Source organism: Burkholderia sp. CpTa8-5 (genome assembly GCF_017815045.1).
Classification (GTDB): domain Bacteria; phylum Pseudomonadota; class Gammaproteobacteria; order Burkholderiales; family Burkholderiaceae; genus Burkholderia; species Burkholderia sola.
In genome coordinates this window covers 112,992-169,260 of sequence record NZ_JAGIQD010000013.1, presented here as the reverse complement: position 1 = coordinate 169,260, position 56,269 = coordinate 112,992, and the positions used below count along the sequence as shown (strand labels likewise).

Annotated in this window: 53 protein-coding genes and 1 riboswitch (2 of these 54 only partly in view); of the genes, 44 read left to right on the top strand and 9 right to left on the bottom strand. The window is 67.2% G+C overall.

Annotation, left to right across the window (positions count from 1 at the left end; translation table 11 throughout):
* The 7 genes from rpsM to dsbD form a co-directional block, all read left to right on the top strand.
* Nucleotides 1–303: the 3' portion of a 30S ribosomal protein S13 gene (gene rpsM / locus J8I35_RS20935; RefSeq protein WP_006477178.1), read on the top strand. 63 nt of this gene lie to the left of the window's left edge; only the last 303 of its 366 coding nucleotides appear in the window; its start codon lies off the left edge, out of view; its stop codon occupies nt 301–303.
* Nucleotides 304–331: 28 nt separating this feature from the next.
* Entirely contained in the window at nt 332–733 is a 402-nt protein-coding gene (gene rpsK, locus J8I35_RS20930; RefSeq protein ID WP_004197937.1) for a 30S ribosomal protein S11, read from the top strand.
* Nucleotides 734–887: 154 nt separating this feature from the next.
* Nucleotides 888–1,511, top strand: coding sequence for a 30S ribosomal protein S4 (gene rpsD, locus J8I35_RS20925; RefSeq protein WP_006477177.1), 624 nt, complete (start codon nt 888–890; stop codon nt 1,509–1,511).
* A gap of 124 nt (nt 1,512–1,635) precedes the next feature.
* Nucleotides 1,636–2,613, top strand: coding sequence for a DNA-directed RNA polymerase subunit alpha (gene rpoA, locus J8I35_RS20920; protein WP_006477176.1), 978 nt, complete (start codon nt 1,636–1,638; stop codon nt 2,611–2,613).
* 148 nt (nt 2,614–2,761) lie between these two features.
* The gene (rplQ, locus tag J8I35_RS20915; RefSeq protein ID WP_006477175.1) at nt 2,762–3,157 is read left to right on the top strand and encodes a 50S ribosomal protein L17; all 396 of its coding nucleotides are present in this window, start codon (nt 2,762–2,764) and stop codon (nt 3,155–3,157) included.
* A 199-nt stretch (nt 3,158–3,356) separates the two neighbouring features.
* Complete coding sequence (gene cutA / locus J8I35_RS20910) at nt 3,357–3,683, top strand: divalent-cation tolerance protein CutA (protein ID WP_124557466.1); 327 nt, start codon at nt 3,357–3,359, stop codon at nt 3,681–3,683.
* On the top strand, nt 3,676–5,535 hold the full coding sequence (gene dsbD, locus J8I35_RS20905) for a protein-disulfide reductase DsbD (RefSeq protein WP_209926809.1): 1,860 nt from the start codon (nt 3,676–3,678) through the stop codon (nt 5,533–5,535). The genes cutA and dsbD overlap by 8 nt, the downstream gene beginning before the upstream one ends.
* Nucleotides 5,536–5,664: 129 nt before the next feature.
* On the opposite strand, the gene hemB is transcribed toward dsbD, so the two are convergent.
* Nucleotides 5,665–6,663, bottom strand: a complete 999-nt coding sequence (gene hemB / locus J8I35_RS20900) for a porphobilinogen synthase (protein ID WP_050013164.1) — start codon at nt 6,661–6,663, stop codon at nt 5,665–5,667.
* 253 nt (nt 6,664–6,916) lie between these two features.
* Nucleotides 6,917–7,576, bottom strand: a complete 660-nt coding sequence (yihA, locus tag J8I35_RS20895) for a ribosome biogenesis GTP-binding protein YihA/YsxC (RefSeq protein WP_050013163.1) — start codon at nt 7,574–7,576, stop codon at nt 6,917–6,919.
* A gap of 214 nt (nt 7,577–7,790) precedes the next feature.
* Here yihA and J8I35_RS20890 point away from each other — a divergent pair, with 214 nt between their 5' ends.
* The 5 genes from J8I35_RS20890 to msrQ all read left to right on the top strand — a co-directional run bounded on the left by J8I35_RS20890 (nt 7,791) and on the right by msrQ (nt 13,918).
* The gene (locus tag J8I35_RS20890) at nt 7,791–8,444 is read left to right on the top strand and encodes a c-type cytochrome (RefSeq protein WP_050013162.1); all 654 of its coding nucleotides are present in this window, start codon (nt 7,791–7,793) and stop codon (nt 8,442–8,444) included.
* A 214-nt stretch (nt 8,445–8,658) separates the two neighbouring features.
* On the top strand, nt 8,659–10,872 hold the full coding sequence (locus J8I35_RS20885; protein WP_050013161.1) for a cytochrome c biogenesis protein ResB: 2,214 nt from the start codon (nt 8,659–8,661) through the stop codon (nt 10,870–10,872).
* A gap of 4 nt (nt 10,873–10,876) precedes the next feature.
* Nucleotides 10,877–12,055: a c-type cytochrome biogenesis protein CcsB gene (ccsB, locus tag J8I35_RS20880; protein ID WP_050013160.1), complete on the top strand. Its 1,179-nt coding sequence runs from the start codon at nt 10,877–10,879 to the stop codon at nt 12,053–12,055.
* A 160-nt stretch (nt 12,056–12,215) separates the two neighbouring features.
* Nucleotides 12,216–13,211, top strand: a complete 996-nt coding sequence (msrP, locus tag J8I35_RS20875) for a protein-methionine-sulfoxide reductase catalytic subunit MsrP (protein ID WP_124557469.1) — start codon at nt 12,216–12,218, stop codon at nt 13,209–13,211.
* Nucleotides 13,212–13,231: 20 nt separating this feature from the next.
* Nucleotides 13,232–13,918: a protein-methionine-sulfoxide reductase heme-binding subunit MsrQ gene (gene msrQ / locus J8I35_RS20870; protein ID WP_209926808.1), complete on the top strand. Its 687-nt coding sequence runs from the start codon at nt 13,232–13,234 to the stop codon at nt 13,916–13,918.
* Nucleotides 13,919–13,999: 81 nt separating this feature from the next.
* Here msrQ and J8I35_RS20865 read toward each other — a convergent pair whose 3' ends face one another.
* On the bottom strand, nt 14,000–14,278 hold the full coding sequence (locus J8I35_RS20865; protein WP_209926806.1) for a lipoprotein: 279 nt from the start codon (nt 14,276–14,278) through the stop codon (nt 14,000–14,002).
* Nucleotides 14,279–14,314: 36 nt separating this feature from the next.
* Here J8I35_RS20865 and cyaY point away from each other — a divergent pair, with 36 nt between their 5' ends.
* Complete coding sequence (gene cyaY / locus J8I35_RS20860; protein ID WP_050013156.1) at nt 14,315–14,641, top strand: iron donor protein CyaY; 327 nt, start codon at nt 14,315–14,317, stop codon at nt 14,639–14,641.
* 81 nt (nt 14,642–14,722) lie between these two features.
* Here cyaY and J8I35_RS20855 read toward each other — a convergent pair whose 3' ends face one another.
* Nucleotides 14,723–17,116 (bottom strand): penicillin-binding protein 1A, encoded by a 2,394-nt coding sequence (locus tag J8I35_RS20855; protein ID WP_209926805.1) that lies wholly within the window; start codon nt 17,114–17,116, stop codon nt 14,723–14,725.
* Between the two features lie 220 nt (nt 17,117–17,336).
* Here J8I35_RS20855 and J8I35_RS20850 point away from each other — a divergent pair, with 220 nt between their 5' ends.
* From J8I35_RS20850 to ugpQ, 12 genes are all read left to right on the top strand, one after another.
* Entirely contained in the window at nt 17,337–18,260 is a 924-nt protein-coding gene (locus J8I35_RS20850; protein ID WP_209926803.1) for a competence protein ComA, read from the top strand.
* Entirely contained in the window at nt 18,257–18,910 is a 654-nt protein-coding gene (locus J8I35_RS20845; protein ID WP_209926801.1) for a fimbrial protein, read from the top strand. The genes J8I35_RS20850 and J8I35_RS20845 overlap by 4 nt, the downstream gene beginning before the upstream one ends.
* On the top strand, nt 18,907–19,773 hold the full coding sequence (locus J8I35_RS20840; protein WP_209926800.1) for a pilus assembly protein: 867 nt from the start codon (nt 18,907–18,909) through the stop codon (nt 19,771–19,773). The genes J8I35_RS20845 and J8I35_RS20840 overlap by 4 nt, the downstream gene beginning before the upstream one ends.
* Entirely contained in the window at nt 19,770–21,401 is a 1,632-nt protein-coding gene (gene pilQ, locus J8I35_RS20835) for a type IV pilus secretin PilQ (protein ID WP_209926798.1), read from the top strand. Before J8I35_RS20840 ends, pilQ begins: the two co-directional genes overlap by 4 nt.
* 40 nt (nt 21,402–21,441) lie before the next feature.
* Nucleotides 21,442–21,996 (top strand): shikimate kinase AroK, encoded by a 555-nt coding sequence (gene aroK / locus J8I35_RS20830; RefSeq protein WP_050013150.1) that lies wholly within the window; start codon nt 21,442–21,444, stop codon nt 21,994–21,996.
* Nucleotides 21,993–23,072: a 3-dehydroquinate synthase gene (gene aroB / locus J8I35_RS20825; protein ID WP_209926796.1), complete on the top strand. Its 1,080-nt coding sequence runs from the start codon at nt 21,993–21,995 to the stop codon at nt 23,070–23,072. The genes aroK and aroB overlap by 4 nt, the downstream gene beginning before the upstream one ends.
* Nucleotides 23,073–23,136: 64 nt before the next feature.
* Nucleotides 23,137–24,321: a deoxyguanosinetriphosphate triphosphohydrolase gene (locus J8I35_RS20820; protein WP_235356187.1), complete on the top strand. Its 1,185-nt coding sequence runs from the start codon at nt 23,137–23,139 to the stop codon at nt 24,319–24,321.
* Between the two features lie 88 nt (nt 24,322–24,409).
* Entirely contained in the window at nt 24,410–25,744 is a 1,335-nt protein-coding gene (gene ugpB / locus J8I35_RS20815; protein WP_089488077.1) for a sn-glycerol-3-phosphate ABC transporter substrate-binding protein UgpB, read from the top strand.
* 96 nt (nt 25,745–25,840) lie between these two features.
* Nucleotides 25,841–26,725: a sn-glycerol-3-phosphate ABC transporter permease UgpA gene (gene ugpA, locus J8I35_RS20810; protein WP_027783324.1), complete on the top strand. Its 885-nt coding sequence runs from the start codon at nt 25,841–25,843 to the stop codon at nt 26,723–26,725.
* Nucleotides 26,722–27,567 carry a sn-glycerol-3-phosphate ABC transporter permease UgpE gene (gene ugpE / locus J8I35_RS20805; RefSeq protein ID WP_050013146.1) on the top strand — a complete coding sequence of 282 codons (846 nt, stop codon included), beginning with the start codon at nt 26,722–26,724 and terminating at the stop codon, nt 27,565–27,567. Before ugpA ends, ugpE begins: the two co-directional genes overlap by 4 nt.
* A gap of 32 nt (nt 27,568–27,599) precedes the next feature.
* Nucleotides 27,600–28,685 (top strand): sn-glycerol-3-phosphate import ATP-binding protein UgpC, encoded by a 1,086-nt coding sequence (locus J8I35_RS20800; protein ID WP_050013145.1) that lies wholly within the window; start codon nt 27,600–27,602, stop codon nt 28,683–28,685.
* Nucleotides 28,686–28,713: 28 nt separating this feature from the next.
* The gene (gene ugpQ, locus J8I35_RS20795) at nt 28,714–29,484 is read left to right on the top strand and encodes a glycerophosphodiester phosphodiesterase (protein ID WP_209926794.1); all 771 of its coding nucleotides are present in this window, start codon (nt 28,714–28,716) and stop codon (nt 29,482–29,484) included.
* A 187-nt stretch (nt 29,485–29,671) separates the two neighbouring features.
* Here ugpQ and J8I35_RS20790 read toward each other — a convergent pair whose 3' ends face one another.
* Nucleotides 29,672–30,403 (bottom strand): OmpW family outer membrane protein, encoded by a 732-nt coding sequence (locus tag J8I35_RS20790; protein WP_209926791.1) that lies wholly within the window; start codon nt 30,401–30,403, stop codon nt 29,672–29,674.
* A gap of 193 nt (nt 30,404–30,596) precedes the next feature.
* Here J8I35_RS20790 and J8I35_RS20785 point away from each other — a divergent pair, with 193 nt between their 5' ends.
* The 5 genes from J8I35_RS20785 to thpR all read left to right on the top strand — a co-directional run bounded on the left by J8I35_RS20785 (nt 30,597) and on the right by thpR (nt 40,251).
* Nucleotides 30,597–31,310 (top strand): transposase, encoded by a 714-nt coding sequence (locus J8I35_RS20785; RefSeq protein WP_027783329.1) that lies wholly within the window; start codon nt 30,597–30,599, stop codon nt 31,308–31,310.
* Nucleotides 31,311–31,598: 288 nt separating this feature from the next.
* Nucleotides 31,599–36,302 (top strand): glutamate synthase-related protein, encoded by a 4,704-nt coding sequence (locus tag J8I35_RS20780; RefSeq protein WP_209926789.1) that lies wholly within the window; start codon nt 31,599–31,601, stop codon nt 36,300–36,302.
* Nucleotides 36,303–36,387: 85 nt separating this feature from the next.
* Nucleotides 36,388–37,854: a glutamate synthase subunit beta gene (locus J8I35_RS20775; RefSeq protein WP_050013141.1), complete on the top strand. Its 1,467-nt coding sequence runs from the start codon at nt 36,388–36,390 to the stop codon at nt 37,852–37,854.
* A 340-nt stretch (nt 37,855–38,194) separates the two neighbouring features.
* The gene (locus tag J8I35_RS20770; RefSeq protein ID WP_209926787.1) at nt 38,195–39,685 is read left to right on the top strand and encodes an alanine/glycine:cation symporter family protein; all 1,491 of its coding nucleotides are present in this window, start codon (nt 38,195–38,197) and stop codon (nt 39,683–39,685) included.
* Complete coding sequence (gene thpR / locus J8I35_RS20765; RefSeq protein ID WP_209926784.1) at nt 39,682–40,251, top strand: RNA 2',3'-cyclic phosphodiesterase; 570 nt, start codon at nt 39,682–39,684, stop codon at nt 40,249–40,251. Before J8I35_RS20770 ends, thpR begins: the two co-directional genes overlap by 4 nt.
* Nucleotides 40,252–40,350: 99 nt before the next feature.
* On the opposite strand, the gene J8I35_RS20760 is transcribed toward thpR, so the two are convergent.
* The 4 genes from J8I35_RS20760 to J8I35_RS20745 form a co-directional block, all read right to left on the bottom strand.
* Nucleotides 40,351–41,634, bottom strand: a complete 1,284-nt coding sequence (locus J8I35_RS20760) for a D-amino acid dehydrogenase (RefSeq protein ID WP_209926783.1) — start codon at nt 41,632–41,634, stop codon at nt 40,351–40,353.
* A 25-nt stretch (nt 41,635–41,659) separates the two neighbouring features.
* Complete coding sequence (locus J8I35_RS20755) at nt 41,660–42,922, bottom strand: MFS transporter (RefSeq protein ID WP_050013138.1); 1,263 nt, start codon at nt 42,920–42,922, stop codon at nt 41,660–41,662.
* Nucleotides 42,923–43,052: 130 nt separating this feature from the next.
* Nucleotides 43,053–43,829, bottom strand: a complete 777-nt coding sequence (locus J8I35_RS20750) for an SDR family oxidoreductase (protein WP_050013137.1) — start codon at nt 43,827–43,829, stop codon at nt 43,053–43,055.
* Entirely contained in the window at nt 43,826–45,595 is a 1,770-nt protein-coding gene (locus J8I35_RS20745) for an ABC transporter ATP-binding protein/permease (RefSeq protein ID WP_209926782.1), read from the bottom strand. Before J8I35_RS20745 ends, J8I35_RS20750 begins: the two co-directional genes overlap by 4 nt.
* A 271-nt stretch (nt 45,596–45,866) precedes the next feature.
* A riboswitch (TPP riboswitch) is annotated at nt 45,867–45,990 on the top strand.
* 225 nt (nt 45,991–46,215) lie between these two features.
* Between J8I35_RS20745 and J8I35_RS20740 the strand changes: the two genes are divergently transcribed.
* The 14 genes from J8I35_RS20740 to murA form a co-directional block, all read left to right on the top strand.
* Complete coding sequence (locus J8I35_RS20740; RefSeq protein WP_209926781.1) at nt 46,216–47,352, top strand: FAD-dependent oxidoreductase; 1,137 nt, start codon at nt 46,216–46,218, stop codon at nt 47,350–47,352.
* A 32-nt stretch (nt 47,353–47,384) separates the two neighbouring features.
* Nucleotides 47,385–47,582 carry a sulfur carrier protein ThiS gene (thiS, locus tag J8I35_RS20735; protein ID WP_027783340.1) on the top strand — a complete coding sequence of 66 codons (198 nt, stop codon included), beginning with the start codon at nt 47,385–47,387 and terminating at the stop codon, nt 47,580–47,582.
* A 38-nt stretch (nt 47,583–47,620) separates the two neighbouring features.
* A complete protein-coding gene (locus J8I35_RS20730) occupies nt 47,621–48,436 on the top strand; it encodes a thiazole synthase (RefSeq protein ID WP_011546614.1) in 816 nt (271 codons plus the stop codon).
* Nucleotides 48,433–49,557, top strand: a complete 1,125-nt coding sequence (gene thiE, locus J8I35_RS20725) for a thiamine phosphate synthase (RefSeq protein ID WP_209926780.1) — start codon at nt 48,433–48,435, stop codon at nt 49,555–49,557. Before J8I35_RS20730 ends, thiE begins: the two co-directional genes overlap by 4 nt.
* An 84-nt stretch (nt 49,558–49,641) precedes the next feature.
* Complete coding sequence (locus J8I35_RS20720; protein ID WP_050013134.1) at nt 49,642–50,463, top strand: ABC transporter ATP-binding protein; 822 nt, start codon at nt 49,642–49,644, stop codon at nt 50,461–50,463.
* Nucleotides 50,460–51,227, top strand: a complete 768-nt coding sequence (mlaE, locus tag J8I35_RS20715; RefSeq protein WP_050013133.1) for a lipid asymmetry maintenance ABC transporter permease subunit MlaE — start codon at nt 50,460–50,462, stop codon at nt 51,225–51,227. The genes J8I35_RS20720 and mlaE overlap by 4 nt, the downstream gene beginning before the upstream one ends.
* A 24-nt stretch (nt 51,228–51,251) precedes the next feature.
* Nucleotides 51,252–51,812 carry an outer membrane lipid asymmetry maintenance protein MlaD gene (gene mlaD / locus J8I35_RS20710; RefSeq protein ID WP_050013132.1) on the top strand — a complete coding sequence of 187 codons (561 nt, stop codon included), beginning with the start codon at nt 51,252–51,254 and terminating at the stop codon, nt 51,810–51,812.
* Between the two features lie 30 nt (nt 51,813–51,842).
* Nucleotides 51,843–52,805, top strand: a complete 963-nt coding sequence (locus tag J8I35_RS20705) for a VacJ family lipoprotein (RefSeq protein ID WP_209926810.1) — start codon at nt 51,843–51,845, stop codon at nt 52,803–52,805.
* A gap of 111 nt (nt 52,806–52,916) precedes the next feature.
* Nucleotides 52,917–53,546 (top strand): ABC transporter substrate-binding protein, encoded by a 630-nt coding sequence (locus tag J8I35_RS20700; RefSeq protein WP_050013177.1) that lies wholly within the window; start codon nt 52,917–52,919, stop codon nt 53,544–53,546.
* Complete coding sequence (locus J8I35_RS20695; protein WP_050013131.1) at nt 53,543–53,818, top strand: STAS domain-containing protein; 276 nt, start codon at nt 53,543–53,545, stop codon at nt 53,816–53,818. The genes J8I35_RS20700 and J8I35_RS20695 overlap by 4 nt, the downstream gene beginning before the upstream one ends.
* Before the next feature lie 192 nt (nt 53,819–54,010).
* On the top strand, nt 54,011–54,937 hold the full coding sequence (locus J8I35_RS20690; RefSeq protein ID WP_050013130.1) for an ABC transporter ATP-binding protein: 927 nt from the start codon (nt 54,011–54,013) through the stop codon (nt 54,935–54,937).
* Nucleotides 54,934–55,755: an ABC transporter permease gene (locus J8I35_RS20685; protein ID WP_235356186.1), complete on the top strand. Its 822-nt coding sequence runs from the start codon at nt 54,934–54,936 to the stop codon at nt 55,753–55,755. Before J8I35_RS20690 ends, J8I35_RS20685 begins: the two co-directional genes overlap by 4 nt.
* Before the next feature lie 55 nt (nt 55,756–55,810).
* Nucleotides 55,811–56,050: a BolA family protein gene (locus J8I35_RS20680; RefSeq protein ID WP_006477131.1), complete on the top strand. Its 240-nt coding sequence runs from the start codon at nt 55,811–55,813 to the stop codon at nt 56,048–56,050.
* Between the two features lie 14 nt (nt 56,051–56,064).
* Nucleotides 56,065–56,269: the beginning of a UDP-N-acetylglucosamine 1-carboxyvinyltransferase gene (gene murA / locus J8I35_RS20675; protein ID WP_209926779.1), read on the top strand. 1,145 nt of this gene lie beyond the right edge of the window; 205 of the gene's 1,350 nt are visible here — the first part of the coding sequence; the start codon lies at nt 56,065–56,067; its stop codon lies beyond the right edge, outside the window.

Below are 56,269 nucleotides of genomic sequence, written 5' to 3'. Positions count from 1 at the left end.
ATCTTTGGTGTCGGCCGCACCCGTTCGCGCAGCATCTGCGTGGCAGCTGGCGTCGATTTTTCGAAGAAGGTCAAGGATCTGACCGACGCAGACCTGGAAAAGCTGCGTGAAGAAGTGGGCAAGTTTGTCGTCGAAGGCGATCTGCGCCGTGAAGTGACGATGAACATCAAGCGCCTGATGGACCTCGGTTGCTACCGTGGCGTCCGTCATCGCAAGGGCCTGCCGATGCGCGGTCAGCGTACGCGTACGAACGCACGTACCCGCAAGGGTCCGCGTCGTGCAGCGCAAGCGCTGAAGAAGTAAGCGGAACTGACAGTTACAGGAAAACGTAATGGCTAAGGCTTCGAACACCGCGGCGCAACGCGTTCGCAAGAAGGTTAAGAAGAACGTCGCTGAAGGCGTGGTTCACGTTCACGCGTCGTTCAACAACACGATCATCACGATCACCGATCGCCAAGGCAACGCTCTGGCATGGGCGACGTCGGGCGGCCAGGGCTTCAAGGGCTCGCGCAAATCGACGCCGTTCGCCGCTCAGGTCGCAGCTGAATCGGCTGGCCGCGTCGCGATGGAATATGGCGTGAAGAATCTGGAAGTGCGGATCAAGGGCCCGGGCCCGGGTCGCGAGTCGGCAGTGCGTGCACTGCACGGCCTCGGCATCAAGATCACCGCGATTTCGGACGTCACCCCGATTCCGCACAACGGCTGCCGTCCGCCGAAGCGTCGTCGTATCTAAGGATGTGCTGGCACGTTCGTGCTAGCGCATTGCCTGTCGCCGCTCAGCGTCGACGGGCGTTGCTTTTTTGATTGACTAAGCCCACCGTTCGCCCCAAAGGGAGCGGACTAGCGCGGATTTCGATCCGCGTGACTGATTGATAAAGGAATGCAAAGTGGCACGTTATATCGGCCCCAAAGCCAAGCTGTCCCGCCGTGAAGGCACCGACCTGTTCCTGAAGAGCGCGCGCCGCTCGCTCGCCGACAAGTGCAAGCTCGACAGCAAGCCGGGCCAGCACGGCCGTACCTCGGGCGCACGTACGTCCGACTACGGTACGCAGCTGCGCGAAAAGCAGAAGGTCAAGCGTATCTACGGCGTGCTGGAACGTCAGTTCCGTCGCTACTTCGCTGAAGCCGATCGCCGCAAGGGCAACACGGGTGAAAACCTGCTGCAACTGCTCGAGTCGCGCCTCGACAACGTCGTGTATCGCATGGGCTTCGGCTCGACCCGCGCTGAAGCGCGTCAGCTGGTGAGCCACAAGTCGATCACCGTGAACGGCGTCGTCGCAAACGTCCCGTCGCAGCAAGTGAAGGCGGGTGACGTCGTCGCGATCCGCGAAAAGGCGAAGAAGCAGGCGCGTATCGTCGAAGCGCTGTCGCTGGCCGAGCAAGGCGGCATGCCGAGCTGGGTTGCAGTCGATGCGAAGAAGTTCGAAGGCACGTTCAAGCAAATGCCGGAACGCGCTGAAATCGCAGGCGACATCAACGAAAGCCTGATCGTCGAATTGTATTCGCGTTAATCCGATTGACGGCCGAGGTACCCCGATTGCGTTGCGCAAGGAGGGGCCTCGGCTGTTTATTTTCTGGTTGTTACCGGTCAGCCTTATCGGTGTAACGAGCCGAGGGTATTGAAAAGGAAAGCCCATGCAAACCAGTTTGCTGAAACCCAAGATCATCGCCGTGGAATCGCTGGGCGAGAACCACGCGAGGGTGGTCATGGAACCGTTCGAACGCGGTTACGGCCACACCTTGGGCAATGCGCTTCGCCGCGTGCTGCTGTCGTCGATGGTAGGCTACGCGCCGACCGAAGTCACGATCGCAGGCGTGGTGCACGAGTACTCGACGCTGGATGGCGTGCAGGAAGACGTCGTCAACCTGCTGCTGAACCTGAAGGGCGTGGTGTTCAAGCTGCATAATCGTGACGAAGTGACGGTTACGCTGCGCAAGGAAGGTGAAGGCGTCGTGACGGCCGGCGATATCGAGCTGGCGCACGATTGCGAAGTCATCAACCCGAATCACGTGATTGCGCACCTGTCGAAGGGCGGCAAGCTCGACGTTCAGATCAAGATCGAAAAGGGTCGCGGCTATGTGCCCGGCAACGTCCGTCGCTACGGCGAAGACACGGCCAAGATCATCGGCCGCATCGTCCTCGACGCATCGTTCTCGCCGGTTCGCCGCGTGAGCTATGCGGTCGAAAGCGCACGGGTCGAGCAGCGTACCGACCTCGACAAGCTCGTGATGAACATCGAGACGAGCGGCGTGATCACGCCGGAAGAAGCGATCCGCCAGTCGGCCCGCATCCTGGTCGACCAGTTGTCCGTGTTCGCGGCGCTGGAAGGCACGGAAACGGCAGCCGAAGCGCCGTCGCGTGCACCGCAGATCGATCCGATCCTGCTGCGTCCGGTGGACGATCTCGAGCTGACGGTTCGTTCGGCGAACTGCCTGAAGGCCGAGAACATCTACTACATCGGCGATCTGATCCAGCGCACGGAAAACGAGCTGCTGAAGACGCCGAACCTCGGTCGCAAGTCGCTCAACGAGATCAAGGAAGTGCTCGCTTCGCGCGGTCTCACGCTGGGCATGAAGCTCGAGAACTGGCCGCCGGCTGGTCTCGACAAGTAATCCCGGTTGTAGCCTGGCTATCGCTGTAGTTGGCAAAGATGCGGATTTTCCTTTAAAATCCGCATCTTGCTTTTTTCGTTACCGGCCCGTGCGCCCTCCGAGGCGCGATAGAAGAGCTGGACCAAAACTTTGAATCAAGGAAACTGAAATGCGCCATCGTCATGGTCTGCGGAAACTGAACCGCACGAGCAGCCACCGTCTGGCTATGCTCCGTAACATGTCCAACTCGCTGATCGAGCACGAAGTCATCAAGACGACGCTGCCGAAGGCGAAGGAACTCCGTAAAGTCGTCGAGCCGCTGATCACGCTTGGCAAGAAGCCGTCGCTGGCAAACCGTCGCCTGGCGTTCAACCGCCTGCGCGATCGTGACTCGGTCGCGAAGCTGTTCGACGTGCTCGGTCCGCGTTTCGCGAACCGTCCGGGCGGCTACCTGCGCGTGCTGAAGTTCGGCTTCCGCGTGGGCGACAACGCACCGATGGCACTGGTCGAACTGCTCGACCGTCCGGAAGTCGACGAAACGGAAAACGTGCAAGAAGCTGAATAAGCTTCCGGTACGCAGCAGGATCTGAAAGGGGCCGAGCGATTGCTTGGCCCTTTTTGTTTTTGGGATGCCGGTTGCGGTCGATTGTCGCAGGCTGGTGCCGGCAGCGTTGCGCGGGCTGCGCTACGATACGGGCAACCGGTGCGGTCCCTGGACGGGTAACCGGCGCCGGCAGGCGCCTGCAGACCAGCGAGGAGAGCGGATGATAGTGGTGCTGATGCTGACGACGGTCCCCGATGCGGCGACGGCCGCGGCGCTCGCCGACGGCGCGCTCGACGCGCGGCTTGCCGCGTGCGTGTCGGAGCTCGGTACGATCAAGTCGCGCTATCACTGGCAGGGCAAGGTCGAAACGGCCGACGAGATCCAGTTGCTGTTCAAGACGAGCCCGGTTCGGGCGCTCGAACTGGAGCGATTTATTCTCGCGCATCATCCGTACGAGACGCCTGAAATCGTCTCGTGGCAGACGACGGCATCGGCCGCGTATGGCCAATGGGTGACCAACGAAACTCAACGTTTATTTCATGTTTAACGGTATGGCGCTTTCGGTGCGCGTGCGCGCGCTGCGGTTTCTTGCGGTCCTGTTGTCGTTCGTGCTCGTGCTCGTGCTCGTGCTGAGCGGGCTGTCCGCCGCGCGTGCGGCCGACGATTTCCTCGATCCGTCGGTTGCGTTCAAGTGCAGCGCGAGCGAATCGCCGGGACAGGTGGACGTCCGCTTCAAGATCGCCAACGGCTACTACATGTACCGGGAGCGCTTCGCGTTCGCGGTGAAAAGCGGCCAAGCCACGCTCGGCGAGCCGCAATTCCCGGCCGGCCACGTGAAGTTCGACCAGACGTTCCAGAAGGACGTCGAGACCTACCGCGATGAAGTCGTCGTTCACGTGCCGGTGAAGCAGGCGGCCGGGCCGTTCGAGCTCGCGGTGACGTCGCAAGGGTGTGCGGACGAAGGAATCTGTTATCCGCCGGCCGAGCACGTGATGAAGGTCGATGGCGCCGCGCTCGGCGCCGCGTCGCCGTCCGGCGACACGGCTGCCGCGGGCAGCTGGTTCGACAAGGTCACGAGCGCCGATTTCGCGCAGTCGCTGCTCGAAGGCCACGGCTTCTTCACGATCGTCGCGCTCTATTTCGTCGCGGGTGTCGTGCTGAGCCTGCTGCCGTGTTCGTACCCGATGATTCCGATCGTGTCCGCGATCATCATCGGCCAGGGCACGCGCGCGACGCATGCACGCGGCTTCGCGCTGTCGCTGACCTACGTGGTCGGCATGGCGCTGGTCTACACGGTGCTCGGCATCGCCGCCGCGCTGGTCGGCCAGAGCCTCGGCGCATGGTTGCAGAACCCGTGGGTGCTCGGCGCGTTCGGCGTGCTGCTGAGCGCGTTCGCGGTGTCGCTGATCTCGGGCAAGGACATCGCGCTGCCGGAGCGCTGGCAGAACGGCGCGGCCGAGGCATCGAGCGCGCGCCAGGGCGGCCACTTCGTCGCGGTCGCGGCGATGGGCGCGTTGTCGGCGCTGGTCGTCGGCGCGTGCATGACGGCGCCGCTGTTCGCGGTGCTCGCGTTCATCGCGCACACCGGCAATGCGTGGCTCGGCGGCGCGGCGCTGTTCGCGATGGGGCTGGGCCTCGGCGTGCCGCTGCTGGTCGTCGGCGTCGGAGCGGGGACGGTGCTGCCGCGCGCAGGCGCGTGGATGGACGGCGTGAAGGTGTTCTTCGGCATCGTGCTGCTCGCGGCCGCGCTGTGGATCGTGTGGCCGGTGCTGGCGGGCGGGCTGAAGATGGTGCTCGCGGCGTTGTGGCTGCTGATCGCCGCCGCAGCGCTCGGGTTGTTCACGCCGAATGCCGGCGCCGCGTCGATCTGGCGCCGCCTGGGCCGCGGCGTAGGCGCCGCGCTCGCGATCTGGGCCGCGACGCTGCTCGTCGGCCTGGCTGCGGGCTCGACCGATCCCGTCAAGCCGCTGGCCGTGCTGGCGGCGCGTACGGTGGCGTCCGGCGGCGCGGCGACGGCCGGCGCGGCTGCCGCGCAGGACGGCCCCGCGTTTGCCCCGGTGCGCTCCAGCGGCGAACTCGACGCGCTGCTGAAGACGTCGGGCCAGCCGGTGATGCTGGACTTCTACGCCGACTGGTGCGTGAGCTGCAAGGAGATGGAGCATCTGACCTTCACCGACGCGCGCGTGCAGGCGCGGCTCGCGCAGCTTCACCTCGTGCGCGCGGACGTCACCGCGAACAACCCGGACGATCAGGCGCTGCTCAAGCGCTTCAACCTGTTCGGGCCACCGGGCATCATCTTCTTCGATCGCAATGGCCGCGAGATCGGCCGCGTGGTCGGCTATCAGGCGGCCGACACGTTCCTGCGCAGCCTCGATCGGGCGGCCGTTCCGACGGTATGACGACGGGCGGCTGCGGCGACCGGCGAACGGAAGATCCGCGGCCGGCTGACGGTCGCGATCGACGGTAAACAAAAAACGGCGGAACACCGAGGTGTCCCGCCGTTTTTGCTGGCGCGTGCCGGCGCGCGATCAGCGCTGCGCTTTCAGCAGACGCGCGGCATCGAGCGCGAAGTACGTGAGCACGCCGTCGGCGCCCGCACGCTTGAACGCGAGCAGCGATTCGAGCACGACCTTGTCGTGGTCGAGCCAGCCGTTCATCGCGGCCGCCTTCAACATCGCGTATTCGCCGCTCACCTGGTACACGTAGGTCGGGAAGCGGAACTCGTCTTTCACGCGGCGCACGATGTCGAGATACGGCATGCCGGGCTTGACCATCACCATGTCGGCGCCTTCGTCGATGTCGAGGCGCACTTCGCGCAGCGCTTCGTCGCTGTTCGCCGGATCCATCTGGTAGGTCATCTTGTTGCCCTTGCCCAGGTTGGACGCCGAACCGACCGCATCGCGGAACGGGCCGTAGAACGCCGATGCGAACTTCGCCGAATAGGCCATGATCCGCGTATGGATATGGCCGTCGCTTTCCAGCATCTCGCGGATCGCGCCGATGCGGCCGTCCATCATGTCCGACGGCGCGACGATGTCGACGCCGGCTTCCGCCTGCGCACGCGCCTGGTCGACCAGGATCTCGATCGTGTCGTCGTTGATCACATAGGCGTTTTCGTCGAGCACGCCATCCTGGCCGTGACTCGTGTACGGATCGAGCGCGACGTCCGTCAGCACGCCCAGTTCGGGGAAGTGCTTCTTCAGCTCGCGCACCGCGCGCGGGATCAGGCCTTCCGGATTGGCCGCCTCGCGGCCGTCGGGTGTCTTCAGCGACGGCTCGATGGCCGGGAACAGCGACAGCACGGGCACGCCGAGTTCGACGCACTGCTCGGCGACGTGCATCAGCAGATCGACCGACACGCGCTCGACGCCGGGCATCGACGGGATGGGCTGGCGCTCGTTGGTGCCTTCGACGACGAATACCGGGTAGATCAGGTCGTCGGTGGTCAGGCGGTTTTCGCGCATCAGGCGGCGGGAGAAGTCGTCGCGGCGCATCCGGCGCGGACGATGAAGCGGATGGAAGCTCATGGCGATTTGGCAGAAATCAGGGCAAGAAGGACCTTACGGAACCCTTAGGTCATTTTCGAGATCGTTGGTATATGATAGCGATCGAGCGGCACGCGTTGCGTGCAGCTCCCCGCTTCTCCTCCCTGAGCGGGTGCCTGTCGTTTTTCGATTAGGCTGTTTGACCCGCCGTTCAACGGCGGGTTTTTTTATGAGCCGGCCGAATCCGCAGGCGCCGTCAGGTGCGCAGGGCCGATCCCAGCCGCGCGTTGCCCGCTCATTGTGCTACAGGCTCGCTGTTTTCGTCGGCGACGGACGGCCGCAGCCAGCTCTCGATCAGTTCATGGGCCTCGTCGAGCCCCGTGCGCTTCAGCGCCGAGAACAGCTGGACCGTCAGCTTGCCCTTCACGCCCTGGTCGCGATACGCGTCGAGCCCCTTCTGCGTGTTGCGCAACGCGTTGATGCTTTCCTGGCGCGTCAATTTGTCGCACTTGGTCAGCAGCGTGTGGATCGGCTTGCCGGTCGGCGCGAACCATTCGATCATGCGCCGATCGAGATCGGTCAGCGGACGGCGCGAATCCATCATCAGGATCAGGCCGCAGAGCTGCGAGCGCGTCGCGAGATAGGACGACAGCAGCATTTCCCAGTGCGCCTTCGCGGCGCCGGGCACTTCCGCATAGCCGTAGCCGGGCAGATCGACGAGGTTCGCGACGGGCTCGGCGGCCGGGCCGACGGAGAAGTAGTTGATATGCTGCGTGCGGCCGGGCGTCTTCGACGCGAAGGCCAGCCGCTTCTGGTTGCACAGCACGTTGATCGCCGTCGACTTGCCGGCATTCGAGCGGCCCGCGAACGCGATTTCCGGCTGGACCGTCGGCGGCAGGTCGCGCAGATGGTTGACGGTCGTGTAGAAGCGGGCTTGATGGAGCAGAAAGGCCATGGGAACCGGAAGGACGGGCGGCGCGAGCCGCGTGGTGGAGGCGGGGTAGCCCCGATAGGCGCGGGAGCTTTCAGCACGATATTGTACAATACGGCGGTTTTGCCGAAGGCCACCGGGCGCCTGCCTCGCGCTTTTATGTGGCTTCTGCGGTAGACTGAACGCCGTCGTTTTTTGCAGAACCTCAAATTCCCACAAGACGAAACAGGGTGTGCGAATGAATCGACTGTGCAAGTCTCTGATGGTGCTTCAGGTTGCAGCAGGGTTCGTAGGTTTCGTAGCGGAGGCAAACGCGGCAGATGCGGCCAAGCCGGATCTGGACCGCGGCAAGGCGATTGCCGGGCAGGTCTGCGCGTCGTGTCACGGCGCCGACGGCAACAGCGCGTCGGGCAGTTTCCCGAAGCTCGCCGGCCAGCATCCCGAATATCTGGTCAAGCAGTTGAACGACTTCAAGACGCAGCCGGGCGCGAAGGGGCCGGTGCGTAACAACGCGGTGATGGTCGGATTCGCGAGCGCGTTGAGCGCGGACGACATGCGCAACGTCGCCGCGTACTACGGGTCGCAGACGACGAAGCTCGGTACCGCACGCAATGCGGCGACGGTGCCGATCGGCCAGAAGATCTATCGCGGCGGCATCGCGGAAAAGGGCGTTCCCGCCTGCGCGAGCTGCCACGGGCCGACGGGGCAGGGGATCCCGGTCCAGTACCCGCGTCTGTCGGGGCAATGGGCCGATTACACGGTCGCGCAGTTGACCGCGTTCCAGCAGGGTGCCGGCGCGCGCAACAACAACGAGGCGATGCATCAGATCGCGTCGCGGCTCTCGGATACCGAGATCAAGGCCGTCGCGGATTACATCGCGGGCCTGCGTTGAGCGGTCAGCCGCGAATGGAATGACCGGGCGCCCGAAGGGCGGCCGGAGTCAGAACAAGAAAAGGGTGGGGCGCCGCGCCGTCGCGGTTGCCTCGCCCTTCTTTTTTGCCGGCACTCGCCGGGCCGGGATGGCGCGGCTGGCAGGCGATGGGGAGCTGCGCTCCCCGAGCGAACATAGTGAGCGTGGGGGTGGTTTCCCCTTAGTCGGAGTTTGAATGAGCGTTACCACGTCGGGGTTGCAGTCGAAGTCGGGTCAGGGTGCGTCGAAACGTGCGGTCGAGTTGCTGAGCTCGATGCGTTTCGCGATCGCGCTGCTGGTGGTGCTGTCGATCGCGAGCATCATCGGCACGGTCCTGACCCAGGACGATCCGTATCCGAACTACGTGAACCAGTTCGGGCCGTTCTGGGCGGACATCTTCCGTTCGCTCGGCCTGTACAACGTGTACAGCGCGTGGTGGTTCATGCTGATCCTGATCTTCCTCGTCACGTCGATCTCGCTGTGCGTGATCCGCAACGCGCCGAAGATGCTCGCCGATGCGAAGAGCTGGAAGGACAAGGTCCGCGAAGGCAGCCTGCGCGCCTTCCACCACAAGGCCGAATACACGGCGTCCGGCACGCGCGCGAGCGTCGCGGCGACGCTCGCCGCCTTCGTCACGAAGGCTGGCTACAAGCACGTCGTGCGTGAAACCGACGGCGCGACGCTGATCTCCGCGAAGCGCGGCGCGATGACCAAGTGGGGCTATATCTCCGCGCACCTCGCGATCGTCGTGATCTGTATCGGCGGCCTGCTCGACAGCAACCTGCCGATCAAATTCCAGATGCTGATGTTCGGCAAGAGCCCGGTCAACACGAGCGCGACGATCAGCGATATCTCGCCCGACCATCGGCTGTCCGCGTCGAACCCGACCTTCCGCGGCTACGCGTGGGTGCCGGAGGGCCAGTTCGTGTCGACCGCGATCCTGAACCAGCCGAGCGGCTCGCTGATTCAGGATCTGCCGTTCTCGATCCAGCTCGACAAATTCATCGTCGATTACTACACGACCGGCATGCCGAAGCTGTTCGCGAGCGACATCGTCGTGATCGATCGCGAGACCGGCCGGAAGATCCCGGCGCGGGTGGAGGTCAACAAGCCGTTCACGTACAAGGGCGTGTCGATCTATCAGTCGAGCTTCCAGGACGGCGGCTCGCAGATGCAGATGACGGCCTATCCGATGACGGGCAGCCACGCGGCGACCGTCCCCGTGAAGGGCACGATCGGCAGCTCGGCGCCGCTGCAGGTCCCGGGCGCCGACGGCGACACGATCGAATTCTCCGATTTCCGCGCGATCAACGTCGAGAACATGGCCGACGCGAAAGGCAAGCCGGACGTGCGCGGCGTCGCGACCACCAGCTCGCTGAAGGAAGTGTTCGACGAGCGGCTCGGCTCGGGCGCGAAGACGTCGAAGCCGACGCAGCTCCACAACATCGGGCCGTCGGTGCAGTACAAGATTCGCGGCAAGGACGGCCAGGCGCGCGAATTCAACAACTACATGCTACCCGTCGACATGAACGGCGAGCGCGTGTTCCTCGCCGGCGTGCGCGCGAGTCCGAACGATCCGTTCCGCTACATGCGGATTCCGGCCGACAGCCAGGATTCGATCGGCGAATGGATGCGCCTGCGCGCCGCGCTCGAGGATCCGGCCGTGCGCACCGAGGCCGCCGCGCGCTTCGCGCAGCGCTCGCTGCCGGGCGACGCGTCGCTGCGCGGGCGCCTGCAGGACAGTGCGTCGAAGGTGCTGACCCTTTTCGCGGCGAGCGACGACAGCGTCGGCCGCGGCGCGGACGGCCAGCCGATCGGCGGCTTCCAGGCGGTGGCGACGTTCATCGACCGCTCGGTGCCGAAGGGCGAGCAGGAGAAGGCCGCGAGCCTGCTGTTGCGGATGCTCGAGGGCTCGATGTGGGAGGTGTGGCAGATCGCGCGCGAGCATGCGGGCGAGCCGGCCGCGCAACAAGGCGCCGACACGATCCGCTTCGTGCAGAACGCGATCAATGCGCTATCCGACAGCTTCCTGTATGGATCGCCGGTCTATTTGCAGCTTGACTCCTTCAAGCAGGTGCAAGCTTCGGTATTTCAGCTGACGCGCGCGCCCGGCAAGAATCTGGTGTATCTTGGCAGCCTGCTGCTGGTCGCCGGCATCTTCTCGATGTTCTACGTGCGCGAGCGGCGGCTCTGGTTCTGGCTGAAGGACGCCGGTTCGGGCGTCGAGGTGGTGATGGCCATGTCCACGGCCCGCAAGACCTTCGATTTCGAGAAAGAATTCGTGCAGACGCGCGACGCGGCCGGCGCCGCCTTGCACGCCGCACCTCGCGACGCCGCACCCGCCGGTGCGGCTTCGACGGCCCGCGCGCCTGCCGGCGGCGGTTCCGATTCCGAGAATTCCACCCGGTAACATCATGGATCTCACGCAAGTTTCCTCTTCCCGTACGGCGCCGGCAGCGTCGCCGCTGTTCGACGACCGTCCGTTCCTCGCGCGCCTGTCGCTGTTCGACTGGCTGTTCGCGCTGGCGCTGGTGGCGGGCGCGGGCTATGCGCTCGTGCACTACAACGCGCACATGGATTACTACGACAAGGCGGTGATGATCGGCACCGTGCCGGCGCTTGTCGCGCTCGGCTGGCGCTGGAAGCCCGCGCGGCTGATGATGGCGTCGATTGCCGTGCTGTCGCTGCTGTCGATCCAGATCTACCAGGGCGATCTCGCGCGCGCCGATTCGGCGTTCTTCCTCAAGTACTTCCTGTCGAGCCAGTCGGCGATCCTGTGGATGAGCGCGCTGTTCGTGCTCGCGACGATCTTCTACTGGATCGGCCTGCTCGCGCGCTCCGAAACGGGCGCCGCAATCGGCCAGAAGCTCACGTGGGTCGCCGTGCTGATGGGCTTCACCGGGCTGATGGTGCGCTGGTACGAGTCCTACCTGATCGGTGCGGACGTCGGGCATATCCCCGTGTCGAACCTGTATGAAGTGTTCGTCCTGTTCAGCCTGATCACCGCGCTGCTTTATCTGTATTACGAAGGCCACTACGGCACGCGTTCGCTCGGCGCGTTCGTGCTGCTGGTCATCAGCGCGGCGGTCGGCTTCCTGATGTGGTACTCGGTCGCACGCGATGCGCAGCAGATTCAGCCGCTCGTGCCGGCGCTGCAAAGCTGGTGGATGAAGATCCACGTGCCGGCGAACTTCATCGGCTACGGCAGCTTCGCGCTGTCGGCGATGGTGTCGGTCGCGTATCTGATGAAGGAGCGCGGGATCCTCGCGGATCGCCTGCCGACGCTGGAAGTGCTCGACGACGTGATGTACAAGTCGATCGCGGTTGGTTTCGCGTTCTTCACGATCGCGACGATCCTCGGCGCGCTGTGGGCGGCCGAAGCGTGGGGCGGCTACTGGAGCTGGGATCCGAAGGAAACCTGGGCGCTGATCGTGTGGCTGAACTACGCGGCGTGGCTGCACATGCGGCTGATGAAGGGCCTGCGCGGCGCGGTGGCCGCGTGGTGGGCGCTCACCGGCCTGCTGGTCACGACGTTCGCGTTCCTCGGCGTCAACATGTTCCTGTCCGGGCTGCACAGCTACGGCAAACTGTAAGATTTCCGACGCTCGTCCGACTATCGAACCGCCGGTGCACTGCGTGCCCGGCGGTTTTCTTTTGTAACGCGGCGGGCGAACCGGGCGTCGAACGGCGCGTGACGGGCCGGGTCGAACGCTGATGAAGCATGCGCGCCGCGCATGCGGGAGGAACTGCACGATGTGGATCAAACGCCCTTTGCGTAACGTACTGACCGGCGCGGACATCGCGCCGAGCGAGATCACCCCGCGCGCGGTGTTCGAGAACCGGCGGCGCGTATTGCAGGCGGCCGGCCTCGCGGCCGCGGGCGGCCTGTTTGGCGCCAGCGGCGCGGCGCTCGCCGCGTATGCGTCGCCCGATCCGCGCACGGCGAAGCTCGCGGCAAAAACGAACCCGAAGTTCGTCGCCATCGACAAGGTGACGCCGTTCAAGGACATCACGTCCTACAACAACTTCTACGAATTCGGCACCGACAAGAGCGACCCGGCGCAGAACGCCGGCACGCTGCGGCCGCGCCCGTGGCGCGTGAGCGTCGAAGGCGAGGTGCAGCACCCGAAAGTGTTCGATCTCGACGAGTTGCTGAAGCTCGCGCCGCTCGAGGAGCGCGTGTACCGGCTGCGCTGCGTCGAGGGCTGGTCGATGGTGATCCCGTGGATCGGCGTGCCGCTGTCCGAGCTGATCAAGCGCGTGCAGCCGACCGGCAACGCGAAATACGTGCAGTTCGTCACGCTGGCCGATCCGTCGCAGATGCCCGGCCTGTCGACGCCCGTGCTCGACTGGCCGTATTCGGAAGGGCTGCGCATGGACGAGGCGATGAATCCGCTGACGCTGCTGACGATGGGCGTCTACGGCCAGGTGCTGCCGAACCAGAATGGCGCGCCGGTGCGGATCGTCGTGCCGTGGAAGTACGGCTTCAAGAGCGCGAAGTCGCTCGTGAAGATCCGCTTCGTCGACAAGCAGCCGAAGACGAGCTGGAACACGTACGCCGCGAACGAGTACGGCTTTTATTCGAACGTGAACCCCAACGTCGATCATCCGCGCTGGAGCCAGGCGACCGAGCGGCGCATCGGCGAGGACGGCTTTTTCACGCCGAAGCGCAAGACACTGATGTTCAACGGCTACGGCGATCTGGTCGCCTCGATGTATCAGGGCATGGACCTGAAGAAGAATTTCTGAGCACGACGGTGAGAAACGACATGCGTCCTTCGACGCTCACTTCCGAGCGCGCCGCGGGTGTCCGGTCGGCCGCACGCACCGCGCGGACCGGTGCGATCCGTCCCGCCGCGCCGCGCTGGCTCGCACCGGCCAAGGTGCTGGCGTTCGCGGCCGGCCTGTATCCGCTCGGGCGCGTCGTGCTGTTCGGGCTGACGGACCGGCTGGGCGCGAACCCGATCGAATTCATCACGCGCTCGACCGGCTTGTGGACGCTCGTCCTGTTGTGCATCACGCTTGCCGTCACGCCGCTCAGGCGCATCACGGGCTTCGCGTCGCTGCTGCGCTTTCGCCGGATGATCGGGCTGTTCGCGTTCTTTTACGCGACGCTGCATTTCACGACCTACCTGTGGTTCGACAAGTGGTTCGACGTCGTCGCGATCCTGAAGGACGTCGGCAAGCGCCCGTTCATCACCGTCGGCTTCGCGGCGTTCGTGCTGCTGATTCCGCTCGCCGCGACGTCGCCGCGCGCGATGGTGCGCCGGCTGGGGCGCCACTGGGCGACGCTGCACAGCGCGATCTATGCGATCGCGCTGTTCGGCGTGCTGCACTTCTGGTGGATGCGGGCCGGCAAGCACGATCTCGCGCAGCCGAAGCTCTACGCGGCGATCGTCGCCGCGCTGCTCGGCTGGCGGCTGGTTGCGTGGGGCTGGCGGCGCGTGCGTGCGTGACGCGGCGGCCCGAAAAAACAAAAGGCGATGACCGGGGAGTCATCGCCTCGTTGCGCGCGCCGCGCGGGCGGCATCGCGTCGTTACTTCGTGGCTACCGGGCCCGATGCCGGGGCGGGCATGGTCGATGCGGTGCTCGACAGTTCGGGCGACAGCGTGAGCGGCGAGCCGGACGTGTCAGGCGTCTCGTCGGACGACGCGTTTTCGTCGGTCGGTTTCACGTCCGACGGCGGCGTGTTCTGCTGCTGGATCGGCTTGGGCATCGGGGGTACGGTGGGCAGATAGAGCGCGCCGCTTTGACCGCAGCCGGCAAGAATCGCCAAAGCCGCTACAATCGCGCTCATCCGGAAAACGACTCGCATGATCGTCCCTGAACAATTTAACCGATAGAGTTTAGCATGTCCGATACTGAATACCTGGCCCGTGCCGAGGCCGTGCTGGCGGCCGTCGAGCGTACCGTGGACGTCGCGAACGACGGCGATCACGACATCGATCTGGAGCGCAACGGCAGCGTGCTGACGCTGACGTTCGAAAACGGCTCGAAGATCATCGTCAACCTGCAACCGCCGATGAAGGAAGTGTGGATCGCCGCGAAGGCCGGTGGATTCCACTACCGTTTCGTCGACGGTGCGTGGCGCGATACGCGCACGGGCACCGAGTTCTTCTCGGCGCTCACCGAATACGCGACGCAGCAGGCCGGCCTGCCGATCACGTTCGGCGCGTGACGGCCGGGGCAGCGGGTCCCGAATGTCGTGCCCAAAGAAAAAGCGCCCCGCGGGGCGCTTTTTTCATGGTCGGGCCGCGGGTCAGTGGCCCTGGAACAGGTTCATGATGTCCTGCTTTTCCTGTTCGTCGACGTGCGGCACGGCCTCGTCGACGTTCTGCGCGGCCGGCGCCTGCGGCACGCCGACCGTCGACACGAAGCCGTGCCCCGGCGTGAACTCGGTGAAATACAGCTCGCCGCCGAGCGACTCGACGCCGTGCGGCACCGTCGGCTTGAATTCCGGCACGCCCTTCAGCGCCGCACCCATGTAGTCGATCCAGACCGGCAGCGACAGGCCGCCGCCGGTTTCGCGATCGCCGAGGCTGCGCGGATTGTCGTAGCCGATCCACGCGATCGCGGCGAGCGTGTGCTGGTAGCCGGCGAACCAGGCGTCGTGCGAGTCGTTCGTCGTGCCGGTCTTGCCCGCGAGGTCGGCGCGCTTCAGCACGTTGGTCCGCGCGCCCGTGCCGCGCTGCGCGACGCTCTGCAGCAGGCTGTTCATCACGTACGCGTTGCGCGCGTCGATCGCGCGCGGCGCGTTCTGCTCGGCGACGAGCGGCTGCGCGCGCGCGACGATCGCGCCGTTCGGATCGGTGACCTCGGCGATCAGGTACGGATTGACGCGGTAGCCGCCGTTCGCGAAGACCGAGTACGCGCCGGCCATCTGCAGCGGCGTGACCTGGCCGGCGCCGAGGGCCATCGGCAGGTAGGCCGGATGGCGCTCGGCGTCGAAGCCGAAGCGCGTGATGTATTGCTGCGCGTATTTCGTGCCGATGTGGTTCAGGATCCGGATCGACACGAGGTTGCGCGAGCGCTGCAGCGCGGTGCGCATCGACATCGGGCCCTCGAAGCCGCCGCCGTAGTTCTTCGGCTCCCACGGCTGGCCGCCCGTTTCCGCGGCGCTGAAATACAGCGGGCCGTCGTTGATCACGGTCGCCGGCCCGAGGCCCTTGTCGAGCGACGCCGAGTAGATGAACGGCTTGAACGACGAACCCGGTTGCCGCCATGCCTGCGTGACGTGGTTGAACTTGTTCTTGTTGTAGTCGAAGCCGCCGACGAGCGAGCGGATCGCGCCGTCTTGCGGGACGATCGACAGGAACGCACCCTCGACCTGCGGCAACTGCGTGATCGACCACTTGCCGGCGTCGTTCTTCACCACGCGGACGATTGCGCCCGGGCGGATCCGGCGGTTCGGCTGCGCGTTGGCCGACAGCGCGCCCGACGCGAAGCGCAGGTTGTCGCCGTCGATCGTCGCGGTACTGCCGTCGATGAACGCCACCGTGATCTGGCGCGGGCTCGCGGCCGTCACGACCGCGGCGATCAGCTCGCCGTTGTCGGGATGCTCGAGCAGCGCGTCGTCGATCGCCTGTTCGCGGTCGTCGGCACCGGCCGGCAGCTCGATGAAGCCTTCCGGCCCGCGATAGCCGTGACGGCGCTCGTAATCCATGATGCCCTTGCGCAGCGCGGTGTACGCGACCTGCTGATCCGCGGAATCGATCGTCGTGACGACGTTGAAGCCGCGCGTGTAGGTTTCCTCACGGTACTGCGCGTACATCATCTGTCTGACCATTTCGGCGACGTACTCCGCGTGCACGCTGAAATCGCGGCCCGGACCCTTGACGACGAGCGGCTGCGCGGACGCTTCGTCGTACTGTTCGCGCGTGATGAAGTTCAGCTCGAGCATCCGTTGCAGGATATATTCCTGGCGTACCTTCGCGCGCTTCGGGTTGACGACCGGGTTGTACGCGGACGGCGCCTTCGGCAGCCCCGCGAGCATCGCGGCTTCCGCGAGCGTGATGTCCTTCAGGTCCTTGCCGAAATAGACCCGTGCGGCGCTCGCGAAGCCGTACGCGCGCTGGCCGAGATAGATCTGATTCATGTAGACCTCGAGAATCTGATCCTTCGTCAGCGCGCGCTCGATCCGGTACGCGAGCAGCATCTCGTAGATCTTGCGCGTGTAGGTCTTCTCGCTCGACAGGAAGAAGTTGCGTGCGACCTGCATCGTGATCGTGCTCGCGCCCTGCGACGCGTGGCCGTTCGTCAGCGCGACGAAGCCGGCGCGGATGATGCCGGTGAGGTCGACGCCGCCGTGATCGTAGAAGCGCGCATCCTCGATCGCGAGGATCGCCTTCTTCAGCGAGTCGGGCACGTCCTTGAAATGGACGACGTCGCGGCGCTCCTCGCCGAATTCGCCGATCAGCACGTGATCGGACGTGTAGATGCGCAGCGGCACCTTCGGGCGATAGTCGGTCAGCGCATCGAGCGACGGCATGTTCGGCCAGGCCACGACGAGCGCGTAGCCGAGCACGAGGCCGCCGGCCACGACGAGGGCCACGCACATCGCGGCGAAGCCGAGCAGGACTTTTTGCCACCAGGGCCGCTTCTTCGGCTCCGGGGCGGGAGGCGGGGACGTAGGAGTCGTGGATTGCATAGGCATACCGGAAAACAGTCCCGCGATTATAGCTGCCCGGTAAGAGCGCTCCTGACGCGGGGGCCGCCCGTCGCCAAGCCGCGGGTCGGCGTGCCGTCAGCATAGTCCGTGCACGGCCGCCGTGGACCAATGCTGGCCGTTTGGCCGACTGTCGGCGGCGCGCGTCGCTTTGCAGAATCAGGTCTCGGATGCGCGGCGTGGGCCGCGACGATCTCGGGAGGCTGGGATGGCAGGACGATGGGTGGCGCGGTTTGCACAGGGCAGGCACCGGTCGACGGGAATCGACGTCGGTGCGCACGAAGTGAGGGTGGCCGTGCTGAGCCGGCGCGGCAGGGAAGCGGAGGTGCGCGTCGAGGGGCTCGAGCGCGAACCGGTTGGCTTGGCGGGCGGGCCGGAGGACGCGCGTTGGGCGGCGGTCGCGCGGTCGCTGGCGGCGGCCGTGGCGCGGCTGTCGGCGTCCGACGTGCAGTGCGACGCGCGCGGCGTGATGGCGCTGCACGATGACGAGATGCGCACCGCGACGCTCGATCTGGCCGGGCGCGGCGACATCCCGGACGCCGCGCGGCAGGCCGCCGAACGCATCTCGGGGCTCGCGCCGGACAGTCTCGCGTTCGACTGGCGGCACTACGGCGGCGCGCGGTCCGGCGAGATCGCGGTGGCGGTCGCGCCGCTGGCGCTGCTCGAGCGGCGGATCGACGTGGCCGCGCAGGCCGGTATCGACCTGACGGTGATCGACGGCGAGTCGGCCGCCGTGCTGCGCGCGCTGCGCTATGCCGCACGGTTCGAACTCGATGCGCAGGGCGCGTACGCCGTGCTCTGGTTCTGCGACGCGGGCGTGCGCGGCTGGCGAATCGAGGGACGCTCGGCGATGCAGGTGCTCTCCCTGTCCGGCACGTTGCCGGAGGCGCTTCCCGATGCGTTGCGTCGGCGCGTGCTGGGGGGCGTGGGCTGCGTACTCGTCGCCGGGGACGAGCGATGTATCGCCCGCTTCGATACGTCGATTGCCGAGATCGGCGACGTGCTCGGCACGGCAGTGGTCCCGTTCGACTGCACGGGCTGGGACGGCCTGCCGTGCGCGCGCGCCGCCGTGCCAGGCGGCCCGGCGTTTGCCGTCGCGTTCGGGCTGGCGTTGCGTGGGGTGTGGGAATGACGGCCGGTCACGTGGCGGCAAACGGAGACGGCGCGGCGGCGCAGCAGCTCGTACAGGCGGTACTCGGCGACTTCAACCTGCTGCCGTACCGCGAGCGGTTGGCGCGGGCATTGCGGCGTCGGCGGGCCACGCAGTGCGGTGTGGCGATCCTGCTCGGCGTGCTTGGCGCCGGTCTGTGGACGGGCGCTGCGGTGTTGTCGCGGTGGCGGGTGGATGCCGAGCGCGCCGGCGTGGAGGCGCGGCTGCGACAGGTGCAGCCGCGGGTGGCCGTTGCGACGCGCGCGGCCGATGCAGCCGCCGCCGTCGCGCGGCGCGACGCGCAGGCGGCTGCGCTGGCCGCACCTTACCGGCGCCTGGCCGGGTTGCTGGCGACCCTGAAGCAGGTGCGCGCCGATCATGTCCGGCTCGATGCGCTGCGCATGACGACGACCGGCGCCGTGCTCGATGCGCGCGCCGCGAGTTACCGGGCGGCTGCGCGGTGGCTCGCCGCGATGGCGCGCGAGCAGCGCGACTGGCGGATCGATATAGATACGTTGAAGCCTGCGTCGGATGCGCCGGCTTCGACGGCCGGGATGCCGTTCCGGTTCTCGGTGCAGTTGCGCTGGCACGATGCGACGTCGTCGCGGACGGTGTCGGGAGGGGGCGCATGACGGCGCTCGCGCATTGGCCGGCGCTGCGCGCGGGCGCCAGGGCGGGCCACATGCCGCGCGTGTCGGCGGCCGCCGCGCATGCCGCGGGTTGCGTGCTGGCGTTCGCGGCCGTGCTGGCAGGCGGCATTCATCTGGCGAATGCGGCCGACTGGAGCGGGCTGGCACGTAGTCGCGCGTTGCTCGCCGCGGCGCAGGCGCGCGCGGCCGACGCGCAGCGCGTGCTGGCTTCCGCCGGACAACGACGCGACGGGCATCCTGCGTCGACGCGTGACGATCGCTTGCCGCCTACGCCGGAATGGGCCGCGCTGATGCTGGCGCTGGCCGATCTCGCCGCGTCGAGCGGGTTGCACGGCGTATCGATCGAGCCGCGGCGCGCCGATGGCGCGGCACCGGACGGCCGACGCACCGTACACATCGCCGCGGACGGCGGCTTTTACGCGTTGCTGCATATGGTTGGCGGGCTGGCGCGCTTCCCGGTGTTGGCGGTACCGTCGGCGCTGCGTATCGAGCGTGGCATGTCGGCGGCGCGGGTGGATATGTCCGTCGACGTATTTCCGGCGCTGCAGGCGACAACGGCCGCGGCGGGCAACACGCCGGTTCGCGCCGCTGCACCCGACGCCGATCCGTTCGGCGAGGGGGGCCTCGCCGAAGCGGCGGGGCGCGCAGCCCGCCTTGCCGGCACGATTCGCGACGCGCGTACCGGTCTCGCGTTGTTCGACGACGGCGACGGCGCGTTCACGGCCGTCGCACCTGGCGAGGTGCTGGGGGCCGCGCGCGTGGTGCGTATCGACCGCGCGGCCGTGACGCTTGCGACGGCGGACGGATCGCAGCGGCTTGTGCTTGACGACGGAGGCCGGCCATGACGAAGCACGGCTGTTGGATGCTCGTCATCTGGGCCGGCGTGACGGCGGCCGGCGCAAGCGCGTCGGTGCCGCCGCTGCCGGCGGTCTGGCCGGCCGGGCCGACGAATGTGTCGGTGCCGCGCCTGCCGCAGCCGCTGCGCGTGGCCGACAGCGTGGACAGCGCGGTAGCGGAGGACGCTGGCCCGCCGCCGTTCGATCAGGCGGCGCGCACGGCGCTGCAGACGGAAGCCGCCGCGCCGGTCCCCGCGCTCGAGGGGCCGCCGATCCCGCTGGCGCCGCCGGCCCGGATGAGCGACGCCGCGGCACGGCAACCGGGCGATACGGACGACGAGCGGCGGATCTCGCTGAATCTGCAGGGCGTCGGGCTCGCGGCGGCGTTCGACGCGATCGCGCGATTCACGGGGCTCAATATCGTCGTCGGCGAGCAGGTGCGCGGCACGGTCACGTTACGTCTGAACAATGTCCGCTGGCGCGACGCGTTCGACACGCTGCTCGACACGCACGGGCTGGCGATGTCCCGGCGCGGCAACGTGATCTGGGTCACGCCGGCCGCCGAGCTGGCCGCGCGCGAACGCGAGCGCTTCGACATGCATGCGCGGGCCGCCGATCTGGAGCCGCTCGCAAGCCGTACGTTCGTGCTGCACTATCCGCGCGCCCAGGACGTGCAGCGGCTGCTGGCCGGCGCGACCGGCCAGCGCCTGCTGTCGAAGCGCGGCGCGGCGGCGGCCGATCCCCGTACGAACCTGCTGTTCGTGACCGATCTCGCGCCGCGCATCGTGCAGATCGCGGGCCTGATCGACGCGATCGACCGGCCGTCGCGGCAGGTCCGGATCGAGGCCCGCATCGTCGAAGGCGAGCAGGGTTTCTCGCGCAACCTCGGCGCACGTGTCGCACTGCGTGCGCAGGGGCGGCCGTCGTCGGCCGAGGGCACGTCCTTCACGGCGGACGCGCGCAACGCGCTGGATCTCGCCGCGCGGCCGCTCGGCGGCTTCGATGCGGCGACCGCCGGCTTCACGCTGTTCGCCGCGCCGCTCAGCCGCGTACTCGACATCGAGTTGAGCGCGCTGGAAGCGCAAGGCCGGGGCCAGATCGTTTCGCGTCCGCGGGTGGTGACGGCCGACCGCGTGAAGGCCATCGTCGAGCAGGGCGCCGAGCTGCCGTACCAGGCGAAGGTCGGCAACGGCATGAGCGGCGTGCAGTTCCGCCGCGCGACGCTGAAGCTGGAGGTCGAGCCGCAGATTACGCCGGACGGGCGCGTGGTGCTCGATCTCGACGTGACGAAGGACAGCGTCGGCGAGCCGACCGCGGCCGGCCCCGCGATCCATACGAAGCACGTGCAGACGCGCGTCGAGGTCGAGAATGGCGGGACGGTCGCGATCGGCGGCATCTATGAACAACTGAGCCGGAACGATGTGACGCGGGTGCCGCTCTTGGGCAAAATACCGTTTCTGGGCGCGCTTTTCCGGCACCGCGCGCAGCGCGACCAACGCAACGAACTGGTCGTCTTCATCACGCCGACCGTCGTCGATGCGCGTTGCGGCGCACTCGGCGCGGGCGACGCGGATGCCGAGGAAACGGGGCCGGAAGCCGCCGGCGCAGGCTCGACAAGGCAGCCGCTTTGCCAGTAAGCTGCGCCACACACCAGCAAGATTGAAGCAGAGGAAGCCGTTGCAAGCGCGGGACCCACATGCAAACGTATTTTTCGTCGGCCTTATGGGAGCGGGTAAGACCACCGTGGGCCGTGCGGTCGCGCGTCGTCTCGACAGGACGTTCTTCGACTCCGACCACGAAATCGAGGCCCGTACGGGCGCGCGCATTCCGGTGATCTTCGAGCTGGAGGGCGAGGCCGGCTTTCGCGATCGCGAAACGCAGGTGATCGCCGAGCTCGCGCAGCGCGAGAACATCGTGCTCGCGACCGGCGGCGGCGCGGTGCTGCGCCCGGAAAACCGCAACAGCCTGAAAACCAACGGCATCGTCGTCTACCTGCGCGCCAACCCGCACGATCTATGGCTGCGCACGCGCAAGGACAAGAATCGCCCGCTGTTGCAGACCGAAGATCCGAAGGGGCGTCTCGAAGCGCTGTACGAAGTGCGTGACCCGCTGTACCGCGAATGCGCGGATTTCGTCATCGAGACCGGCCGTCCGTCGGTCAACGGTCTCGTCAACATGGTGTTGATGCAACTCGAACTGGCCGGCGTCATCGCCAAGCCGCTACAAGCATGATTACTGTCAACGTCGATCTGGGCGACCGCGCCTACCCGATTCATATTGGCGCCGGCCTGATCGGCCGCACCGAGCTGTTCTCGCCCCACATCAAGGGTTCGTCGGTCACGATCGTCACGAACACGACGGTCGATCCGCTCTACGGCGACGCGCTGCGCGCGGCGCTCGCGCCGCTCGGCAAGCGCGTGTCGACGGTCGTGCTGCCGGACGGCGAGGCATACAAGAACTGGGAAACGCTGAACCTGATCTTCGACGGCCTGCTGACGGATCACGCCGATCGCAAGACGACGCTCGTCGCGCTCGGCGGCGGCGTGGTCGGCGACATGACCGGCTTTGCCGCCGCGTGCTACATGCGCGGCGTGCCGTTCATCCAGGTGCCGACGACGCTGCTGTCGCAGGTCGATTCGTCGGTCGGCGGCAAGACGGGCATCAACCACCCGCTCGGCAAGAACATGATCGGCGCGTTCTACCAACCGCAGGCCGTGATCGCGGACATCGGCGCGCTCACGACGCTGCCCGATCGCGAGCTGGCGGCCGGCGTGGCCGAGATCATCAAGACCGGCGCGATCGCCGATGCGGCATTCTTCGACTGGATCGAGGCGAACGTCGATGCGCTGAATCGTCGCGAGCCCGCCGCGCTCGCGCATGCGGTGAAGCGTTCGTGCGAGATCAAGGCGAGCGTCGTCGCGGCCGACGAGCGCGAAGGCGGCCTGCGCGCGATCCTGAACTTCGGCCACACGTTCGGCCATGCGATCGAGGCCGGGCTAGGCTACGGCGAATGGCTGCACGGCGAGGCGGTCGGCTGCGGAATGGTGATGGCGGGCGACCTGTCGGTGCGGCTCGGCCTGCTCGACGAAGCGTCGCGGCAGCGCCTCGATGCGGTGATCGCGGCCGCGCATCTGCCGACCCGCGGGCCGGCGTTCGGCGATGCGCGCTACATCGACCTGATGCGCGTCGACAAGAAGGCTGAGGCCGGCGCGATCAAGTTCATCCTGCTGAAGCGATTCGGCGATACGCTGATCGCGCAGGCGCCGGACGAAGCGGTATTCGCTACACTGGCGCAAACGACCGGCTAACGGCGCCCGGATCCGCCGGCGCCCCTGACATGGAGGAGACGTGAGCGAGACATCCAGCAGCACACTGCCTGAAGCCAGCCGCGCATCCGCTGCGCCGGTGGCCGAGCCGCCGACGCTGGCGGCGCTGGAAGCCCATCTCGCTCCGTATGCCGCGCACGCGTCGCAGTCACGCGGCCGCCGCCATCCGGAAACCCCGCCGGCGGCGCGCACCGAATTCCAGCGCGATCGCGACCGCATCGTCCATTCGACCGCGTTTCGCCGGCTCGAATACAAGACGCAGGTCTTCGTCAATCACGAAGGCGACCTGTTCCGCACGCGCCTCACGCACAGCCTCGAAGTCGCGCAGATCGCGCGCTCGGTCGCGCGCAACCTGCGACTGAACGAGGATCTCGTCGAAGCGATCTCGCTCGCGCACGATCTCGGCCATACGCCGTTCGGCCATGCCGGGCAGGACGCGCTGAATGCGTGCATGCGCGAGCACGGCGGCTTCGAGCACAACCTGCAGAGCCTTGCGGTGGTCGACGAGCTCGAGGAGCACTACGGCGCGTTCAACGGGTTGAACCTGTGCTTCGAGACGCGCGAAGGCATCCTGAAACACTGCTCGCGCGAGAATGCACGCAAGCTCGGCGCGCTCGGCGAGCGGTTCCTGCAGGGCCGCCAGCCGTCGCTCGAGGCGCAGCTCGCGAACATCGCCGACGAGATCGCCTACAACAACCACGACGTCGACGACGGCCTGCGTTCCGGCCTGATCACGATCGAGCAGCTCGCGGAAGTCGAGCTGTGGCAGCGTCACTACGACGCGGCGCTCGCCGAATTCCCGCACCTCGAAGGCCGCCGTCTCGTGCACGAGACGGTGCGCCGCATCATCAACACGCTTATCGTCGACCTGATCGACGAAACCACGCGCAATCTCGTGCGCGTCGCGCCCGCGTCGCTCGACGACGTGCGCGACGCGCCGCCGCTCGTGTCGCACAGCCCCGAGGTCGCCGCGCAGGCAGCGGCCCTCAAGCGCTTCCTCTTCAAGAACCTGTATCGCCACTACAAGGTGATGCGCATGGCGAGCAAGGCGCAACGCGTCGTCACGGGGCTGTTCGACGCGTTCATCGACGATCCGCGCCTGCTGCCGCCGCCGTACCAGTCCGACGACGCGGCGCAGCAGCCGCGTCTCGTCGCGCACTACATCGCCGGCATGACCGACCGCTTCGCGCTGAAGGAATATCAGCGCCTGTTCGTCATCAGCGACAACTGACTGTCACAAACGATCACTAGACTTCGCCGGTTCAATGGCGACGGGAAGGTTGCACACGCTGTTGGTAACGTTTTCATAGGAGAGGTCGATGAAGAAGAAGCCTGCGGGGACACTGGTTCGTTCGATCGCGCTCGGCGGCGCGCTGATGTTCGGGGTGCAGCACGTGGCGCTCGCCGCGACGGAAATTCAGTTCTGGCATGCGATGGAGGCCGCGCTCGGCGAGCGGGTCAACGCGATCGCCGACCAGTTCAACGCGTCGCAAAGCGACTACAAGATCGTGCCGGTCTTCAAGGGCACCTACGACCAGGCGCTCGCGGCCGGCATCGCGGCCTATCGCAGCGGCAACGCGCCGGCGATCCTGCAGGTCTATGAAGTCGGCACGGCGACGATGATGCAGGCGAAGAAGGCGGTCGTGCCCGTCTACGACGTGTTCAAGCAGGCCGGCGTGACGCTCGACGAGAAGGCGTTCGTGCCGACCATCGCGAGCTACTACAGCGACGCGAAGACGGGCCACCTCGTGTCGATGCCGTTCAACAGCTCGACGCCGGTGCTGTACTACAACAAGGACGCGTTCAAGAAGGCCGGCCTCGATCCGAACCAGCCGCCGAAGACGTGGGCCGACGTGAAGGCCGATGCCGAGAAGCTGCGCAAGTCGGGGATGGCGTGCGGCTTCACGACCGGCTGGCAGGGCTGGATCCAGCTCGAAAACTACAGCGCATGGCACGGGCTGCCGTTCGCGAGCCGCAACAACGGCTTCGACGGCACCGACGCCGTGCTCGAGTTCAACAAGCCGCAGCAGATCGAACATGTCGCCTTCCTGCAGCAGATGGCGAAGGACGGCACGTTCACGTACGCGGGCCGCAAGGATGAAGCGTCGGCGAAGTTCTACAGCGGCGACTGCGGGATCCTGACGACGTCGTCGGGCGCGCTCGCGAACGTGCAGAAGTTCGCGAAGTTCAGCTACGGCACGGGCATGATGCCGTACGACGCGAACGTGAAGGGCGCGCCGCAGAACGCGATCATCGGCGGCGCGAGCCTGTGGGTGCTGGCCGGCAAGGATCCGGCGACCTACAAGGGCGTCGCGAAATTCCTCTCTTACCTGGCGTCGCCCGCGGTCGCCGCGAAGTGGCACCAGGACACGGGCTACCTGCCGGTCACGACCGCCGCGTACGACCTGACGCGTCAGCAGGGCTTCTACGCGAAGAACCCGAGCGCCGAAACCGCGATCAAGCAGATGCTGAACAAGCCGCCGCTGCCGTACACGAAGGGGCTGCGGCTGGGCAACATGCCGCAGATCCGCACGGTCGTCGACGAGGAGTTCGAACAGGTCTGGGCGCAGAAGAAGTCGCCGAAGGACGCGCTCGATTCGGCCGCGTCGCGCGGCGACGAACTGCTGCGCCGCTTCGAGAAGTCGGGCGGCTGAGCACGCATCGCGTCGTGCCGCCGGCGGCGCCGCGCGCGAGCGCGTGCCGTCCGGCGGCGCGGTTTCCCTTCCGTTTCGCCTGACCGGATATCCGCGATGCAATCCCGTTCCCGTTTCGGTACGAGCCCGGTGCCGTACCTGCTGATCGCGCCGCAGCTCGCGATCACCGCCGTGTTCTTCCTGTGGCCGGCCGGCGTCGCGCTGTGGCAGTCCACGCAGATGCAGGACGCGTTCGGCACGTCGAGCGAATTCGTCGGCTTCGCGAATTTCACGCACCTGTTCGCCGATCCGCTGTATCTCGATTCGTTCCGCACGACGCTTGTGTTCAGTTCGCTCGTCACCGTGAGCGGGCTCGTCGTGTCGCTGTTGCTGGCCGCATGCGCCGACCGCGTGATCCGCGGCGCGCGCGTGTACCGCACGCTGCTGATCTGGCCGTACGCGGTCGCGCCGACGATCGCGGCCGTGCTGTGGGCGTTCCTGTTCAACCCGAGCATCGGCCTGATCACGTATGCGCTCGCGAAGGGCGGCATCGTGTGGAACCACGCGCTGAACGGCGGCCAGGCGATGTTCCTCGTCGTGCTGGCGTCGGTGTGGAAGCAGGTGAGCTACAACTTCCTGTTCTTCTACGCGGGGCTGCAGGCGATTCCGCGCTCGCTGATCGAGGCGGCCGCGATCGACGGCGCGGGGCCGGTGCGGCGCTTCTTCAACATCGTGCTGCCGCTGCTGTCGCCGACGAGTTTCTTCCTGCTGGTCGTGAACCTCGTCTACGCGTTCTTCGACACGTTCCCGGTGATCGACGCGGCCACCGGCGGCGGCCCGGCGCAGAGCACCAAGACGCTGATCTACAAGATCTTCGCGGAGGGCTTCCAGGGGCTCGACATCGGCAGTTCGGGCGCGCAGTCGGTCGTGCTGATGATCATCGTCGTGGGGCTCACAGTGATCCAGTTCCGCTTCGTCGAGCGCAGGGTGCAATACGCATGATCGAAAATCGCAAGGGCTTCGACCTGTTCTGCCACGCGGTGCTGATCGCGGGTGTCGTGCTGATCGTGTTTCCCGTCTACGTCGCGTTCTGCGCGGCGACGATGAACGCGCAGGAAGTGTTCACGGTGCCGCTGTCGCTCGTGCCGAGCACGCACCTGTTCGAGAACGTCGCGTACATCTGGGGGCACGGCAGCGGCGGCACGACGGCGCCGTTCGGCCGGCTGCTCGTGAACAGCTTCGCGATGGCGCTCGGGATCGCGGTCGGCAAGATCGCGGTGTCGATCCTGTCCGCGTACGCGATCGTCTATTTCCGCTTCCCGTTCCGCAATACGGCGTTCTGGCTGATCTTCGTCACGCTGATGCTGCCGGTGGAAGTGCGGATCTTTCCGACCGTGCAGGTCGTGTCGACGCTGCACCTGACGAACACCTACGCGGGGCTCTCGCTGCCGCTGATCGCATCGGCGACCGCGACGTTCCTGTTCCGCCAGTTCTTCATGACGCTGCCCGACGAGCTGATGGACGCGGCGCGCATCGACGGCGCGGGGCCGCTGCGCTTCTTCTGGGACGTCGTGCTGCCGCTGTCGAAGACGAGCATCGCCGCGCTGTTCGTGATCACGTTCATCTACGGCTGGAACCAGTATCTGTGGCCGATCCTGATCACGACGGAAGCGTCGCTGTCGACTGCGGTGGTGGGCATCAAGACGATGATCGCGAGCGGCGACGCCGCGACCGAATGGCAATACGTGATGGCGGCGACGCTGCTGGCGATGATCCCGCCGCTCGTCGTCGTGCTGGCGATGCAGCGCTGGTTCGTGCGCGGCCTCGTCGATTCCGAGAAATGAATGACCGACGGTAACCGGGAGAAGGACCAGGTATGGCTGCGCTGAGCTTGAAGGGCGTCAGGAAATCCTACGACGGCAAGCAGCACGTGCTGCATGGCATCGACGTGGAGATCGCCGACGGTGAATTCATCGTGTTGGTCGGCCCGTCGGGCTGCGGCAAGTCGACGTTGCTGCGGATGATCGCGGGGCTCGAGAGCGTGACGGACGGCGAGATCGCGATCGGCGACCGGGTCGTCAACACGCTGGAGCCGAAGGACCGCGACATCGCGATGGTGTTCCAGAACTATGCGCTGTACCCGCACATGACGGTCGCGCAGAACATGGGCTACGGGCTGAAGATCCGCGGGATCGAGCGCGCGACGATCGATGCGCGGGTGGCCGCGGCCGCGAAGATCCTCGAGCTCGAGCCGCTGCTCGCGCGGCGGCCGCGCGAACTGTCGGGCGGCCAGCGGCAGCGCGTGGCGATGGGGCGCGCGATCGTCCGCGAGCCGTCGGTGTTCCTGTTCGACGAGCCGTTGTCGAACCTCGACGCGAAATTGCGCGTGCAGATGCGGCTCGAGATCCAGCGGCTGCATGCGCGGCTCGCGACGACGAGCGTGTACGTGACGCACGACCAGATCGAGGCGATGACGCTCGCGCAGCGCGTGATCGTGATGAACCGCGGCTACGCGGAGCAGATCGGCGCGCCGGTCGACGTGTACGAGAAGCCGGCGACGGTGTTCGTCGCGGGCTTCATCGGCTCGCCGGCGATGAACCTGATGCACGGCCGGCTGTCGGACGACGGCGCGACGTTTACGGTTGCGGGCGGCGGCCCCGCGCTGCCGGTCGCCGGCGCGCCCGGCATCGGCACGGAGATCGCCACCGGGCGCGACTGGGTGCTCGGCGTGCGTCCCGAACACATGACGCCGCAGCCGGGCGTCGCGCAGGCGACGCTGCCGGTCGACTCGTGCGAACTGCTCGGCGCGGACAATCTCGCGCACGGCCGTTGGGGCAATCACGATGTCGCGGTGCGCCTGCCGCACGCGGATCGTCCCGCGCGCGGCACGGCGCTCGCGGCTGCGCTGCCTGCGCACCGGCTGCATTTCTTCGATCCCGAGACCGGCAAGCGTGCCGGCTGAACCTGCTGCACCTGCCGAGAGACCGACGATGACATCCCGTACCGACTGGCCCTATCCGCGCGTCGTCGCCCATCGCGGCGGCGGCACGCTCGCGCCGGAGAACACGCTCGCCGCACTCGACGAGGGTGCGCGCCGCGGCCACCGGATGGTCGAGTTCGATGCGAAGCTGTCGGCCGACGACGTGACGTTCCTGCTGCACGACGACACGGTCGATCGCACGTCGAATGGCCACGGCGCGGCGGCGGGCATGCGTTATGCGGCGCTGGCCGCGCTCGACGCGGGCGCGTGGCGCGATGCCCGCTTCGCGGGCGAACGGATGCCGACGCTGGAGGCGGCCGCGGCGCGCTGCATCGCGCACGGGCTGGCCGCGAACGTCGAGATCAAGCCGTGCCCGGGGCGCGAACGCGAAACCGGGCAGCGTGTGGCGGCCGACGCGGCCGCGTACTGGCGCGATGCCGCGGTGGCGCCGCTGCTGTCGTCATTCTCGTTCGACGCATTGCAGCAGGCGCGCGCGACCGTGCCGGGCCTGCCGCGCGGGATGCTCTACGAAGTCGTGCCGGACGACTGGCAGGCGCAGGTGATCGATGCGCTCGGCTGCGTATCGTTGCATGCAGACCACAGTCGGCTCGACGAACCGCTCGTGCGCGCGATCAAGGCCGCCGGGCTGCGCATCCTGGTTTACACGGTGAACGACCTCGAACGGGCGCGCGAACTCGCGCGTTGGGGCGTCGATGCCATCTGCACGGACCGCATCGACCTGATTGCGCCCGACGCGCTGGACGACATCGACGCCGTCTGATGGCCGCAGCCACGGCTTGCGCCGCGGCGGCGCTGGCGAAACCGTTGCGCGAAACGTGCCTGACGCGAAAAAACGACGCCCCGACGGGATTCCCGCCGGGGCGTTTTGCATCGTGGAGACGTTACGTCAGGAAAAATCCGCTACAAATTGCAGCAGGATTAACCATTCCCCAAATATTCGACTACGCTTAGAAGCGGTAGCCGACGTTCAGGTACGTGACGATCGGGTTCAGCGAGATCCTCGCCTTCGACGTTTCGGTCAGGGTACCGACCGGCGTCCGGCGGGCCGTCGTGAAGGTCGCGGTCACCTTGACCGGGATGTACGAGAGCGACAGCCCCGCGAACCAGTGTTTGGTGAAGTTGTACGTGAAGCCGGCGTTGAAGACGGGCGCCCACTGGTTGCTGGTCGTCGCGCTGGTCGGGCCGCCGAGCACGCCGTTCTCGAAGCTGCTGTTCGTGATCTTCGCGCCGGTGAACCAGACGTACGTCGCGCCGACGCCGACATACGGACGGAACTTCGCATTGGCGTCGTTGAAGTGGTAGCGCAGCAACACGGCGGGGCTCCACTGGTACGCACGGCCGAGTACGCCGAATCTTTCGAACTGACCCTTGCCGGTAATGTCGAACTTCGGCGGTATCCCCATCACGAGCTCGGTGGAGATATGGTCGGTGACGAAGTAGCCCGCCGCGAGGCCCAGCGTGTCGGCGTCGTTGATGCCAGCGCCGGTGTTGGGAATGGATTGGTTGATGGGCGTGCCGCCCACGCGGTAGACGAACAGCGGGTCGCTGCTGTCCTGCGGCGAAAGGTGCAGCCAGCCGGTGCTGACGTAGAAATCACCTGCGGATTGTGCGTGTGCCGTACCGCCCGCGAATGCGAATGCGAGCGCTGCGGCCCCCGTCATGGCCAGTTTTCGTTTCATTGTGTCTCCTCCGATCAAAGGCGTGCTCATTATGACGACTGCGTTTAAAACCAAACAAGCTCGTAAGTTAGAGTTTTCTCCCTAGGATTCGCACGACCGTACGCTTACGCGCGCCGCTGGGGCAGGCATTCTACGCAGGTGCGCAATTTCGGACCTCCGGGTATTTCCTAACGCGTTCAAACGGACATTCAGCATGGCACGGTTAGCACGACTCTACGTTCCCGACCAGCCGCAGCACGTGATACTGCGCGGCCTGGATCAGCAACCCGCGTTCGTCGACGACCAGGACTACGAACTCTTCATCGATTGCCTGAAGGCCGCCGCACGCGATCACCACCTGTCGGTGCATGCCTACGTGCTGCTGCCGCGCCAGGTGCAACTGCTCGTGACGCCGAGCGACGAGGCCAGCCTGCCGAAGGCGATGCAGGCCGTCGGCCGTCGCTACGTCGCGCATTTCAACCGGCGCTATTCGCGGCGCGGCACGCTGTGGGAAGGCCGCTATCGGGCGACGGTGATCGAAGGCGAGCGCTATTTCCTGCTCGCGAGCCGCGTGGTCGAGATGAGCCCGGTGCGCTCGCAGCTCGTCGCGACGCCCGAGGCCTATCGCTGGTCGAGCTACCGGCATCACGTCGGGCTCACCGTCGACAGCCTGATCACCGACCATCCGCTCTACTGGGCGCTCGGCAACACGCCGTTCGACCGCCAGCGCGCGTACAAGGAGCTGTGCGAGCAGCCGCTCGACGAGCGGCAGGCCGACCAGCTGCAGCAGGCGACGCTGAAGGGCTGGGTGCTCGGCGGCGAGAATTACCGCGAGTGGGCGGCGCGCACCGCGAACCGGCGCGTGTCGCCGTTGCCGCGCGGACGCCCCAGAAAGGTGCGCGAGAACACGCCGCCGATCCAGCAGTAACCCCGGAAAGGCAGGCTGGAAGCGGCGCAGCGGGCGCCGCTTCTTTTTGCACCAAATCGATACGTCCCTAATAAAAAGGCACCACATCAAGGCACTCATTTAATTGGGGTTCGATCAAGCGGTTTTTGTTGCTATTCCCTTGATTCGTCGCGTATATTCCGAATTCCGGTGGCCCGGGCGAAGCCTGCCCAACCACCGTCGGCCGCGCCGTCTCCCGCCGGGAGCGGGATCGATGGCAACAAGAAAACGGTTCAACGGCCTCCAGGCCCCCTTTACGACGGTGTCCCCATGAACGACCACCAGCAGCCGCTCGCCGCGGTGCCCGCCGCACAAGGTCTGTACGACCCGCAAAACGAACACGACGCCTGCGGCGTCGGCTTCGTCGCTCACATCAAGGGCAAGAAGAGTCACGAGATCATTCAGCAGGGTCTGAAGATCCTCGAGAACCTCGATCACCGCGGCGCGGTCGGCGCCGATCCGCTGATGGGCGACGGCGCGGGCATCCTGATCCAGATTCCGGACGCGTTCTATCGCGAGGAAATGGCGAAGCAGGGCGTGGACCTGCCGCCGGCCGGCGAATACGGGGTGGGGATGATCTTCCTGCCGAAGGAAAACGCATCGCGTCTCGCGTGCGAGCAGGAGCTCGAGCGTACGGTGAAGGCCGAAGGCCAGGTCGTGCTCGGCTGGCGCGACGTGCCGGTCGACCATGCGATGCCGATCTCGCCGACGGTGAAGGCGAGCGAGCCGCTGATCCGCCAGATCTTCATCGGCCGCGGCAAGGACATCATGGTGACGGACGCGCTCGAGCGGAAGCTGTACGTGATCCGCAAGACGGCGAGCCACCGCATCCAGGCGCTGAAGCTCAAGCACGGCAAGGAATACTTCGTGCCGTCGATGTCGGCGCGCACGGTCGTCTACAAGGGGCTGCTGCTGGCCGGCCAGGTCGGCGTGTACTACCGCGACCTGCAGGACCCGCGCGTCGTGTCGGCGCTCGCGCTCGTGCACCAGCGCTTCTCGACCAACACGTTCCCGGCGTGGGAGCTGGCTCACCCGTACCGGATGATCGCGCACAACGGCGAGATCAACACCGTGAAGGGCAACGTGAACTGGCTGAACGCGCGTACCGGCGCGATCGCGTCGCACGTGCTCGCCGACGATCTGCCGAAGCTGTGGCCGCTGATCTACCCGGGCCAGTCGGATACCGCATCGTTCGACAACTGTCTCGAACTGCTGGTGATGGCCGGCTACCCGCTCGTGCACGCGGTGATGATGATGATCCCGGAAGCGTGGGAACAGCACACGCTGATGGACGAGAACCGCCGCGCGTTCTACGAATACCACGCCGCGATGATGGAGCCGTGGGACGGCCCGGCCGCGATCGCGTTCACCGACGGCCGCCAGATCGGCGCGACGCTCGACCGTAACGGCCTGCGCCCGGCGCGCTACATCGTGACCGACGACGACCTCGTCATCATGGCGTCGGAAGCCGGCACGCTGCCGATCCCCGAATCGAAGATCGTCAAGAAGTGGCGCCTGCAGCCGGGCAAGATGTTCCTGATCGACATGGAACACGGCCGCATCATCGACGACAAGGAACTGAAGGACAACCTCGCGAACGCGAAGCCGTACAAGAGCTGGATCGACGCGGTGCGCATCAAGCTCGACGAGATCGAGCCGAAGGCCGAGGAAGTCGCGGCCGGCCGCACGCAGGGCGCCGCGCTGCTCGACCGCCAGCAGGCGTTCGGCTATACGCAGGAAGACCTGAAGTTCCTGATGGCGCCGATGGCGCAGCAGGGCGAGGAAGCCGTCGGTTCGATGGGCAACGACTCGCCGCTCGCGGTGATGTCGAACAAGAACAAGACGCTCTATCACTACTTCAAGCAGCTGTTCGCGCAGGTCACGAACCCGCCGATCGACCCGATCCGCGAAAACATGGTCATGTCGCTCGTGTCGTTCATCGGCCCGAAGCCGAACCTGCTCGACACGAACAACATCAACCCGCCGATGCGTCTCGAAGTGTCGCAGCCGGTGCTCGACTTCAAGGACATCGCGAAGATCCGCGCGATCGACCAGTACACGGGCGGCAAGTTCAGCGCATACGAGCTGAACATCTGCTACCCGGTCGCATGGGGCAAGGAAGGCATCGAGGCGCGCCTCGCGTCGCTGTGCGCGGAAGCCGTCGACGCGGTCAAGTCGGGCTACAACATGCTGATCGTGTCGGACCGCAAGACGGACGCCGAGCACGTCGCGATTCCGGCGCTGCTCGCCACGTCGGCGATCCACACGCACCTCGTCCAGCAAGGGCTGCGCACGAGCACGGGCCTCGTCGTCGAGACCGGCTCCGCGCGTGAAACGCACCACTTCGCGCTGCTCGCGGGCTACGGCGCGGAAGCCGTGCACCCGTACCTCGCGATGGAAACGCTCGCGAAGATGGCCGAAGGCCTGCCGGGCGACCTGTCGCCGGAGAAGGCCGTCTACAACTTCACGAAGGCGGTCGGCAAGGGCCTGCAGAAGGTGATGTCGAAGATGGGCATCTCGACGTACATGTCGTACACGGGCGCGCAGATCTTCGAAGCGCTCGGCCTGTCGAGCGACCTCGTCGAGAAGTACTTCAAGGGCACGGCGTCGAAGGTCGGCGGCATCGGCCTGTTCGAAGTCGCGGAAGAGGCGATCCGCCTGCACCGCGATGCGTTCGGCGACAGCCCGGTCCTGCGCGACATGCTCGACGCGGGCGGCGAGTACGCGTACCGCGTGCGCGGCGAAGACCACATGTGGACGCCGGATTCGATCGCGAAGCTGCAGCACGCGACGCGCAGCAACTCGTACCAGACGTACAAGGAATACGCGCACCTGATCAACGACCAGACCAAGCGTCACATGACGTTCCGCGGCCTGTTCGAATTCAAGGTCGAGCCGACCAGGGCGATCCCGATCGACGACGTCGAGCCGGCGAAGGAGATCGTCAAGCGCTTCGCGACCGGCGCGATGTCGCTCGGCTCGATCAGCACCGAAGCGCACGCGACGCTCGCGGTCGCGATGAACCGGATCGGCGGCAAGTCGAACACCGGCGAAGGCGGCGAGGACCAGAAGCGCTATCGCAACGAACTGCGCGGCATTCCGATCAAGGCGGGCGAGACGCTGAAGTCGGTGATCGGCGACGAGATCGTCAGCGACATTCCGCTGAAGGACGGCGATTCGCTGCGCTCGAAGATCAAGCAGGTCGCGTCGGGCCGCTTCGGCGTCACCGCCGAGTACCTCGCATCGGCCGACCAGATCCAGATCAAGATGGCGCAGGGCGCGAAGCCGGGCGAAGGCGGCCAGCTGCCGGGCCACAAGGTGTCGGAATACATCGGCAAGCTGCGTTACTCGGTGCCGGGCGTCGGCCTGATCTCGCCGCCGCCGCACCACGACATCTACTCGATCGAGGATCTGGCGCAGCTGATCCACGACCTGAAGAACGTGAACCCGAGCGCGAGCATCTCCGTGAAGCTCGTGTCGGAAGTGGGCGTGGGCACGGTCGCGGCCGGTGTCGCGAAGGCGAAGGCCGATCACGTCGTGATCGCCGGCCATGACGGCGGCACGGGCGCGTCGCCGCTGTCGTCGGTCAAGCATGCGGGCACGCCGTGGGAGCTCGGCCTGGCCGAAACGCAGCAGACGCTGGTGCTGAACCGCCTGCGCGGCCGCATCCGCGTGCAGGCCGACGGCCAGATGAAGACCGGCCGCGACGTCGTGATCGGCGCGCTGCTCGGCGCGGACGAATTCGGCTTCGCGACGGCGCCGCTCGTCGTCGAAGGCTGCATCATGATGCGCAAATGCCACCTGAACACGTGCCCGGTCGGCGTCGCGACGCAGGATCCGGTGCTGCGCGCGAAGTTCAAGGGCCAGCCCGAGCACGTCGTGAACTACTTCTTCTTCGTCGCAGAGGAAGTGCGCGAGATCATGGCGCAGCTCGGCATCGCGAAGTTCGACGACCTGATCGGTCGCGCCGACCTGCTCGACACCCGCAAGGGCATCGAGCACTGGAAGGCGAAGGGCCTCGACTTCTCGCGCGTGTTCTACCAGCCGGAAGAGTGCGAGGACGTCGCGCCGCGTCACGTCGACGTGCAGGATCACGGCCTCGAGCGCGCGCTTGACCACGTGCTGATCGAGAAGGCGAAGGCCGCGATCGAGAACGGCGAGCACGTGTCGTTCATCCAGCCGGTGCGCAACGTGAACCGGACGGTCGGCGCGATGCTGTCGGGCGTGATCGCGAAGAAGCACGGCCACGACGGCCTGGCCGACGACGCGGTGCACATCCAGCTGAAGGGCACGGCCGGCCAGAGCTTCGGCGCGTTCCTCGCGAAGGGCGTGACGCTCGACCTCGTCGGCGACGGCAACGACTACGTCGGCAAGGGCCTGTCGGGCGGCCGGATCATCATCCGCCCGACCAACGACTTCCGCGGCAAGTCCGAGGAAAACATCATCTGCGGCAACACGGTGATGTACGGCGCGATCGAAGGCGAAGCCTTCTTCCGCGGCGTGGCGGGCGAGCGCTTCTGCGTGCGCAACTCGGGCGCGACGGCGGTCGTCGAAGGCACGGGCGACCACGGTTGCGAATACATGACGGGCGGCACGGTCGTCGTGCTCGGCGAGACCGGGCGCAACTTCGCGGCCGGCATGTCGGGCGGCCTCGCGTACATCTACGATCCGGAAGGTACGTTCGCGGCCAAGTGCAACAAGTCGATGGTCGCGCTCGAGCCGGTGCTGCAGCAGGCCGAACAGGAGCGCACGGTCGACCGCGCGCTCTGGCACGAAGGCACGACGGACGAAGCGCTGCTCAAGGGGCTCGTCGAGCGTCATTTCCAGTTCACGGGTTCGCCGCGCGCGAAGTCGCTGCTGGAAAACTGGGACGCGGCGCGCCGCCAGTTCGTGAAGGTGTTCCCGCACGAATACAAGCGCGCGCTGGGCGAGATCGGTGCGAAGAAGGCGGCGAAGGAAGTGCTGGCCGCCTGAGCGACGAACGACATAGCGAATGCCGCGCGCGCCTCACGGCCGCGCGCGGCTCCCCCACCCGATACATCGAACAGAAGAGCACCTTATGGGCAAGGCAACCGGTTTTCTGGAGTTCGAACGCCGCCACGAGGCGTACGAAGCACCGCTCACGCGCGTGAAGCACTACAAGGAATTCGTCGCGGCGCTGACCGACGCGGACGCGAAGGTCCAGGGCGCGCGCTGCATGGATTGCGGCATCCCGTTCTGCAACAACGGCTGCCCGGTCAACAACATCATCCCGGACTTCAACGATCTCGTTTACCGCCAGGACTGGCAGCAGGCGATCGAAGTCCTCCACTCGACCAACAACTTCCCCGAGTTCACGGGCCGCATCTGCCCGGCGCCGTGCGAGGCGGCGTGCACGCTCGGGATCAACGACGACCCGGTCGGCATCAAGTCGATCGAGCACGCGATCATCGACAAGGCTTGGGGCGAAGGCTGGGTGAAGCCGCTGCCGGCCGAGCACAAGACCGGCAAGAAGGTCGCGGTCGTCGGTTCGGGCCCCGCGGGCCTCGCCGCCGCGCAGCAACTCGCGCGCGCGGGCCACGACGTGACGGTGTTCGAGAAGAACGACCGTATCGGCGGCCTGCTGCGTTACGGGATTCCCGATTTCAAGCTCGAGAAGTGGCTGATCGATCGCCGCATGCGCCAGATGGAAGCGGAAGGCGTGACGTTCCGCACCAGCGTGTTCATCGGCAAGGAGCCGCTGCCCGAGTCGATCGGCAGCCTCGCGAAGGAAACCATTTCGCCGGACACGCTGAAGGAAGAGTTTGACGCGGTCGTGATCGCCGGCGGTTCGGAAACGCCGCGCGACCTGCCGGTGCCGGGCCGCGAACTCGCGGGCGTCCATTTCGCGATGGACTTCCTGCCGCAGCAGAACCGCGTGAACGCGGGCGACAAGCTCGTCGACCAGCTGCTCGCGAAGGGCAAGCACGTGATCGTGATCGGTGGCGGCGATACGGGTTCGGACTGCGTCGGCACGTCGAATCGCCACGGCGCGAAGCAGGTCACGCAGTTCGAGCTGCTGCCGCAGCCGCCGGAAGAGGAAAACAAGCCGCTCGTGTGGCCATACTGGCCGATCAAGCTGCGCACGTCGTCGTCGCACGAGGAAGGCTGCGAGCGTGACTGGGCGGTCGCGACGAAGCGTCTCGAAGGCAAGAACGGCAAGGTCGAGAAGCTGATCGCGGTGCGCGTCGAGTGGAAGGACGGCAAGATGCAGGAAGTGCCGGGTTCCGAGTTCGAGATGAAGGCCGATCTCGTGCTGCTCGCGATGGGCTTCACGCAACCGGCCGCGCCGGTGCTCGACGCGTTCGGCGTCGCGAAGGACGCGCGCGGCAATGCGCGCGCGGCGACCGAAGGCGATCGTTCGTACTACACGTCGGTCGACAAGGTGTTCGCGGCAGGTGACATGCGTCGCGGCCAGTCGCTCGTGGTGTGGGCGATCCGCGAAGGCCGCCAGTGCGCGCGCTCGGTCGATGCATACCTGATGGGGCATTCGGAACTGCCGCGCTGAGCTGAATCGCGCGAGCGGGTTTCGATGAACGCCGGGCGTCCGAGAGGACGCCCGGCTTTTTTATTTCCGAAGCCCGTGGGTGATCGGGAGCTTGCCCGGTTTGATCGACTGGCTGAATCGCCGATCTCCCCATCGCCCGCAAGTTTCGGCATGGCTATCCCGACGCCGCCCCTTATTTTCGCGAAACGTCGTCTAATCTGATGACATTCGGGCTCGATTTTTCGTCATCTCAATTCCTTTCGTTTTGTAATAATCCTTGAGAACTGTCATATCATGTCGCCCTTCCGGTCGCATCCTCGCGGCCGCTGCACATGACTGACCCTATTTACAAGGATTCTGGATGGAAGCATTCGTGCAAGGGCTCATCGAAGCCGTCAACGGCGTGCTGTGGAACTACGTGCTGATCGCGCTGCTGCTCGGCGTGGGCGCATGGTTCACGTTGCGGTTCCGGATGATCCAGCTGAAGGCGCTGTTCCTCAGCATGAAGCTGGTCGGCAGCAAGGGCGAGCCGGGCAGCATCTCGTCGTTCCAGGCGTTCGCGACCGGGCTGGCGAGCCGCGTCGGCACCGGCAACATCGCCGGCGTCGCGGTCGCGCTGACGGTCGGCGGGCCAGGCGCGATCTTCTGGATGTGGATGACCGCGCTCGTCGGGATGTCGTCCGCGTTCGTCGAGGCGACGCTCGCGCAGATCTTCAAGGTGTCGCACCCGGACGGCAGCTATCGCGGCGGCCCCGCGTACTACATCCAGACGGGCCTGCGCTCGCGCGGCTTCGGCGTGCTGTTCTCGCTGTCGCTGATCCTCGCGTTCGGCTTCGTGTTCAACGCGGTGCAGGCGAATGCGATCGCCGATGCGTTTCATACGTCGTTCGGCTGGAGCCGCGAGACGGTCGGCCTTGGCCTCGTGCTGCTTTCCGCCCCGATCATCTTCGGCGGGATTCGCCGCATCGCGACGGTCGCGCAGGTGATCGTGCCGCTGATGGCGATCGGCTACCTCGCGCTGGCCGTCTATGCGGTCGCGACGCATCTCGCGCTGGTGCCGGGCGTGATCGCGCTGATTGTGAAGAGCGCGTTCGGCCTCGAACAGGCGGCCGGCGGCCTGACCGGCTATGCGGTCAGCCAGGCGATCGCGATCGGCGTGAAGCGCGGACTGTTCTCGAACGAGGCGGGGATGGGCAGCGCGCCGAACGCGGCCGCGACCGCGAGCACGCGCCATCCGGTCACGCAAGGGTTGATCCAGATGCTCGGCGTGTTCGTCGACACGATCGTGATCTGCAGCGCGACCGCGTTCGTGATCCTGCTGTCGGGCCAGTACGAGCTCGGCACCGGGATGGAAGGCGCGGCGCTCACGCAGCGCGCGATCTCGAGCCACGTCGGCGACTGGGGCGGCATCTACATGGCCGTCGCGATCTTCTTCCTCGCGTTCTCGTCCGTGATCGGCAACTACGCGTACGCGGAAGGCAACGTCGAATTCATCACGAAGCGGCGCGGCGTGCTGCCGCTGTTCCGCCTCGCCGTGCTCGGGATGGTGATGTTCGGCAGCGTGGGGCAACTGCCGCTCGTGTGGGCGATGGCCGACACGAGCATGGGGCTGATGGCGATCATCAACCTGATCGCGATCCTCGCGCTCGGCAAGTATGCGCACGCGGCGTGGGCCGACTATCGCCGCCAGCGCGCGGCCGGCGTCGCCGATCCGGTGTTTACGCGCAACACGATCCCCGAACTCGCGCGCGTGCTGCCGGCCGACGTATGGGGCGAGCATGGCCCGCTGCCGCAGCGTCCGGCCCCGGCTGATGTGGCGCCCGCGCCGCGCGCGGTGGTGAACGAGTCATGAACGGCGACCGGCTGCGCGTGTTCGTCGCGCTGATGCCCGATGCGGCGTCGCGCGACGCGCTGCACGCGTTGCCGGTCGCGCGGGGCGCGCGGCGTCCGCTGCCCGCGCAACTGCATGTGACGCTCGCGTTCGTCGGCGCGATCGAACGGGCGCGCTGCGATGCGCTGGCCGCTTGCTTGCCGGCGCTCGCGGCCGCGCATGCGCTGCCGCCGATGCCGGTCGAACGGATCGCGTGGTGGCCGAGCCTGCCGCGCGCACGCCTGATCGTCGCGGAACTGGCCGCCGAACCGGCGTGCGCGGCATTGAATGCCGCGCTGTCGGCGAAGCTGCACGAGCTTGGCATACCCGCCGACCGGCGCCCGTTCCGTCCGCACGTGACGCTCGCGCGGCTGCCGCACGATGCGCTCGGGCAGCCGGCGCACGGCGGTGCGGTGAAGCGGCCGGTCGCGCTGCGGTTCGACGCGCTCACGCTGTTCGAAAGCCGGCTGTCGCACGAAGGCGTGTCGCACCGGCCGATCGTATCGGTGCCGATTGCGCGGGCGGACGGCGCGGCGGCGGCCGGTTGAGCCATTCCGGCGACGCCTCGCGCGGTCGGTCGTGCTTTCGGTAACGTCGTAGGCGGGCGTGCCGCGGCATCGCGTCGCCCACGCTGCCCGACGGCCGGGCTAGCGCCGGTAACGCGCGAGCGTCAGTCCCGACAGATCGATCTCCGGCGTCCGTCCCGTGACGAGATCCGCCACCACCTTTCCCGAACCCATCGACATCGCCCAGCCGGTGGATCCGTGGCCGACATTGAGCCAGAGACCATCGATCCCGCTCGCGCCGAGCAGCGGCGGCCCGTCCGGCGTCATCGGCCGGCGGCCGACCCAGAAACGCGCCGACGCGCGATCGGCCGCGTGCGGGAACCAGTCGTCGAGCACCTTCATCAGCGTGTCGAGCGCCTGCTGCCGCAACGCCGCGTGGCGGTTGCCGAGTTCCGCGGTGCCCGCGACGCGCAGCGTCGGGCCGAAGCGCGTGATCGCCGTCTTCAGCGATTCGTCCATCAGCGCGGCGCAGGGCGCCTTTTCATCGTCGGCGACCGCGAGCGTGGCCGAGTAGCCCTTCACCGGATAAAGCGGCACGTCGATGCCGTGCGGCCGCAAGAGGTCGGCGCTGTCGACGCCGAGCGCGACGACGATCGCGTCGGCGGCGAGCAGGGCGTCGCGTCGCGCGCCGGCGCCTGCATCGAGCGCGCCGACCCGCACGCCGCGCACCTTGCCGGCCGCGACATCGAGCATGCGAATCGCGGTGCGAAATCTGAACGTCACGCCGTTCGCTTCGCACAGCGCCCGCAGTTCGTGCGTGAAGCGTGCGCAGTCGCCCGCTTCGTCGTCGGGCAGGTAGATGCCGCCGACGGGCGCCTGCCGCGCCCAGCGCAGGCCCGGCTCGATCGCGGTGCAGCCGGCCGCGTCCAGTTCGCGAAACGCGATGCCGGCATCGCGCAGCACCTTCAGCGCGGGCTGCGCCATCTGGACGTCGAACGCGCCGCGCAGCAGTTGCAGGTAACCGCGGCTCGCGCCGTAGTCGAATGGATAGCGCTCGCGAAACGCATGCAGGCACGCGCGGCTGTAATACGCGATGCGCTGCATCCGCTGCTTGTTCACGCGGAACCGCTCGAACTCGCATTCGCGCAGCCAGCGCGCGATCCAGCGCCACTGGGCGGCATCGAGCGTCGGCCGGAAGATCAGCGGCGACGCGGGCTTGAACAGGTACTTGAGGATCTTGCCGGGCATCCCGGGCGCGGCCCACGGCGTCACGTAGCCGGGTGCGATCACACCCGCGTTGCCGAGGCTGGTCGCTTGCGCGACGTCGGCCTCGCGTTCGATCACGGTGACGTCGCAGCCTGCTTCGCGCAGGTGCCAGGCGGTGGTGACGCCGATCACGCCGGCGCCGAGAACGATCACGTGCATGCGGTGTCCGGGATGAAACGGTGGCTCACGACGCGACGGCCGGATCGTCGGCGAGCGACTTGCCGCGCGTTTCCGGCAGCACGAGCGCCGCGACGATCACGAGCAGGTAGCCGCCGCCCGCGACGAGGCCGATCGCCTTCACGAGCGACATCGATTGCGACAGCGCGCCGACGAGGATCGGGAAGAACGAGCCGAGCCCGCGGCCGAGGTTGTAGCAGAAGCCCTGGCCCGAGCCGCGGATCGCGCCCGGATACAGCTCCGACAGATACGCGCCGACGCCCGCGAAGATGCCTTGCACGACGATGCCGAGCGGAAAGCCGAGCAGCAGCATCGCGGTATCGGTGATCGGCAGCATCGTGTACGCCATGCCGAGCGAGAAAGACCCGATCGCGAACAGGATGAACGACGCGCGGCGGCCGAGCCGGTCGGACAGGATCGCGCCGACCACGTAGCCGACGAACGAGCCGACGATCAGCACGACCAGATAGCCGCTCGTGTTGAACACCGACAGGTGACGCACGGTTTTGAGATAGGTGGGCAGCCACGTCGTGATCGCGTAGTAGCCGCCGAGCATGCCGGTGCACAGCGCGCTGCCGAACAGCGTCGCGCGCAGGTGCGGCGGCGAGAAGATTTCGAGGAAGTGGCCCGACACACGGCCTTCGTCGCGCGCGCGGCGCGTGGCCGTGTAGATGTCGGGATCGCTGACGTTGCGGCGGATGTACAGGATCCACAGCGCGGGCACGATGCCGATCCAGAAGCACGCGCGCCACGCGACCTGCTCGGGCAGCAGTGCGAAGAACGCCCAGTAAAGGATCGCGGCCGCGCCCCAGCCGAACGACCAGCTGCTCTGCACGGTGCCGACGGCCTTCGCGCGATGCTCGGGCGAGCGGATCGTCTCGGCCATCATGATCGTCACGACCGACCATTCGCCGCCGAAGCCGAAACCCTGCAGCGTGCGCGTGGCGAGGAGCTGCCAGAACGAATGCGTGAAGCCGGACAGGCACGTGAACAGCGCGAACGTCGCGATCGTCCACTGCAGCACGCGCACGCGGCCGTAGCGGTCGGCGAGGATGCCGGCGACCCAGCCGCCGATCGCCGACGAGATCAGCGAACTGGTCGCGATCATCCCGGCTTCGCTCTTCGTCATGCCCCAGGTGGCGATCAGCGTCGGAATCAGGAACGAATAGATCATGAAGTCGAACGCATCGACCGCATAGCCGCCGAATCCGGCGTACAGCGTCCGGCGCTCGCGCGTCGACAATGCGTTGAACCACTGGAATGCCTGCATGCTTGCCGCCCCCTCTCTTGTCTCGTCCCGCGTTGCCGCGTCGCGTCGCGGTTATTTTACGGGCGCGTTCCGGCGCGCCAAAAAGGCGGATGCAGGGTCGTGCGGGAAAGCGGGGAGGAGGAAAGACGCGTCAGAGCGTCAGGCCGCCGTCGACGTGGATGACCTGGCCGGTGATCTGCCGCGCCGCATCCGACAGCAGGAACGCGATCAGCGCGGCGACGTCGTCGGGTTCGGCGATGCGGCCGAGCGGCGTCGCCTGTTCGGCCTGCGCCCACGCGGCGGCGTTGCCGGCGCTCGGCCCGTGGTCCTTGCGCGTGAAGCCCGGTGCGACCGCGTTGACGGTGATGCCGGGCGCGGCGAATTCGGCGGCTGCGCTACGCACCAGCGATTCCAGCGCGGCCTTCGCGGCGGCGGTCGCCGCGAACGGCGCATCGGCGCGGTAGCGGTGTGCGACGAACGAACTGACCGCGACGATCCGCGGGGCGGCCGACGCTTCGAGCAGCGGCCGCGCGCGGCCCGCGAGCGCGGAGAACGCACCGGGCATCACCGCGAACGCGGACGCGAGCGCATCCGCGGACAGATCGGAAAAGGATTGCCGCGCGGCGAAGCCGGCGTTTGCGACGAGCTGGTCGAGCCGGCCGAAGCGGGTGGCGACGGCATCGACGAGCGTCGCGGCAATACCCGGCTCGCCGAGATCGCCGGTCAGCGTCAGGCATTCCGCGCCGGCCGCCGTGCACGCTTGTGCGACGTCGGCGAGCCGTGCGCGTGCCGCATCGTCCGCGCCGCGCGCATGCAGCGCCAGCGCGACGCCGGGTGCCGCGAGCCGCCGCGCGAGCGCCGCGCCGATCCCCGCACCTGCGCCGGTGATCAGCGCAATCCGCACGAGGTGCGCGGCGCGTGGGCTCACGCAGCGACCTTGTCGTCGTCGTTCACGCGCTCGACGTTGATCGTGCCGATATGGAACGCGGCCAGCGATTCGCGGTGCGCGATGCTGACGATCGCGGCCTTCGGCAGCCGTTCGGCGAACAGGTGATAGAGGCGCGCTTCGTTGTCCGCATCGAGCGCGCTGGTCGCTTCGTCGAGGAACAGGAAGTCGGGCTTGTGCAGCAGCACGCGCGCGCCGGCCAGGCGCTGCTGTTCGCCCGGCGACAGCACGCGGGTCCAGTGCGCGGTTTCGTCGAGGCGCTCGACGTAATCCCCGAGGCGGCACGCGCGCAGCGCATCGCGGCACGCTTCGTCGCTGAACGCGTCGGGCGTCGCCGGATAGGTGAGCGCGGCCTTCAGCGTGCCGATCGGCAAGTAGCTGGTTTGCGGCACGAACATCATCCGCGCGCCGACCGGCGCGTCGATCGCGCCGTCGCCGAACGGCCACAGGCCCGCGAGCGCGCGCATGAACGTGCTCTTGCCGGAACCCGACTTGCCGATCACGAGCCAGCGCGAACCGGGCTCGATCGTGACGTCGCCGATGTTCGCCAGCGCGTTGCCGTTCGGCAGCGCGAGCTTCAGCGACGACGTGGACAGTTTCGCTGTGTCGACGTAATGCAGGTTGATGCCGCCGTGCTCGGTCGCGGGCGACAGACTTTCCTTCAGGTGCGACGTGCCCATCACGCGCTTGAATTCGCGCAGACGGTTGACGGTGGCGCGCCATTCGACGAGGGTCGAGTAGCTGTTGATGAACCACGAGAACGAATCGCTGACGGTGCCGAACGCGGACGAGATCTGCATCAGCACGCCGAACGAGAACGCACCGGCAAAGTAGCGCGGCGCGGCCACGACGAGCGGGAAGATGATCGCGATCTGTCCGTAGAAGCTCAGCACGAACGTGAGCCGCTTCGTGTACTTCATCACGCGCCACCAGTTGTCGCGGATGCGCATGAAGAGGGTCTGCGCGTTGCCGGTCTCGGTCTTCTCGCCGTCGTAGAACGCGATCTGCTCGGCGTTCTCGCGCACGCGGATCAGCCCGAAGCGGAAATCGGCCTCGACGCGCTGCTGCTGGTAGTTGATCGACACGAGCGGATGGCCGACCTTCTGGATGATCAGCGAGCCGACCACCGCGTACAGCGCGGCCGCCCACACCATGTAGCCGGGAATCGCGATCGGCGTCGCGCCGAGCGTGAACGTCAGCGCGCCGGCGAGCGACCACAGGATCGTGATGAACGACACGAGCGTGACGACCGTCGACAGCAGGTCGAGCGACAGCGCGAGCGTCGTGGTCGCGAACGACTGGAGGTCGTCGGTGATCCGCTGGTCGGGGTTGTCCGCGAGGCGGTCACGCTCGATCCGGTAGAACGCGCGATCGCCGAGCCACTGGCCGAGGAAGCGGTCGGTGAGCCACTGGCGCCAGCGGAAGCCGAGCATTTGCCGCAGGTAGCGGCCGTACACGGCGAGGATGATGAATGCAAAGGCGAGCGCGGAGAACTGCATCAGCAGGTTCGGGAAGTCGTGGACGTCCTTCGACTGCAGCGCGTTGTAGAACTGCGCGTTCCATTTGTTCAGCCGGACGTTGATCCAGACCACGCAGAGGTTGATCGCGATGATCGTGACCAGCAGCCCCCACGCGATTTTCCATTCGGACGATACCCAGTAGGGCTTGATGAGGCTCCATGCGGATACCGGGCGCTCGTCCTGCGGCGCGTCGGAGGCGGAGCGGACGGGATCGATCGATTGGGTCATGTGCTTCCTGATGATGAGCCGGCGCGCGGGCCCGGGCGAAACCGGGGGCGCGCCGCGATAACGCATGCCGGGGTGCGGCGCCGACTGACGGCGGGCGTCCGGATGGTCGCCCGTGCGTCTTAAACGGCACTTAAAAACCGGCGGTGACGCGGCAACCGGCCGCTCGCGCGGCCGGCCTGCGGGCATTGTGCCAGAGCGGCGCGACACGCCGGCGAAATTGCCGCAAGGGGGACAGTTTGCGGCGCTTTCCGCTTTTATGGTCTAATGGCCGACGACGAAACAGGGGTGCTTCGTGGCGCGGCCGGCGGATGTTCCGGGCAGCGCGGCGAGGCTGAGAAAGACCCTTCGCACCCGATCCGGGTAATACCGGCGAGGGAAGTTTCTGATCCCGCCGGGCCGCGCTGGCCGCCATCCCACATGGTCAGCGCCCGAGTCCCGCCCGGCCGGCCTTTGCTGCCGGTTTCGTCCTTTTGGGTACGCGCATTGCGCGTTACGGAAGGAATGATGGCCGCACAATCTTCAGTCTTTTGCAGGGTCCCCGGCCCGATATCGCATGCGTTCGCATGCGACGGCGCGCGCGCGTCGGCGTTCGTCGCGCGTGACCGCGCGGAGGGCGCACGATGAACGTCCGCGATGCACGGCCCGATTTCGCGGTGCTCGGCGGCGGTCTCGTCGGCCGCCTGATCGCGTGGCGCCTCGCCGGCGACGGGCACCGCGTCGCGCTTTACGAGCGCGGCGGCCCCGACGGCGAGCAGTCGGCCGCGTGGATCGCGGCCGCGATGCTCGCGCCGCTCGCGGAAGCCGCCAGCGCGGAGCTGCTGATCACCGAGCTCGGCGCCGCGTCGCTCGCGCGCTGGCCGCAGTGGCTCGCGGAACTGCCCGAACCCGTCTTCTTCCAGCAGCACGGCACGCTCGTCGTCTGGCATCACGCGGACCGCGCGGAGGCGCCGTTGTTCGAGCGGCGCGTGCGCGCGAATGCGCCGGACGACTTGTTCGACGGCGGCTTCGTGACGCTGGCCGGTGCGCAGGTCGACGCGGCCGAACCCGCGCTCGCGGGCCGCTTCGCGCGCGGGCTGCTGCTGCCGCGCGAAGGCCAGCTCGACAATCGCCAGGCACTGCGCGCGCTCGCGGCGGGCCTCGCCGAACGCGGCGTCGCGCTGCACTGGCACACGCCGGTCGACGACGCGAACCTGCCCGCCGCGCATTTCACGATCGATTGCCGCGGGCTCGGCGCGAAACCCGCGCTGCCTGCGCTGCGCGGCATCCGCGGCGAAGTCGCGCGCGTGCACGCGCCCGGCATCGGGCTTACCCGGCCCGTGCGGCTGCTGCATCCGCGCTACCCGCTGTACGTCGCGCCGAAGCAGGACGATCTCTATGTGATCGGCGCGACCGAGGTGGAGGGCGAGGACATGTCGCCCGTCAGCGTGCGCTCCGCGCTCGAACTGCTGAGCGCGGCGTTTTCCGTGCATCCGGCGTTCGGCGAGGCGCGCATCCTCGAACTCAACGCGCAGTGCCGGCCGACGCTGCCCAATCATCGCCCGGCGGTGATCTGGGACGGCGCGTCGACGCTCGCCGTCAACGGCCTGTACCGGCACGGCTTCATGATCGCGCCGGAAGTCGCGCACGCGGCCGTCGCGTTCGCGCAGGCCGCGCTCGGCGGCGCGCTCGGCAATCCCGACGCGTTCGCCGCGTGGCGCGACGCCGCGCGCTGGCCGACGCTGCTTCATCACCGCAACGACGCGCGCCAGCCGGCCTGACGCGCGCCGCCGACCGAATCCGACCGAGCCTCATGGATATCCAGATCAATCAACAGACCCTGACGTTGCCCGACGGCGCGACCGTGGCCGACGCGCTGGCCGCGTACGGCGCGCGTCCGCCGTACGCGGTGGCGCTGAACGGCAACTTCGTCGCGCGCACGCAGCATGCGGCGCGCGCGCTCGCGGCGGGCGACAAGCTCGACGTCGTGCACCCCGTTGCGGGCGGCTGAGCGCCGCCGGTCCGTCCCCGCTCTTCCAGGAAAACGACATGACGTCCCACCCCTCCGCCGATGCGCTGACGCTGTACGGCGAAACTTTCGCCAGCCGCGTGCTGCTCGGCACGTCGCGCTATCCGTCGCTGCAGTCGCTGTCCGATTCGATCGCCGCGTCGCGTCCCGGGATGGTGACGGTCGCGCTGCGCCGCCAGATGACGGGCGGCACCGCCGAAGCCGGCTTCTTCGACCTGCTCAAGCGCCACGCGGTGCCGCTGCTGCCGAATACGGCCGGCTGTCAGACCGTCGCCGAAGCGGTGACGACCGCGCACATGGCGCGCGAGGTCTTCGATACCGACTGGATCAAGCTCGAACTGATCGGCGACGACTACACGCTGCAGCCCGACCCGGTCGGGCTGATCGAGGCCGCCGCGCAACTGGTCAAGGACGGCTTCAAGGTGCTGCCGTACTGCACCGAGGATCTCGTGATCGGCCGGCGCCTGCTCGACGTCGGCTGCGAGGCGCTGATGCCGTGGGGCGCGCCGATCGGCACCGGCAAGGGCGTCGTGAATCCGTACGGGCTGCGCGTGCTGCGCGAACGGCTGCCGGACGTGCCGCTGATCGTCGACGCCGGGCTCGGCGTGCCGTCGCACGCGTGCCAGGTGATGGAATGGGGCTTCGACGGCGTGCTGCTGAACACGGCCGTGTCGCAGGCCACGCACCCGGAGATCATGGCGCGCGCGTTCGCGCAGGGCGTCGAGGCCGGCCGCGCCGCGTATCTCGCCGGCCCGATGGATGCGCGCGACACCGCGCACGCGAGCACGCCGGTCGTCGGGATGCCGTTCTGGCACCAGGATGGGGGCGGCGCATGAGCGCGCGTTTCGCCGATGCGTTCTGGCCGCCGGCCGACGAGCTGGCCGAAGCGGCCGAGCGGATTCGCGCGCGGCTCGGCGACTGGCCGGACGGCGCGGCGCCGTGGCGGCTCTGCGTGGCGGCGCCTGACGTGCCCGCCGATGGCGATGTGCTGATCGTGTCGGCCGGCGATCGTGCCGCGCAGGCGCGCGCGTCGGCCGTGTCGCGGCCTGCGTCGCCGGACGCGGTGGCGATCGAATTCGACGAGCAGGGCGCCGTGCTGCATGCGGCCGGCGTGCGCTACGCGCTCGACGCCGCGCATCCGCTCGCGGACGACTGGATCGCGGCGCTCGCCGCGTTCCTCGATTGCGGCTTCGCGCCGGTCGACGCGCTGGTGCTCGCGCTGGCGTGGCGCGACGGCGACGAGACGGGCGCCGCCGATGCATGGCCGGTCGATGCCGCGCAATTCCCGCGCGTCGCCGGGCTGCCGCCTGCGCCGGAACCGGCATTTGCGCCGTGTCCCGCGCGGCTCGGCCTCTATCCGGTCGTGCCGAGCGCCGAATGGGTCGAGCGCGTGCTCGACGGCGGCGCGCGAACCGTGCAACTGCGCGTGAAGGACGCGACGCCGGACGCGCTGCGCCGGGAAATCGCGCGCGCGGTCGCGGTCGGGCGCCGGTACCCCGATGCGCGCGTGTTCATCAACGATCACTGGCAAATCGCTGCAGAAGAAGGCGCATACGGCGTGCATCTCGGCCAGGAGGATCTCGAAACGGCCGATCTGGCAGCGATCGCGCGCGCGGGCCTGCGGCTCGGACTGTCGAGCCACGGTTATTACGAGATGTTGCGGGCGCTGCACGAGCGGCCGAGCTATCTCGCGCTCGGCCCCGTGTACGCGACCGCCACGAAGGCCGTCGCCGCGCCGCCGCAGGGCCTCGCCAGGATTGCCCGCTACGCGCGCTTCGCCGGCGCGAGCGCGCCGCTCGTCGCGATCGGCGGGGTCGGGCTCGACACGCTGCCGGCCGTGCTGGCGACGGGCGTCGGCAGCGTCGCGGTGGTCAGCGCGGTCACGGGCGCGGACGACTATCGGACGGCGCTTGTTGCGCTGCAGCAGTGCTTTGCCCGACAATTTGACAATCATTGACCGCAGGGCCCGGAACGGCGTCACGACATCATTCCAATGCAGGCCCTATAATTCGGCGTTCTGCGTAAAAGGACTGTCAGCTCCGTGAGCCCCACTCCTACCGAGACCCTGCTGGAACTTCGCGACGTCGACTTCGGCTACGGCGACCGCCTCGTCCTGTCCAACCTGAACCTGCGCTTCGGGCGCGGGCAGGTCGTCGCGGTCATGGGCGGCTCGGGTTGCGGCAAGACCACCGTGCTGCGCCTGATCGGCGGCCTCGTGCGCGCGAACCGCGGCCAGGTGCTGTTCGATGGCGCCGACGTCGGCGCGCAAACGCGCGACGGCCTGTATGCGCTGCGCCGCAAGATGGGCATGCTGTTCCAGTTCGGCGCGTTGTTCACCGACATGTCGGTGTTCGAGAACGTCGCGTTCGCGCTGCGCGAGCATACCGACCTGCCCGAAGACCTGATCCGCGATCTGGTGCTGATGAAGCTGAACGCGGTCGGGCTGCGCGGTGCGCGCGACCTGATGCCGTCCGAGGTGTCGGGCGGGATGGCGCGCCGCATCGCGCTGGCGCGCGCGATCGCGCTCGATCCGCAGCTCATCATGTACGACGAGCCGTTCGCGGGCCTCGATCCGATTTCGCTCGGCATCACCGCGAACCTGATCCGCACGCTGAACGAGGCGCTCGGCGCGACGTCGATCCTCGTCACGCACGACGTGCCGGAATCGTTCGCGATCGCCGACTACGTGTATTTTCTGGCCAACGGCGGCGTGCTTGCGCAGGGCACGCCCGACGAGCTGCGCGCGTCGACCGATCCGAGCGTGCGGCAATTCATCGACGGCGCGCCGGACGGCCCGTTCAAATTTCATTACACGAGCCCGCCGCTTGCAGCGGATTTCGGCCTCGGCGGAGGGCGCGCATGATCAGCGCGATCGGACGTTACGTCATCGGCGGCCTCGAGCGGGCGGGCTACGGCACGCGCCTGTTCGTGCGCCTCGTGCTGGAATTCTTCCCGCTGCTGCGCCGGCCGCGGCTGGTCACGAAGCAGATCCATTTCCTCGGCAACTATTCGTTCGTGATCATTGCCGTGTCGGGGCTGTTCGTCGGCTTCGTGCTCGGCCTGCAGGGGTATTACACGCTGAACCGCTATGGTTCCGAGCAGGCGCTCGGCCTGCTGGTCGCGCTGTCGCTCGTGCGCGAGCTCGGCCCCGTCGTCACCGCGCTGTTGTTCGCGGGCCGCGCGGGCACGTCGCTGACGGCCGAGATCGGCCTGATGAAGGCCGGCGAGCAACTCACCGCGCTCGAGATGATGGCGGTCGACCCGATCAAGAACGTGATCGCGCCGCGCATGTGGGCGGGCATCATCGCGATGCCGCTGCTGGCCGCGATCTTCAACGCGGTCGGCGTGCTCGGCGGTTACTTCGTCGGCGTCGTGCTGATCGGCGTCGATCCGGGCGCGTTCTGGTCGCAGATGCAGGGCGGGGTCCAGGTCTGGGCCGACGTCGGCAACGGCGTGATCAAGAGCATCGTGTTCGGGTTCGCCGTGACCTTCATTGCACTGTTTCAAGGGTATGAAGCGAAGCCCACGCCCGAAGGCGTGTCGCGCGCGACCACCAAGACGGTCGTGTTCGCGTCGCTCGCCGTACTCGGCCTCGATTTCCTGCTGACCGCGCTGATGTTCAGCTAAGCCTCAGCCAAGCCAAATTTTGGGATGACGATGAAAAAGACTGCTCTCGACTTCTGGGTCGGCCTGTTCGTGGTGGTGGGCTTCCTTGCGGTGCTGTTCCTGGCGCTGAAGGTCGGCAACATGAGCTCGCTGTCGTTTCAGCCGACCTACTCGGTGAGAATGAAATTCGACAACATCGGCGGGCTGAAGCCGCGCGCGGCCGTGAAGAGCGCGGGCGTCGTGGTCGGCCGCGTGAAGTCGATCGGCTTCGACACGAACACGTACCAGGCGCTCGTCACGATCGACGTCGACGGCCAGTACCCGTTCCCGAAGGATTCGTCGGCGAAGATCCTGACGTCGGGCCTGCTCGGCGAGCAATATATCGGCCTCGAGCCGGGCGGCGACACCGAAATGCTGAAGGCGGGCGATACGATCACGATGACGCAGTCGGCGATCGTGCTCGAGAACCTGATCGGCCAGTTCCTGTACAGCAAGGCCGCCGATGCGGGCGGTGCGAAGCCGGCATCGGGCGCGCCCGCCGCACCCGCCGCACCCGCACCAGTGGCGGTGCCGGCATCGGCGGTGTCCGGTTCGGCCGGCCAATAACCACACGAGAGAAAACAAGAGGGAATGACCATGCACACGATCCGCATCAGGCACGCCGCGCTGGCGATGGCGGCAGTCGCCGCGTTGAGCGGCTGCGCGACCGTGCAGACGCCGACCAAGGGCGATCCGCTCGAAGGCTTCAACCGGACGATGTACAAGTTCAACGACACCGTCGATACGTACGCGCTGAAGCCGGTCGCGAAGGGCTATCAGTACGTGGTGCCGCAGCCGGTGCGCGACAGCGTGACGAACTTCTTCTCGAACATCGGCGACGTCTACATCGCGGCGAACAACCTCGTGCAGCTGCGGATCGCGGACGGCGTCGGCGACATCATGCGCGTCGTGATCAACACGGTGTTCGGCGTCGGCGGCCTGTTCGACGTCGCGACGATCGCGAAGCTGCCGAAGCACACGGCCGACTTCGGGATCACGATGGGCCGCTACGGGATGCCGTCGGGCCCGTATCTCGTCCTGCCGCTGCTTGGGCCGAGCACGCTGCGCGACACGGCCGGCCTCGGCGTCGACTACGTCGGCAACCCGCTCACCTACGTGAAGCCGGACGGCCTGAGCTGGGGCCTGTTCGGCGTGAACCTGGTCAACACGCGCTCGAACCTGCTCGGCGCGGGCGACGTGCTGGATGCCGCGGCACTCGACAAGTATTCGTTCGTGCGCAACGCGTACCTGCAGCGTCGCCAGATGCTGATCAGCAACGCGCGCGGCGAGGCCGCCGCGACGTCGAGCAACGACGCGCTGCCGAAGTACGACCTGCCGGAAGACGGCGCGGCACCGGCGGCAGCCGGCGCGGCCGGTACGGCGGGCGCGGCAGCGGTGGGCGGCGCGGCGCCGGCGCCCGCGTCGGGCGCGGCGGTTGCTGCGCCGGCCTCGGGCACGGCCGAATCGCCGAACCCGGCCAGCGAGACGAACGTGCCGGCGATGCAGGTGGCGCCTCCGTCGCCGGGCGGGTTCCGGTTCCCGAGCATCCGGCTGCACTGACGGATTTACATTCGTTACAGCCGGAAACGATTCAGTCGGTAGCGTATGCGAACTTGCGCGTAAGCTACCTGCTCCAACCTTCGCATCGACTCATTCATGCAGGCCACTATGATGAAAAAACTGTTCCTGATCCCCGTTTTCGCGGCGCTGTTCTCGTTCGGCAGCGCGGCTCACGCGCAAGTCGACCAGTCGAACCCGCAGGCGCTGATCAAGACGGCGACGCAGCAGGTGCTCGACGAAGTCAAGCAGCAGACGATCAAGCAGGGCGACACCAATCGCATCATCACGATCGTCAACAAGGACATCCTGCCGTACACCGATTTCCGCCGCACCACGCAGCTCGCGATGGGCCGCAACTGGCGCACCGCGACGGCCGAGCAGCAACAGCAGGTTCAGGAGCAGTTCAAGCTGCTGCTGATCCGCACGTATTCGGGTGCGCTCGCGCAGCTGAAGCCCGACCAGCAGATCCAGTACCCGCCGTTCCGCGCCGATCCGGCCGACACCGACGTCGTCGTGAAGACGGTCGCGATGAACAACGGCCAGCCGGTCCAGATCGACTACCGCCTGTACAAGACGGCGAACGGCTGGAAGGTGTATGACCTGAACGTGCTCGGCGCGTGGCTGATCCAGACGTACCAGCAGCAGTTCAACGAGAAGATCCAGCAAAGCGGCGTCGAAGGGCTGATCCAGTTCCTGACGCAGCGCAACCAGCAACTTGCCGCCGGCAAGCAAGCGTCGTGAGCGGCTTCGAAGCCGGCTCCTCGCTGACCGTCGCGAGCGCGAAGTCCGCGCTCGCGGACGGTCTTGCGCGCATCGGCGCGGGCGCGACCGCCGTCGATTGCGCGGCGCTCACGCAGTTCGATTCGTCCGCGCTCGCCGTGCTGCTCGCATGGCAACGTGCCGCCAAAACGCGCGGCGCAGCTCTCGACATCCTCAATCTCCCTCCGAAGCTCGCCAGCCTCGCGCGTGCGTACGGCGTCGACGCGCTCATCGAAGGCACCGGCCGACATTGACGCTGTCCGATCGACGCCTGCCGCGCCAGCCGGCGCGCGCACGCTTCAGGCCGCGCGCCGCCGGCGCCGGCTCCCCCAGCCGGTTTGCCCTATAATCAAGCGTTTTGCGGGGCAGCCAATCGGCGTCCGGCCCCCATTTTCTTTCGCAGCAAGCACAAAATAGGCGTCGCGGCCCTGGCGTCGCGCACAGTCATGTCAGCCATAGAAATCCGTCACGTCAAGAAGCGCTACAAGTCGCTTCAGGCGCTCAAGGGCGTCAGCCTGTCGGTCGAGGAAGGCGAGTTTTTCGGTCTGCTCGGCCCCAACGGCGCAGGTAAGACCACGCTCATCAGTATCCTCGCCGGACTCGCCCGGGCCGACGAAGGCAGTATCTCGGTGCGCGGTCACGACGTCGTCCAGGATTTCCGCAACGCGCGCCGCTCGCTCGGCGTCGTGCCGCAGGAACTCGTTTTCGACCCGTTCTTCACCGTCCGCGAGACGCTGCGGATCCAGTCCGGCTATTTCGGGCTGCGCCGCAACGACGACTGGATCGACGAAGTGATGGCCAATCTCGATCTCACCGAGAAAGCCGACGCGAACATGCGCGCGCTGTCGGGCGGGATGAAGCGCCGCGTGCTCGTCGCGCAGGCGCTCGTGCACCGGCCGCCGGTGATCGTGCTCGACGAGCCGACCGCCGGCGTCGACGTCGAATTGCGCCAGACGCTGTGGAAATTCATCTCGCGCCTGAACCGCGAGGGCCACACGATCGTGCTGACCACCCATTACCTCGAGGAAGCCGAGTCGCTGTGCGACCGCATCGCGATGCTGCGCCGCGGCGAAGTCGTCGCGCTCGATCGCACCGACGCGCTGCTGCGCCGCTTCGCGGGCCTGCAACTGTACCTGCGGTTCGCGACCGGCGCGCTGCCGGCCGAGCTGCGCGGGCTGGAAACCGACCCGGCCGCGCGCGCGCCGGGCGAGCACCTGCTGCGCCTCGCGAGCTACGACGAGGTCGAACGCATCCTCGCGCAATGCCGTGCGGCCGGCTGCACGTTCGACGAGATCGAGGTCCGCAAGGCCGACCTCGAGGATGTGTTCGTCCAGGTGATGAACGGGGCCGAGGTCATCGAGGGTCTGGCATGAATCAACACTCCCCACGCGAACTGCGTTCGCTGCCGCTCGAAGGGGCGGCCCGGCGCGTGCCGGGAAACGGGTTTCGAACGCTGTTCTACAAGGAACTGCTGCGTTTCTGGAAGGTGTCGTTCCAGACGGTGTGCGCGCCGATCGTCACGGCGTTGCTGTACCTGACGATCTTCGGCCATGCGCTGTCGGGCCGCGTCGAGGTGTATCCGGGCGTCGAGTACGTGAGCTTTCTCGTGCCGGGCCTCGTGATGATGAGCGTGCTGCAGAACGCGTTCGCGAACAGCTCGTCGTCGCTGATCCAGTCGAAGATCACCGGCAACCTGGTGTTCATGCTGCTGCCGCCGCTGTCGTATCGCGACATCTTCGGCGCGTACGTGCTCGCGTCCGTCGTGCGCGGGCTCGCGGTCGGCGCCGGCGTGTTCGTCGTGACGATCTGGTTTATCCCGATGCACTTCGCGGCGCCGCTGTTCATCATGGCGTTCGCGCTGCTCGGTTCGGCGATTCTCGGCACGCTCGGCCTGATCGCCGGGATCTGGGCCGAGAAATTCGACCAGCTCGCCGCGTTCCAGAACTTCCTGATCATGCCGCTGACGTTCCTGTCCGGCGTGTTCTATTCGACGCACTCGCTGCCGCCCGTGTGGCGCGAAGTGTCGCGTCTCAACCCGTTTTTCTACATGATCGACGGCTTCCGTTTCGGGTTCTTCGGCGCGTCCGACATCAACCCGTTCGCGAGCCTCGCGATCGTCACCGGTTTCTTCGTGCTGCTCGCGCTGATCGCGATGCGGCTGCTCGCGACCGGCTACAAACTGCGTCATTGATATCGACAGGCAGCGGCCGCCCCGGGGCGGCGTGCGCCGACAGGAGCCTTACACCATGTTGCCGACTCCCGAACAGGTCAAGCAATACATCGCCGGCGGTCTCGCCTGCACGCATCTGGAAGTCGAAGGCGACGGCCAGCATTTCTTCGCGACGATCGTGTCGGCGGCCTTCGAAGGCAAGCGGCCGATCCAGCGGCACCAGCTCGTCTATGCGGCGCTCGGCGATCGCATGAAGCAGGAAATTCACGCGCTCAGCATGAAGACGCTGACGCCCGCCGAATGGCAGAACGCATAAACGGAAATCACTGAGTGCAAGTCACCGTCAACGAGCGCGACGCCGTCCAGAGCGTCGCCACGGCACACCCGGCCGCCAACGGGGAATCGCAGGGACAGGGGATGGACAAGCTCGTGATCGAAGGCGGTCGCCGCCTGGCCGGCGAGATCGTCGTGTCCGGCGCGAAGAACGCCGCGCTGCCGATCCTGTGCGCGGGGCTGCTCAGCGCCGAGCCGGTCG

Coding starts and splice junctions, on each gene's coding strand:
- J8I35_RS20730 (WP_011546614.1), top strand. CDS start 47,621: ATGACGTCCCACCCCTCCGCCGATGCGCTGACGCTGTACGGCGAAACT.
- J8I35_RS20775 (WP_050013141.1), top strand. CDS start 36,388: ATGGGCAAGGCAACCGGTTTTCTGGAGTTCGAACGCCGCCACGAGGCG.
- J8I35_RS20790 (WP_209926791.1), bottom strand. CDS start 30,403: ATGAAACGAAAACTGGCCATGACGGGGGCCGCAGCGCTCGCATTCGCA.
- hemB (WP_050013164.1), bottom strand. CDS start 6,663: ATGAGCTTCCATCCGCTTCATCGTCCGCGCCGGATGCGCCGCGACGAC.
- J8I35_RS20760 (WP_209926783.1), bottom strand. CDS start 41,634: ATGCACGTGATCGTTCTCGGCGCCGGCGTGATCGGCGTCACCACCGCC.
- cutA (WP_124557466.1), top strand. CDS start 3,357: ATGATAGTGGTGCTGATGCTGACGACGGTCCCCGATGCGGCGACGGCC.
- rpoA (WP_006477176.1), top strand. CDS start 1,636: ATGCAAACCAGTTTGCTGAAACCCAAGATCATCGCCGTGGAATCGCTG.
- thpR (WP_209926784.1), top strand. CDS start 39,682: ATGAACGGCGACCGGCTGCGCGTGTTCGTCGCGCTGATGCCCGATGCG.
- J8I35_RS20800 (WP_050013145.1), top strand. CDS start 27,600: ATGGCTGCGCTGAGCTTGAAGGGCGTCAGGAAATCCTACGACGGCAAG.
- msrP (WP_124557469.1), top strand. CDS start 12,216: ATGTGGATCAAACGCCCTTTGCGTAACGTACTGACCGGCGCGGACATC.
- J8I35_RS20840 (WP_209926800.1), top strand. CDS start 18,907: ATGACGGCGCTCGCGCATTGGCCGGCGCTGCGCGCGGGCGCCAGGGCG.
- J8I35_RS20845 (WP_209926801.1), top strand. CDS start 18,257: ATGACGGCCGGTCACGTGGCGGCAAACGGAGACGGCGCGGCGGCGCAG.
- J8I35_RS20785 (WP_027783329.1), top strand. CDS start 30,597: ATGGCACGGTTAGCACGACTCTACGTTCCCGACCAGCCGCAGCACGTG.
- ugpE (WP_050013146.1), top strand. CDS start 26,722: ATGATCGAAAATCGCAAGGGCTTCGACCTGTTCTGCCACGCGGTGCTG.
- dsbD (WP_209926809.1), top strand. CDS start 3,676: ATGTTTAACGGTATGGCGCTTTCGGTGCGCGTGCGCGCGCTGCGGTTT.
- J8I35_RS20780 (WP_209926789.1), top strand. CDS start 31,599: ATGAACGACCACCAGCAGCCGCTCGCCGCGGTGCCCGCCGCACAAGGT.
- J8I35_RS20685 (WP_235356186.1), top strand. CDS start 54,934: ATGAATCAACACTCCCCACGCGAACTGCGTTCGCTGCCGCTCGAAGGG.
- mlaD (WP_050013132.1), top strand. CDS start 51,252: ATGACGATGAAAAAGACTGCTCTCGACTTCTGGGTCGGCCTGTTCGTG.
- J8I35_RS20680 (WP_006477131.1), top strand. CDS start 55,811: ATGTTGCCGACTCCCGAACAGGTCAAGCAATACATCGCCGGCGGTCTC.
- J8I35_RS20755 (WP_050013138.1), bottom strand. CDS start 42,922: ATGCAGGCATTCCAGTGGTTCAACGCATTGTCGACGCGCGAGCGCCGG.
- pilQ (WP_209926798.1), top strand. CDS start 19,770: ATGACGAAGCACGGCTGTTGGATGCTCGTCATCTGGGCCGGCGTGACG.
- yihA (WP_050013163.1), bottom strand. CDS start 7,576: ATGGCCTTTCTGCTCCATCAAGCCCGCTTCTACACGACCGTCAACCAT.
- rplQ (WP_006477175.1), top strand. CDS start 2,762: ATGCGCCATCGTCATGGTCTGCGGAAACTGAACCGCACGAGCAGCCAC.
- J8I35_RS20690 (WP_050013130.1), top strand. CDS start 54,011: ATGTCAGCCATAGAAATCCGTCACGTCAAGAAGCGCTACAAGTCGCTT.
- thiS (WP_027783340.1), top strand. CDS start 47,385: ATGGATATCCAGATCAATCAACAGACCCTGACGTTGCCCGACGGCGCG.
- mlaE (WP_050013133.1), top strand. CDS start 50,460: ATGATCAGCGCGATCGGACGTTACGTCATCGGCGGCCTCGAGCGGGCG.
- J8I35_RS20890 (WP_050013162.1), top strand. CDS start 7,791: ATGAATCGACTGTGCAAGTCTCTGATGGTGCTTCAGGTTGCAGCAGGG.
- J8I35_RS20700 (WP_050013177.1), top strand. CDS start 52,917: ATGAAAAAACTGTTCCTGATCCCCGTTTTCGCGGCGCTGTTCTCGTTC.
- J8I35_RS20885 (WP_050013161.1), top strand. CDS start 8,659: ATGAGCGTTACCACGTCGGGGTTGCAGTCGAAGTCGGGTCAGGGTGCG.
- ugpQ (WP_209926794.1), top strand. CDS start 28,714: ATGACATCCCGTACCGACTGGCCCTATCCGCGCGTCGTCGCCCATCGC.
- ugpA (WP_027783324.1), top strand. CDS start 25,841: ATGCAATCCCGTTCCCGTTTCGGTACGAGCCCGGTGCCGTACCTGCTG.
- thiE (WP_209926780.1), top strand. CDS start 48,433: ATGAGCGCGCGTTTCGCCGATGCGTTCTGGCCGCCGGCCGACGAGCTG.
- ccsB (WP_050013160.1), top strand. CDS start 10,877: ATGGATCTCACGCAAGTTTCCTCTTCCCGTACGGCGCCGGCAGCGTCG.
- J8I35_RS20855 (WP_209926805.1), bottom strand. CDS start 17,116: ATGCCTATGCAATCCACGACTCCTACGTCCCCGCCTCCCGCCCCGGAG.
- J8I35_RS20770 (WP_209926787.1), top strand. CDS start 38,195: ATGGAAGCATTCGTGCAAGGGCTCATCGAAGCCGTCAACGGCGTGCTG.
- msrQ (WP_209926808.1), top strand. CDS start 13,232: ATGCGTCCTTCGACGCTCACTTCCGAGCGCGCCGCGGGTGTCCGGTCG.
- J8I35_RS20740 (WP_209926781.1), top strand. CDS start 46,216: ATGAACGTCCGCGATGCACGGCCCGATTTCGCGGTGCTCGGCGGCGGT.
- cyaY (WP_050013156.1), top strand. CDS start 14,315: ATGTCCGATACTGAATACCTGGCCCGTGCCGAGGCCGTGCTGGCGGCC.
- J8I35_RS20745 (WP_209926782.1), bottom strand. CDS start 45,595: ATGACCCAATCGATCGATCCCGTCCGCTCCGCCTCCGACGCGCCGCAG.
- rpsK (WP_004197937.1), top strand. CDS start 332: ATGGCTAAGGCTTCGAACACCGCGGCGCAACGCGTTCGCAAGAAGGTT.
- ugpB (WP_089488077.1), top strand. CDS start 24,410: ATGAAGAAGAAGCCTGCGGGGACACTGGTTCGTTCGATCGCGCTCGGC.
- aroB (WP_209926796.1), top strand. CDS start 21,993: ATGATTACTGTCAACGTCGATCTGGGCGACCGCGCCTACCCGATTCAT.
- J8I35_RS20865 (WP_209926806.1), bottom strand. CDS start 14,278: ATGCGAGTCGTTTTCCGGATGAGCGCGATTGTAGCGGCTTTGGCGATT.
- J8I35_RS20705 (WP_209926810.1), top strand. CDS start 51,843: ATGCACACGATCCGCATCAGGCACGCCGCGCTGGCGATGGCGGCAGTC.
- J8I35_RS20850 (WP_209926803.1), top strand. CDS start 17,337: ATGGCAGGACGATGGGTGGCGCGGTTTGCACAGGGCAGGCACCGGTCG.